The following is a 57,671-nucleotide window of genomic DNA, read 5'->3' as shown; positions in this document are numbered from 1 at the left end:
TTCCGCCCAATGCATCCATAACGCTGTTTTGCGCTTCTTCTATAGTACTGTTTGCGTTTCTCGCAATTTCACCCAGCCAGGCTTCCGAAGCTGTTGTATTGATCCACCCTGGTGAAACAGCCAATACCCGAACACCTTTCGGGGTAACTTCGTTCGATAAACTTTTACTATAGTTTCTCAGTCCTGCTTTTGCAGCCGCATAGGGTAAAGTTGAATCATAAAGGGGTAATTTACCCTGGATGGAAGCGATGTGAATAATTACACCATTTTTTCGTTCTATCATTTGCGGTAAAAACCCTCTGTCTAAACGAACCGGAGCAAGCAAATTAGCTTGTAAGGTTGATTCCCAATCTTCATCGTTTAATGCTGCAAATCCACCAGCGGGTGTTGATGAAGAACCCAGGTTGTTCACAAGAATGTCCAGTCTCCCATAAGCCGACAGCACTTCGCTGATGACTTGTTGGGTTCCTTCTGCTTTACTCAAATCGGCAGGAATGAAATGCAGGTTGCTGTTTTCTTTTTCAGGCGCGTTTCTCGCAGTTATTATAACTGTTGCACCAGCTTGCAGCAGTCTTTCTGCGATTGCTTTGCCGGTTCCTTTTGTTCCGCCTGTTACTAAGGCAATTTTACCTTGAAGTTCGTTGTTGTAATTAAATAGATTTTCCATTGTTAAATTCTTTGATACAAATTTCCGAAGTATCACTTTTTCAGGCAATAACGGAAAACCGAATTGCATAGGGATAATTTTTTCCCCTATTGTGCAATTTGGCACATTGGATTAAATTTGTGTATGCATGAAAGAAAAATACCCTTGAATTTAAACTGTGGTCTTGACCTTATCGGTGAAGTCCTTTACGGTAAATGGAAAATCCGTCTGCTGTGGTTTATCAATGAAGGTCATCTGCGCCCAAGTGAATTACAGCGTAAAATTCCGGATGCTTCGAGACGCGTTTTAAATATCCAGTTAAAAGAACTTGAAGAGCACGAACTTGTTACAAAGAAAATTTATGCCCAGGTTCCGCCAAAAGTTGAATATTCCCTTACCGATTTTGGTAAGACTTTAATTCCTGTAATTTCTGCATTAGGATATTGGGCTGATGAAAATGAAAACCGGCTGAGAACAGTAATTTTAAAAAGAATGGCAGGGAATGCCCAATAGTTCATCAGATTTAGAAATCAATTATCAAAACTTTTATACTTCAGCATAAACAGATATAATTAAAAGATAATTTTTCATTGATTTTTCAGCCGTTACCAGCTGTTTACTCCATCCTGAAGAGCCTTTTCATAATTTTCTTGATTATCTGAAGACACATGCTGAAGTAACCAGAAGCGCTGCTGCGGAAGGAATGGTTTTGCTTAAAAATGCAGATAATACCTTACCATTTGGCGATAAACAGAAAGAAGTTTCTTTATTTTGGGGTAACCTCTTATGCCTGGATTACAGGAGGTACAGGAAGTGGCAGCGTCAACAACAGACATACGGTTTCACTTTTGGAAGGCCTGAATACTGCAGGGTACAAATTGGATAAGGAGCTGGTAGAATTGTATAACCCCCCGCTGAAAAAGAAGCGGAGGCAGAAAAAGAAAGAAGAAAAGCCCGGGGAATTTTAGCATTGCCGGAACGACTTTCTGAAATTAAAATAGATGATGCTTTCATTACTAAAAAAGCCGAAACTTCTGAAATTGCTTTTGTAACACTAGGAAGGAACTCCGGGGAACGAGGAGACAGAGTAGTGGACAATGATTTTAATCTGGCAGCGGAAGTGGATACTGTTTTATTGGCCTGGCAGCCTGGCCAGGAAGGAGGACATTTTGTGGCAGATGTAATTTCCGGAAAAGTAAATCCTTCCGGAAACTGACAATGACTTTCCCTGTAAATTATTCAGACCACGCATCAGCAAAGAACTTTCCGGGAGAACCATCGGATAATCCCACAGATGTAACTTATAAAAAGGGTATTAACGTAGGTTACCGTTATTTTAATACTTTTGGGATAACACCTTCGCTTGAATTCGGGTATGGAAAGTCATACACCGATTTCGAATATTCAAATATTAAAACAAATTCTAAGACTTTTAATGATCATTTAGAAGTAAGTGTCACTATTAAAAACAAAGGAAAAGTACCAGGAAAAGAAGTCTTGAACTGTATCTTTCTGCGCCTGGAAAGACAATTGATAAACCAAGATCTGAATTAAAAGCCTATGCAAAGACAAAAGAATTAAATCCCGGGAATCACAGACTGTTATTTTAACTTTAAACAAGAAAGATTTAGCTTCGTTTGAAACGGATAAATCCGCCTGGGTAGCTGAAGCCGGGAGGTATAAAATTCTGGTAGGTGCTTCATCGTCGGATATCAGACAGAAGGCAGAAATTGATGTACCGGAAGAATTGTTAATTGAAAAGGTAGAACATATTCTCCCTGCCGATAAGCAATTTGAAGATCTAAAGTTTCAACAATAATGGAAATAAAATGAGGTATTCCTTAGTTAAAACTGAAATTTGCCAAGTATAAAACAGACAATCCCGGATTTTCCACAGCCGTGCGAAGAGATACAAAATACACATAAAAATGGCGCCAACTGAAAACAGTTGGCGCCATTTGTCTTTTTTTGTGACCTCGACAGGATTCAAACCTGTAACCTTCTGAGCCGTAATCAGATGCGCTATTCAGTTGCGCCACGAGGCCTTTTGTTATCTTGTTGTTTAACGGTTGCAAATATACCACTTTTTTCCGTTCTTTGAAACATGAAACAGAAAATTTTACTTTTATTTACGGTCTTCTCGCTAATTGCCTGTAAAAGAGAATCAAAAATTTCGTCCTCAGATTGGACAAATATCTCAAACCGCACCCAATTTAAGGAACATAATGGTATCCTGGAGCTAAAATCGGGAAATTTCACTTATAATTTTAAGCAAAATCAAACTCCATTCAAAAAAATAATCCTGCTGAATGCAAGTATGGCCGGATATATTTCGGAGCTTGGAGCGGAAAATTTAATCATAGGAGTTTCCAGTCCGGAGTATATTTATTCAGAAAAAATTCAGAATCTGATTAACGAAGGAAAAATTCAGAATGTAGGAAGCGAACAAAAGTATGATGTGGAAAAGATCATCTCTATGAAGCCGGATGCTATTTTTACCAATCATATTGCAAGTTTTGATAATACCTATGAACTTTTAAAGAATAACGGTATCCAGGTCATATTTCTGGATGAATATATGGAACAGAAACCTTTGGAAAAAACGGCTTACATCAAGATTTTCGGAGAATTTTTAGGAAAAGAGAAAGAAGCGGCAACCAAATATCAGGAAGTGGAGAAAAACTACAGCGATCTGAAGCAGCTTGCGTCAAAAGCAAAAGAAAAACCTGTTGTACTCGCCAATGAGATGTATGGAGATGTCTGGTATCTTCCGGGAGGAAATACTTCCGTGGCTCATTATATTTCAGATGCCCATGCGAATTATATCATGAAAGATAATAAAGACGAAAAAGCATTGACAATGAGCTTTGAAGAAGTATATGCCAAAGCCGGTGGTGTTCAGTACTGGGTAAATGCAGGCAGCCATGCTTCGAAAAAAGAAATGCTTGGCATGAATCCTTTCTATGGGAAACTGGATGTATTCAATAAAGGGAAAATATATACCATTGCCGGAAAAGAAAAACTGAAAGCCAATGATTTTTTTGAAAGCGGTGTGGTAAGGGCAGATCTGATCCTTAAAGATTATATTAAGATCTTCCATCCGGAACTTTTACCGGATTATCAGCTTACTTATATGAAAGAATTGCAGTAACTCGTACTATTTGCTTATTTTTGCCTTTCCTTTTTATCAAGTTATGTGGAAAAAAATTAAACAGCTTATCTTCATCATTCTTGTTCTGAATGTAGTTTTTATCATCTGGGGTAGATTTTTTAATCCTCCCATCACTCTTACCCAGATAGGAGGACTTTTTGAATATGGAAAACTGCACAGGGATTATATTTCCTATGACGAAATGGGAAACAATGTGAAAAAAGCCGTAATTGCCTCAGAAGACCAGAAATTTTTTGTTCATGACGGTTTCGATTATACAGCCATTGAAAAGGCGATGAAATACAATGAGAAAGGCAAAAAGATAAGAGGTGGAAGCACCATTTCCCAGCAGACGGCAAAGAATGTGTTTCTATGGCAGGGCAGAAGCTGGGTTAGAAAAGGGCTGGAAGCCATTTATACTTTCATCATCGAAAAAGTATGGACTAAAGATATTATCCTTGAAAGATACCTGAATTCCATAGAAATGGGGCAGGGAGTATTTGGAGTGGAAGCTGCGGCACAATATTATTTTGGCAAATCATCCAAAGATTTAAGTGTCTCAGATGCAGCGTGGATTGCTGCTGTATTGCCTAATCCAAAGAAGTATGATCCTAAAAATCCATCCCCATATCTGAGAAAGAAACATAATTGGATTATGAGACAGATGAGGAATGTGAGTTTGAAATAGTATCTTTGTACTAATGAAATTCTTTAATTCCAGCACAAATTTTGAGTCAGTTCTTAAAAAATATTTTTCTTTTAAGAACGAAACTCTTTCTTTAGAACCCTTTGCGGAGTTTCTGGAGACCATAAAAGAGGCGGACTTTACAGATGTGCTTAATTTTTTCAGAAGCAATCCTGATTTTGCTCAGAACTTTAAATATTACATTCATAATATTTTTAGAGGAAGACCTTTCAACCTTTCCCTGACAGAAGCGAATATTCTTTCAGAAAATGCCTTTTTACCTGAGCTTAAAAAAAGAATACTGAACAAGGTTCTGCCACCCGTTGAAAACGAAAATACGGTTTGGTACATGATCGATAATGTCAGTATGTGGCCGAAAAAGGATTTGAAATATCTCCATAATCTTCCTGAAAACGAGATCAATGAATTTTTACATTTATTAGGAGCATCGGATTTTATTATCCGTCCTAATGTGAAAAAAGAACTTATATTCTCCATGAACATTCTTTCCTGGAGGGTAACCGGAATGGCAATGGAAGTGGAAGTGGTGAGAATGGCACCTCAATACAGAAATTTAGACAATCCGTTTCTGGCTCTACAGAATGAGCTGGAGGCATTGGCGGATGATCTCGTGAAAGATCCGGAAGTACAGCTGCATTCAAAAGACAGCAGATATAAGCAGATAAAAATCTATGCAGAACAGTGCCAGGAGTTTGTGAATATTGCTTTTAAAAATTCCGCTAAATATGGTATTTCTGGGAAAATTAATCAATCTCTGTTAAAAATCCGCCAGCAGACAGAAAGAATTTATGAGATCGTACAATTACTGATTATTGATTCCGAGGAAGATGTTCAGATCAAATCAAAACAGCTGATCTTTAATATCCTGAGCTATAAATCTCATAAAAATAACATTTCAGATCTTATCAACGACAGTACAAGGCTGATCTCCCATCTTATTACCAACCATACTGCAGAAGCCGGAACTCACTATATAACTTCTAACCGGAAAGAGTATATGACCATGTTCTACAAGGCAAGCGGCGGTGGAATAATTGTAGGAGCGCTCTGTGTTCTGAAAATGCTGTATGGATATATTCCAGGAAGTGATTTTTCACACGCTTTCCTGTACTCCATGAACTATGCAATGGGATTCGTGATGATTTATCTGATGGGCTTTACACTTGCTACAAAACAGCCGGCCATGACTGCCGCAACGATGACAAAAGTATTATCCGAAGAAGGGAATGCCCAAAGAAATAATACAGAATTTGCCCATTTGGTATCTAAATTATTCAGAAGTCAGTTCATTGCCTTTGTAGGGAATGTGTTGCTTGCTTTTCCGGTGGCGCTTGCCATTATTTATGGGCTGGATGTCTTTTTCTCACAAAATCTTGCCGTTGAACGTTCTGATAAATTGTTAAAAGACCTCGATCCTTTTAAATCAAAAGCCATCCTGCACGCAAGTATTGCCGGATTTTATCTCTTTATTTCCGGAATTATTTCGGGAAATATAGGGAACAACTCGGTATTTTATCAGATCCCGGAAAGAATTGCCAAAAACCTTTCGATCAGAAGCTTTTTCGGAAAGAAATTCGCAAAAGGACTTTCAAAATATTATGCTAAAAACTGGCCGGGAATTATTTCCAATTTCTGGTTTGGAGTTTTCCTTGGAGCGACTGCGCCTGTCGGAATGTTTTTCGGGCTGGATCTGGATATCAGACACATTACCTTTGCCGCCGGAAACTTTGCATTAGGACTGTACGGAAAAGATTTTTCAGTAGATTCCTATACATTCTGGATATCCTTTTTTACCGTCTTTTTAATCGGATTCTTCAACTTCCTGGTAAGTTTTAGTTTATCCATGTTTCTGGCCTTCAGATCAAGAAAAATGAACTTTGGACAGGTAAGTGAAATCTATAAAGAGATTTTCAGATATTTTACAAAACATCCGCTGAAATTCTTCCTGCCATTACGATCAGGACTGGATAAAAAGGCAGATGATCTGATGAGCAGTACCATTTCCAATAAATCAGAAGAACATTAATACAAACAAAAAATGCTACCCGAGGGTAGCATTTTTCTATTGTTATAGCTATTAAAGACAAATAGGAAGTAATGGGCATTTTGTAGGCAAGGTTGTCCAATAAACACATTCGTTTTCATTGGCACAGCTTACGGCACAGCAGATCTCACCAACACCACCTCCTTGTATTGTTCTTAAAGTTTTTCTTGTTAGTTTTTTTGATGCAATTGATTTTTTCATGAGATTAATTTTTTTGTATGATAAATATATCAATAATATTGAATGATATTGTAAAACGATATCAAAAAAACTATAAAATCTGTAAATCTTTAAATTTATCTGCCCCAAATTTGTCCTGGAACTTTTTAAGATAAAAGCTTTTACGCATCGTAAAATCATGTTTCAGTAAAGGAGAATCAATTTTAATGATAATACATTCCTTTTCTATATTGACACTTCTGATTTCTTTGAAAAGACTTTCATCAAGATACTCTTCAAGGAAATCCTTGATGTCAAAAGCAACAAGTTTATGTTCAAAACCATAAATCCTGGCAAAAGATTTTACCAGTTCGGAGGATTGATATTCACGTTTTTTCTTCTTCATAGTTGGGTTTCGGGTTTCGGGTTTCGGGATGGGGTGATTCGGGGTTTTGGGTTGCGGGGTTTATTTTTTACTGTAGATTATTTTTATTCCAATTTTCTATGACCCATTTTTTATAAATGTTGATTTTTCCGCCTAATGTGTTGTATTCATTTCTTAATGTCTCAAATTCTAAGGAAAAATTAGGATATAATATCATGATTTTTTCCAGATGGTTAATTGTTTCATCATTACTCGCATGGCTGTAAATCAGGAAGCGAATGTTGTCATTCCTATAAGTTGATCTACCATAGCCTTCAACAATATTAGTAATGACTGAATCTGGAGATCTTCTTAATTTGCTGCCTAATTCAAACAGTTTATATTTGGGCAGAAGCAGGGAGGCTTTATGGGTTTTTAAAAATAAGTCGAAAGCTATTTTATAAATATCCAGATTTCTATAACTCATATCATTTGTGTTTTAGGATATTAAGTTAAGACAAAAAACGGTTTGATGATAAAGAATATTAGTCTTTTACTTCATATCTACGTCCACACATATTTACCTGCATTTAATACCTCGTAACTCGCATCCCGAACCTCTTACTAAACCTCAAAAATGATACTTTCCTCATTAATTTTCTTTACCACACTTTCCGTACGCTCTCTGTGAGTATCTGTAATGAAAATCTGTCCGAAACTTTCCTTGTTGACAAGTTCAATCAATTGCGAAACTCTGGTGTCATCAAGCTTATCGAAAATATCATCAAGCAACAGGATAGGAGTCTTTTTGGTGAGCTCCTTTACAAGACTCATCTGGGCCAGCTTTAAAGAGATCAGGAACGATTTCTGCTGTCCCTGAGATCCGATTTTTTTAATTAAAACATCATCCATTTCAAAAAGAAGATCATCTTTATGAATTCCTTTTGACGTGTAAGTAAGCATTCGGTCTCTCTCAAGGCTTTCTTTTAAAAGATTTTCAAAAGAATCTTCCAGCAAATGAGATTCATAAATTACTGATACCGTTTCCTTTCCACCTGAAATAATCTGGTAGAAATTCTGAACAATTGGATTGAGCTGTTCTACAAATTCTTTTCTTTTCCTAAAAATTTTTGTACCGGACCTAATGATCGGATCATCATAGATTTCCAGAGAATCTTTGTCCCAGGTTCTGTTTTTGGCAAAATATTTCAGTAACGCATTTCGCTGCTGAATGGTCTTCTGATACTGAATAAGATCAAAAAGATATTCAGAATCCGTCTGAGAGATCATTGCATCCAGAAACTTTCGTCTGCTTTCCCCGGAATCGGAAATGAGATTAGAATCATAAGGCGAGATCATAACACTTGGAAGATAACCGATATGATCCGCAAGCCTGTCGTAGTTTTTATCATTTTTTTTGATGACCTTTTTAGCTTCCTTAGGCTGGGTGATTCTGATGATATCTTCGCTGTCGTCATTCTGAATTTCCGCATCAATGGTAAAAAAGTCTTCCTCTTGCTTAATATTGTTAAGATCCGTATTTCCTAAAAAGCTTTTTCCTACGGATAAATAATGCAAAGCATCCAGAATATTAGTTTTCCCCACGCCGTTATTGCCCACAAAACAGTTGATTTGCGGAGAGAATTCAAATTTTTTCTCAGAGTGGTTTTTGAAATTGTAGAGGGAAAGCTTCTTGATAATCATTCGTCAAAAATACTTCATTATTAGTAAAAATAAAAAGGGAAGTGCCGAACAAGTTTCCACCCCGAACGAATAATAAGCGTCATCTCTTTTATTTTCAGAGAAATAGATAAGAATATAAGTTATGATACTGGCCATAAAAAAAGCAAGCGCATATTCCAAATCAAGATAAAAAACAGAAATGATACTGCTGATGAAAACAAGTCCATAAGCAATGTACTTGGTATTTTGTACCCCAATCAGCATAGGAAAGGTTTTTACGGTATCGCTGTTCATATCGCGGATATCAAAAGGAAGAACAAGTGCGGTGATAAAGAAAAAGCTGATCAGGAAAATAGGAATACTAAATTCAGGAAGGGTAAGCCAGCAATTAACCAATGCCCATACTAATCCTACGTAAAAAACTTTCAGTAAAGGGATTTTCCGGATATAAACATCAAGAAAAAAACTATTGTAAAGCAATCCCAGTATGACAATGATAAACCACTTCAGCAGTCTTATTTCATTGTGGTTATGAATGATTAAAAAAGCACAGACAATTCCTGCTGCTGCATTGAGAATAAGTATTTTTAAAAAGTGCCTGGTATATTGGTATTTAGTATACAGATAACCACTGAAATAAGTAATAAAAATAAGTGCAAAGGTAGGGAAACGGAATGTGTTTTGCTCTTTCATGAAAAATACTGCAAAAAGAGTTCCCATAAGAGAGACATAAAGCTGGCTGTCTATAACGGTTTTTTTCAGTATTTTTAAGATGTTCATTTATCAAAATTAATATATATGAAAAGATTTTCCAAGATTTTTCTGCTTTTGCTTGTAATGCTGAGCTTTTCAACGGTATCCGCACAGAAATATTACGATACCCAATGGAAAAAAGTGGCTGAAAACAGTTCAAAAGGAGCTTATAAATCTAATCTTCCTATTATTTTAGACATACAAAAACAAGCCATGAAAGAAAATAATGCCTTTGAGCTGATCCGTTCTCTGAAAGCGGAATTCAGTATTGTAAACCAGACTGTTGACGATGACCAGAATGATGCTGCTTCTCAGTTTTTTAAAAAACTTAAAGAGGCAGAAGGAAAAATAAACGGAGAAGGTAAACTGGTGTACAAAGTTCTGCTGAATGGCTTTTTTATGGATTATTATCAACAGAATTCATGGAAAATAAACGGAAGAACCAACATCAACTCTCAGGATGTTTCGCAGATTGAGACATGGAGTAAGCTTGATTTTAAAAATTACCTGACTAAACATTTTCAGGAGCTTGATCAGGAAAAGCCTCAAATGAGAAAGATCTCGTTGGAAAAGTATAAAAATATCTTTTCAGAGACAGGAGACTTTGCCTATTTTCCGACATTGGCGGATTGGTATGCCGTTAAAAAAATAACGTTTCTATCTGAAAATAACATTTTTACCAAAAATGAGCTGGCCGCCAACCGTACAGCAATCAATGCAATGTATGATGAACTGATCGAACAGAATACGGGAAATCCAAAGTTGTATTTCATGAAAGAAAAGATAACGGAAAACTGTAATTTCAATCATTGCAAGGATAAACTTCAGCAGCTTCAGAATCTTTTGAAATCCAATGTAGAGGGAGATTATAAAGTGGTTATCATGGGAGACATCATGGATGAGCTTGTGGGTAAGAAGCCTAAAGAAGCTCTTGCATTAGCTGCACAGGCTAAAAATGAATATCCGAAATCTGTTTTCCTGGAGAATATTAAAAGTAAAGAAGCCCAGATTGTCAATCCTTATCTGACTTTAAAATATGAATCCCAGACCCAGAATAATCTGCCGGTTCATTTTGTTGCGCAGTATAAGAATGTATCAGAATTTACCCTGAATATTTATGAAGTAAAGGATGATTTTACATCACTCCTTCAATACGTTCAGAATTCTTATTCCAATACTTTCGGAGATCTGAAAAAGAATCTGGTAAGAAAAGAAACATTACAGCTTTCGGATCCTAAAGATTATCAGAATCATACCACTTCACTTGAAGTAAAACCTCTTCCTTCAGGAATATATGTAGCAGAATTTACGGTGGCGGGAGCAGATATGAAAGATACAGACTCCAGACAGAATTTATATTTTCTGGTTTCCGGAAACAGAATTATTTATCAGTCCAAAACAGACAGAAATCCTCTTTCCGACGAGCTGAAATTGGTTAATAGTGAGAATGGTAAGCCTTTAGCCAATGAAGGGCTTCGGTTTTATGAATTTGTTTCCAATAAGACTCTAACTAAAATTGAGGGAACAACCAATGCCAACGGAGTATTCAAGTTTCCTTCCACAGACAGCAAAGAATATTACAGAACATTCCTGATTCAACAACCTAAAACCAATGATTTCCAGATCATGCAGGTGTACGGAAACAGAGGATCGGTTGAAGATTACAATCCTAACAAACAAACCCGTTCAACTGCCCAGATCTTTATTGACAGAGGAATCTACCGTCCCGGACAGACTGTTTATTTTAAGGTGGTGAATATCAGAATGAATAAAGAGGTTGAAGCTGTTCTTTCAGGATTAAAGCAAAAAATCACTTTATTGAATACCAATAGTGAAGAGGTTTCTTCCCAGGAATTTACCACCAATGAATTCGGTTCTTATCACGGAAGCTTCATCCTTCCAAAAGGAAAACTGAATGGTAATTTTTATCTGAGAATAGAAGGGGAAAGCGCAGGATATAAAAATTTCAGGGTAGAAGAATACAAAAGACCAAAATTTGAAGTGACCTTTGATCCTGTAAAAGAAGAGTATAAGTATGGCCAAACTATTGATTTGAAAGGTAAAGCTGTGATGTTCTCGGGTGTTCCGCTGAGCAATACTACAGTGAATTATGAAATCAAAAAACAGAATATCCGATGGAGATATTTCAGCTGGTATCCGCAGAATGATGATAATGAAAACTCGATTCTGGGCGAAGCAAAAACCAATGAAAAAGGAGAGTTTACGATTCGTTTAGAACTTAAAAAAGATGAAAAGTTGGAAGGAATACAGATTGATAACTATGCAGTGAATGCATCTGTTACAGATATCAATGGAGAAACACAGACGGCTGATACCCAATTGAAAGTGGCTTCCGTTTCTCATTACATTCAGGCTGAAAATATCAGCAATACTTTTACAGGCGAAAATGTAAAAGTAAAAGTGGAAACCAAAAATTATAACGATCATAATCTAAAGAAACCTTATCAGGTTAAGTTATCGGAGCTGACTGCTCCGGACAGGATCTTCAGAGATAATTTCAAATCTGATGTTCAGAATCTTCCGAAATATTCAAAAGAAGAATTTATCAGCAAATTTCCACATGATCTTTTTGATAAAAACGATGAGATCAAAAACTGGAAAACTGAAAAAGTACTGATTGAAAGACAGCAGCAGCCATCCGCTGATAATTCTCAGGTAGCAGCAAGTCTTGATTTAGGAAAACTGGAAGCAGGGGATTATGAACTTGAACTTTTCAATATTGAAGGAAAAGATACGATCAAAACTTCACAGTATTTCAGTGTCTGGGATAAAACAGCTTTAAAACCCACTCAAAAAACTTTCCTTACAGTGATTGCTCCGAAAGAAGAATTGCCAAGAGGTGAAAAAGCTAAAGTATATGTGTTCTCGGCAATTCCTGATGCACTGGTGAATGTTTTTGTGCAGGATGGATCCGGGAAAACGGTTTCTGAAGTTCATCAGATGAAAAAGGGAATATTAGAATACACGGCTGAGATTCCTAAAGATAAAAGTGTTTCGGATCTTAACCTTCAGTTTCAGCTGGTAGCATTTAATGATGTGAATACACAATCTGTTTCCCTAAAAATAAAAGACACAGAAAAACCTTTGAAAATTGAAACAGTAACCTTCAGAGATAAGCTTGAACCTAACGTTAAAGAAAAATGGACGGTAAAAGTTACCGGAAATGACAAGGAAAAGATCAATGCTGAGGTATTAGCGAATATGTATGATATGTCTTTGGATCAGTTTGCTGCAAACAGTTACAGCTGGAGAAAATTATATACTCCATTTATAATAGTAACTTCTTATGGAATAAGAAATTATCTGCAACAGCAATACTATCAGAAAAGATTGAGGTATTTCGAAGACAGATATGTAACTGTTCCTCAGTTTAACTGGTTTGATGGCGATTTTGCTCACTATGGATTAAAAGGAAGAGTTTCAGGAATACAGGTTAGCAATACAGTAATGCCGGCTCCTGCTGCCGTTGCAAAAGAAGCTGCAATTGAACAAGTGGTTGTGACTGGATACGCAAAAAAATCTAATAAACAGTATGATACAGCCTCAGCTGCAAGAGTAAGAGCACAGGATGCTAATGGAGGTGTAGATTCGGATGGAGAAGATCTTGAAAAAACTCCTGTCCGTCAGAACCTGAACGAAACCGCATTCTTCTATCCGGATCTGAAAACCGATGCCGAAGGAAATGTCAACTTCGAGTTCACTTCTCCCGAAGCACTGACAAAATGGAAGCTGATGTTCCTTGCCCACACCAAAGATGCAAGAGCAGCTACCCTGGAAAAAGAAGTGGTAACGCAGAAAGAATTCTCAGTAACGCCAAATTATCCAAGATTTTTAAGAGAAGGTGATGAACTGAATCTACAGTCGAAACTTTCAAATCTTACCGATAAAAAACTGAATGGTTCTGCCGAATTACAGATTCTGGATGCCTTTACCAATGAAAATATTTCTTCAAAATTTGGAGTCACTTCCGGAGTACAAAACTTTAGTCTGAATGAAAACGGAAGCAGTGCATTAACATGGAAATTGAAAGTTCCGGACAATGTATCCTCAATTATCTTAAAAGTGGTTGCGAAAGCAGGAGCCTATTCTGACGGAGAACAACAGGCTGTAGCCGTATTACCTAACAGAATGCTTGTGACGGATGCTGTTCCGGTTTTTGTGAAAGAAGGAGAAACCAAAACATTTGTATTAGACAATCTTAAAAATAATACGTCCACAACAGCTTCCAATGTTTCCAATACGTTGGAACTTACAACGAATCCGATCTGGGAGATCATGTTTGCGCTTCCAAGTCTGAAAAATGATCAGAACAATTCTGCGGATGTTATCTTTAATAAATGGTTTGCAGATGTTTTGGCTTCGGAAATTTTCAAAGCCAATCCGAAAATGAAAACAGTTTTTGAAGAATATCAGAACAAAGGGCTATTACAATCAAATCTTGAAAAAAATCAGGAGCTGAAACAGTTGCTGCTTGAAGAAACTCCTTGGGTATTGGAAAGTAAAAATGAGGGTGAGCAGATGCAGAAATTAGCGTTGCTATTTGATGTCAATACGATGAAAAATTCTATCAATCAGGATTGGGATGATTTCAAAAAACTACAGAATCCTGATGGTGGCTTCTCGTGGTATCCCGGCTACCCAAGTTCTTACGGAACATCATTGTATATCCTTAAAAACTTAGGAAAAATCAATTCCTGGTTAAAAGATAACGTGAAAGACTATCAAAGTGCTGATCAGAAAGTTCTTGTAGCAAAATTGATTCAGTATGTAGACAATGAAGTTGCCAAATATTATGATGTGAAAAAAGACAATGTCTGGAACAACTGGGCGATCGATTATCTTGATACCAGAAACTATTGGGAGCAGCAATATCCTTTAAAAGGAAAAGGTGCTACCTTAAAAATATTGGTGAAACAAAAAGCAAAAACAGCGAAAATCACCGACTTTACATTCTTCGGGCTTCACCGTGCGGCATTATTAATGAACGATTATGGTCTGAAAGAGGTGTCAGATAAGTTAATGACTTACCTTAAAGAAACTTCCACAGATACCAAAACACAAGGAGTCTACTGGAAACAAAACCTGAATGATTGGGGATGGTTTGGTTCAAAAGTAGTTAACCATGCCGGAGCAGTGGAAGCTTTCAACAAATTGAAAGCTAATGATCAATCTTTTATTGAAGATATGAAGATATGGCTGGTAACCCAAAAAGAAGTCAACTCATGGGGAAGCTCAAGAGGAACAGCTGAGGTGATCTTTACCATTTTGAATTCAGGAAAATCATGGACTGGGGCTGAAAGTGATAAAGCAACGATTGTTTGGGGAGGAAAAGAACTGGCTCCTCAGACACAGGCAACTGGTTATGTAAAATCAACCGTGAAACCGGAAGCTATAGATAAAAATTTAGCGACCGTAACGGTTACAAAACCTGGTCCCGGAATTGTGCAGGGAGGATTGTTCTGGCAGTATTACGAAGATCTTGATAAAATTAAATCTTCTGAAAATTATATTTCTGTAACGAAAGAACTGTATAAAAAAGTGAAAACGGTAAACGGAGAAGAGCTTCAGAAAATTTCAACAGAAACCCCACTGAAAGTAGGAGATAAAGTAACCGTAAGGATGATTCTGAATACAGACAGAGCCATGGAATTTATTCATATTAAAGATATGCGTGCAGCAGGGTTCGAACCTGTAGATGTATTATCCGGATATCAGTGGAAAAATAATCTGGGCTACTATCAGTCAACCAAAGATGCTTCTACCAATTTCTATATTCAGTATATGCCGAAAGGAAAATATGTATTTGAATATGACGTCGTAGCCAATGCATCCGGTAAATTCTCCAACGGAATTACCACCATGCAGAATTATTACGCACCACAGATGAATGCCCATACAAAAGGAACTAATGTGGTGATTTCAGACTAAATTATAAAAAACTGCAGTAATTGTTACTGCAGTTTTTTGTTTATAATTTCAAGCAAAATAGAATAAAATCGAAAAATCAAACAATTGTTTAATTTGGAATGGTTTTTGGAATTAAGGTAATATCAATTAAAAAAATTATTAAAAGATGAAATTTTCTAAAACTTTAATTACAGGATTGGTATTGATGGCCGGAGTAAATGCTTTTGCACAAAAGAAAGCAGAAAAGTTTGAAAAACTACAGATTGAAATGTTCCCGAAAGCAAAAGAAGGTTATAAACAAGTATATATTCAGCTTCCCGTAGCAAAAAACGAAAACGATTTAAAAGTTGAGCTTTTTGTAGGTGCTGAAAAAATGTTAGACTGTAACAATTATTTCTTAATGGGAGAAATGAAAACCCAGGATCTTCAGGGATGGGGATACAACTATTATGAAGTAGAATCCAAAGGAGAAACAGCAGGAACTTTGATGGCTTGTCTGGATAAAAAACTGACTAAAAAGTTTGTTACCCTAAAGCCTGAAATTGTAAGATACAACAGTAAACTTCCATTGGTATTCTATGTACCGAAAGACATTGAAGTCCGTTACAGAATTTTACGTCCTGATGCTGCCATGAAAAAAGCAGTTCAAAAATAAATCAGCTTATTATAATTATATAAAAACTCCTCACAGCAATGTGGGGATTTTTCGTTTGTAATTAAATATTTTTCTCGCAGATATGCTGATTGAGCAGATTATTCATTCCAAGCCTATCCACTCTGTTTGTCATTCCGCAGGAATCCAGCTTCCAATATATTCACATTCGTCATAAAAAGATAGAGATTTTTTTCTATTGAATATCGTTTGATGCCTTTGTTCTCTGAGAAAAAATACAACAAAAGAAAGCAGGAAAAAGTAGAGTTAAATATTTTTTTCAAAGTTCTTTTAGTTTTAATTAACATTTAAACGCTTTGTTCAAAACTTTATTTTGCAAGGCTTTAAACTTAAACATAATTTAAACATACTTTAAATTCACTACGCTGTAGAATTATCTTTGAAGATTTTAATGATTTTTGCATTATATTTGTTGCAAACATAAATCATGAAAAACAATTTATTGATTTTTACGGTTAGTTTTTTTGTTTTCCCCGCTTTTGGCTGGGCACAGTCTGCGCCGGATTTTAAAGAACTTCTGGACAGTGCTATGGTTCGGGATTCGAACCTTAAAATGCAGATTACCCAAAACAAACTTACCGATCTTGACGAACACAAACTGAAAGATATTTTTCTTCCAACCCTGGAACTGAGTGGTAAAGCCGGCTATCTCAACGGAACAGCAAGACTTACATCACCCGAACTCAATCTCACTCCCTTTATCAATATTCCCGAAGGGACTTTCAACAATAATTTCAATGTATCCGGATTTTCAGGTATTGCCAAGGCAGATGCCAAAATGCTGCTGTATTCAGGAGGAAAGGTGAAGTACATGAAAAAAGCGGTGGAAGAAAAGAAAAAGTCTGAAGATATCCTTCTGGAAAAAACAAAAGATGAGGTGATTGCCACCATTTCCAAAGCCTATGATCAGTTAGCATTGATTCATCAGTCTAAAAAGGTTCTGGATGAAAGTAAAAAAAGATTGGATATCAACCGAAAAACAGCTGATAAAGCGCTTGGCTATGGTTTGATAACGCCTTATGACCATAAAAAAATTGAACTCGCCCAGGCTACTCTGGATGCAAAAATGGTAGAATATGAAGGGAAAAAAGAACTTCTTCTTACCCAGCTTTATATTTTGACAGGGATTCAAAAAGAAAGGCTCAGAATGATTGATCCTGTATTATCTCCTGTAGAATTGCTGGCTGCAGAAAAAGGAATTGAACAGAGAGCAGAAATCCGTGCACTGGAACATGGAATCAGTGCGGCAGACTATAAAATAAAAGCAGAAAGAACGTGGATGATTCCTAAAGTACAACTGATGGCTTCTGCCTATTATATCGGATTGTACGGGAACAGAATAAAATCTTCGGAAAATGTAATCCCTGCTGTGCCAATTCTTGGATATGAAGGGAAAAAGCTGGATTGGAGACCTAATAATATCAATGTATTTCCATTGATAACTGCAGGGGTTGGTTTTAAATGGGAAATCTTTGATGGTAAAGAAGGAAAACATGCTGAAGAAACTGCCAAAGTCGGAAAAGAAGTATTGCAAAATCAGAAAGAAGATGCTTTGAAAAAGCTGACATTAAATCTTGCCAATAATCAAACCAATTATGATATCGCTTCTGCGCAGATTACCCTGAAAGCCAAAGAAAAAGAGCTGGCTAAAAATGCACTCGTACAGGCAGAAAAAGAATTCAGATACGGAATGAGCAAATCTTCACAGCTTATTGATGCCGAAAATGATCTGGAAGTTGCAGAACTGGAATATCAGAATGCCATTTTCAACCAGAGAAGAGCGGGAATAGAACTGATGAGATCTACCCAGGAACTGGATATCACCAAATTTTATTTAATCCCTTAAAAATTTAAATGATGCATAAAAATATATCTATACTCTTCGCTGCTCTGTTTTTATTGGGGAGCTGTGACAAAAAAAACGAGAAAATCAAAGATCCGGAAGGAAAAACCAAAAAGGATGTGATCTCTTTTGCCCCTAAAGTTACCGGAAGGATTCTGAAAATATATGTTTCTGAAGGTCAGACTGTGAAAAAAGGAGATACCCTGGCTCAGCTTGATGTACCGGAAGTTTCTGCAAAAATTGCACAGGCGCAAGGAGCAGTAAGTGCGGCTACGGCTCAGGAGCAGATGGCAAAAAACGGAGCGACAGCCGATCAGATGAGACAGCTTCAGGCCAAATATAAGGGATTGAAGGAACAATATGAATTTGCTCAGAAATCCTACAGAAGAGCCAATAATATGTTCCGCGACAGTTTAATGTCTCCACAGGCCCATGATGAAATCTACGCAAAATTACAGGGCGCAAAGGCACAATATGATGCTGTAGTGGCAGAACTGGATGATGTGAAAAGAGGAACCCGTTTCGAAAAAGTAGAAATGGCGGCCGGACAGGCATCACAGGCTAAAGGCGCTTTACAGGAAGCAAATGTAGCCTATTCCGAAAGATATATCATTGCCACCAATGATATGGAAATTGAGACCATCAGCTTAAATACGGGTGAATTGGCAACTGCTGGTTTTGCTCTGTTCAACGGATATATTCCGGAGAGTACGTATTTCAGATTTACCATTCCTGAAAGTGCTATTTCAAAGTACAAAAAAGGGCAGGAGGTTACCATGCAGGTAGTCTATAACAAAGAAAACCTGACAGGAACTATCGTGTATATCAAACAGCTGACAAAGTATGCAGATATCACCACGGCTTACCCGGATTATCAGTTGCAGGATGCGATTTACGAGATCAAAGTAAAACCCAAAGACATGAATAAGGCTAAAAATATTTTAGTCAATGCCAATGTAATCCTGAAATAAATTGAAAAGAACTGATGAAGTTTCCTGAATTTCATTTCGTTCTCCACTTATAAAAATATACAGATGAAAGAATTTTTCCGTCTTTTGAAACGTGAGTTCAAACTTTTTATCGGCAATTCTACCTTAAGGACGGTGTTCTTTTTGGCACCGGTTTTCTATGCCACCTTGCTGGGGTTTGTCTACAAAAGCGGAAAAGTTGAAAATACTCCTGTTTTGGTTGTTGATAGAGACAATACACCGTTATCCAACCAACTGACGGAAATGTTGGATGATAACAAAAGCATCAAAATTATCAGATATCTGCAGGAACCTCTCAGTATTAAAGATGAGGTGATCCGGCATGAGGCTGCTGCGGTAGTAATTATTCCCTCAAGATTTGAAGGAGATATGCTGCAGAAAAAATATCCGGAACTGAATGTTTATATCAATACAGGGAACGTTTTAACAGCAAATTTCGCATCGAAAGCGCTTCAGCTGACCATAGGAACATTTTCTGCGGGAGCTTCCATCAAAGCTCTTCAGAAAGCAGGAATGCCCGCTGTAAAAGCTGCAACACAATACGAACCTTTCAAAGCCAATTATATAACCCTTTTCAATACAACCGGAAACTATCTGATCTTTATGTGGCCTGCAATGCTGGCAGTAGTGTTACAGCAGGTTATTTTATTAGCAATGGCAGTGAGTTTTGCTGCAGAATTCGAAAGAGGATCTTTTGTGAAAGAATATTTAAAAATGAAAAAATGGGCCTTCCCAACCATGTTGATTAAAGTCATTCCAATTTGGGTGTTTTCTGTTCTCATTGTAGGTATTTACTACTTTATGCATATGATTTTTCATGTTCCGATGCCGGAAGGAATTTTTAATTTTATTCTCCTCACAGCGGTATTTGTAGGATCGGTTTCATTTCTGGGAGTATTCATCAGTATTCTGATTCCGGATGCTTTGAAGGCGACACAAATCCTGATGGTCATTGCTTCGCCGGCTTTCATTATCAGTGGTTTTACATGGCCTTTGAATGCAATGCCTGCTTTTGTACAGTTTATCGCAAATATAATTCCGTTAACTCCCTTTTTACAGGCTTTCAAAATTTTACTGATTCAAAAAGGCTCAGTGGAACTTACATTCCCTTACCTGAAACACTTAAGCATCCTTTTAGTAATATATGCGATCATAGGCTGGATTGCTTTAAAGATCAAACTATGGTTTATTTTCAAAAAATCTGCACCACAGGAAATTACAATTGAGGACACTTCTCGGGAAGAGATAGAGTAGTTTTTGGCTAATTTGTTGCTGGTTTTTAAGTCAGAGGTTGATAGGATGCTGGTTTGCTGGTTACTTTTGATAGTATATGGGCTGAAAGATGATCAGTATCTATACCCGACAAATTAAAGAGCAGGGAAAAATACGTAAAAAATAATCGAAAAATAGCCGAAAAACTTTCGAACTCGAATCCCGTACCCCGTAACTAGTATCTCATAACAAGCACCCCTCAATTTTTTCATTCAACAATAAAATCAAACAAAAAAACTGATATATTTGTCCATAGTAAAATAGAAATTATATGGAAAATGTATTTGATGCAAAAGATGCTCAAAACTATATAGATAGGATCAACAAATTGGTAGAAGATACTCACGGTTTGTGGGGGAAAATGACAGTAGACCAGATGCTGGCACACTGCTGTATTACCTATGAAATGGTATATGAACCGGAAAAACACAAAAAACCGGGAGCGATTGCAAAATTTATATTAAAAACTTTTGTAAAACCTAAAGTAGTGGGAGAAAAAGCATATCCAAGAGATTCACCTACCGCTCCACAGTTTTTGATTACCACCAGAAAGAATTTTCATGAAGAAAAAACAAGACTGATTGGTTTTATCCAGAAGACTCAGCAGCTGGGAGCAGATGCGTTCGATGGTAAAGAATCTTTTTCTTTCGGAAAACTGAATTCCCAGGAATGGAACAACATGTTTGCCAAGCATCTGAACCATCACCTGGCACAATTTGGTGTTTAAAACCACACACTATATGAAAAAAAAATTATTACTTTTCATGTTGGCTGCCAATTTTGTATCGGGCCAGATGCCGGACATTTCCAATACATGGCTGAACAATAGTAAACCCTATATAGGAACTATCGGAAATAAAGGTCAGGAACTGAAACTGAAGATTAATATATCTGAGCAGAATAAAAAAAATGATCAGGAATATTTTGTTTCAGGTTATTCTCTTGTGGATACCAGTTATGCAAAATTTGAAGGGAAAATTACCATTTCAAAATATAAAGATTCCAAAAAACAGGGAACAGTATACGGAGAATATGAGCTGGCCGAAGAGAATAAAGGAAAACATTCCGGACTTTTCAAAGGGAAGTTTGTCTACAATTTCAAATGGAATAGAAAGACAGAGAAAATTGAAGAGCAGCACATTGAACTTACAGGTGACTGGAAAAGTTATGACAGAACCCTTGAGTTTAAGACTCATCTGAAAAATCAGTAACAGGACCTCATCATCTTACAAAATACCTCAGACCTCAGGTCTTACCCTTAAAAACTTATTAATATTATGAAACTAGGCGCATTTTCAATCAGCTTAAGCGTAAAAGATCTTCAGAAATCCAAAGACTTTTATGAGAAGCTTGGGTTTACAACTATGGCAGGAACAGAAGCACAAAACTATCTGATCATGAAAAACGGTTCTACGCTGATAGGACTTTTTCAGGCAATGTTTGATGGAAATATGCTTACTTTCAATCCGGGATGGGACGAAAATGCACAGAATCTTGAATCTTTTGATGATGTGCGTGAAATTCAGAAGAAATTAAAAGAAAGCGGAGTAGAAATCGGCAGAGAAGCCGATGAAACCACTTCGGGTCCGGAGCATATCTACCTGAAAGATCCCGATGGAAATATGATACTTATAGATCAACACAGATAATAATTAAAAACACATTGATGATGAGAATATTTAAACGTATTTTTTTACTATTAGCCACATTACTAATCATTTTGCTGGTTTGGGCTGCTTTTATTCCGGGTGACTGTCAATATGAAAAGTCGATTTCTATTAATGCACCGGTGGAAAAAGTGTGGCAGAACACCAATACCCTCAAAGCAATGGACCAATGGAACCCATGGAATGATCTTGATCCGGGCATGAAAAAAGAGTGGACGGGAACAACCGGCCATCACGGAGAAAAAGTTTGTTGGGACAGTAAAAATAAACAGGCAGGAAAAGGCTGTCAGGAATTAAAAAAAGTGGATGCTGCAGGTAAAAGAATAGATACGGAAATCAAATTTCTTACACCTTATGAAAGTGAAGCAAATTCTTATATAACAGTAATTCCGGAAGGAAGCGGAACTAAGGCAACATGGGGATTTACCTCAGAGATACCTTATCCGTTTACCCTGATGAAGCTGTTTATGAATATGGAGGATGCTGTTGGAAAAGATTATCAAAAAGGACTTTTAAGATTAAAAGCACTCTCTGAGAAACCTCAATAAAAACAAACTAAACTTAAAAAAACAAACTGAACTTAAAAAACAATTATGGCAACACTAAACATTTATTTAACATTTAATGGGAACTGCAGAGAAGCATTCGATTTCTATAAGTCAGTTTTCGGGGGAGAATATCTTTACATCGGAAATTTTGGAGAAATGCCGCCGGTGGAAGGTAAGGAAACCTCTGAAAAAGACAACAATAAAATCATGCACGTTTCCCTACCCATCTCAAAAGAAACCACATTAATGGGAAGTGATACCAGAGAAGCAGTGGTTCCTTATTTCAACGCCGGAAATAATTTCTCCATTTCCATCAATGCTGAATCTAAAGAAGAGGCTGAAAAGCTTTTCAACGGTCTTTCTGCTGGCGGCCAGGTAACGATGCCAATGGGAGATACTTTCTGGGGTGCTTATTTTGGAATGTTTACCGATAAGTTCGGGATTAACTGGATGGTTAATTATGATGACCCGGCCAAAATGCAGCAGCACTCATAAAATTTATCTTTGCAATCAAAATAATAAAAAAACCGACAGGCGCCTGTCGGTTTTTTTTACTGATAAGTTGCTGTGTTTTTATTTCTTTTTAATGATTTTGTAGCTACCTGATGCTGTTGTGATGAGATAAATTCCGTCAGGGAGTTCGCTAATATCGATCCTGTTTTCACCTTTTTCAGCTTCTGCTGATTTTAAAAGTTTCCCAGACTGGTCATATAAAGAAACTTTGTCGCTTTTCTTCAGACCATCAATATAGAATATTCCGGAAGTTGGATTAGGATAAATATTCTTTTTGTCTTTGATAGAGTTTTCTGAAGTTCCCAGTGTGGAAATTTTTGTCCATGTAAATGCGTCAAGACACATATAAACATATCCTCCGGTGGATTGCAGCTGGATTTCATCAATGGTAGTATTGCTGTTATTCTGACTATTCAGGGTGGAAAGATCAATCAGGGTAAATCCGTTGTTGATACCTGTCGTTCCCGTAGTTGCATTAAATGTAGTATTAAATCCGGATGTTTTTGTGGTGGTGAACTTTGTAGCTCCTCCTAATTTTCCCGTAATAATAAGTGTTCCTGATGAAGCAGACTGGTTTAAAGCAATATTGCTTAAGAATACCCAAAACTTGGATACAGTGAATGCAGAATTGCTTTTAACACTGAAAGAGGGAGAACTGATATTGGTTGTTCCTGTGTTGTCAATATAGACGTTGTCATTGGCTGTTCCGTCCCAGCCGGTGTTTGGATAATTGCCCTGAATTCTGAAAGTTCCGGCCTGTGATACGATATTGAAGGTATATCCGTTGCTGGTAAAGCTTGTGCTTCCGCCTGATGAAGTTTCAAAAGTTACAGTAGTTGTCTGTGCATTGATTGCTGCAATATTACTTAAGAAAGTAAAGATTACAAAAAAGATAATTGTTTTCATGATACAGATTTTTAATGTTAGCATAAGACCATAGGCTTCCGGGACCGTTTATATGTTCTCGGATTTTTCCCGTAAAAGGATACCACAAAGCAAGTGAGAAATGCAAAGTGACAACAGCGTATTAAATGCCGAATTGAAAAACAGGTAGAAATACGCAATTTCGTTGGTTTTTATTATTATAATTTTGAAAAAAGAATATTATGTTAATTAAAATGAATGTATTTCACAGTATGGTTAGTTTTTTTTCATAACTTGTAATGTGTAGCTGCAGTAACTTTATTCTAAACCTATTATATAATTTAAAACGAGAAAAACTATGGAATTACCTAAACATGCAGTCTTATTAGATGATGCTAAAAAATGGATCAGCAATTGGCAGAATACAGAAATTATCGATGGAACATCTATCCGGGCCCACCTTATCCCGGCAAAGGACGTTCATGATATTTTTATTAATGACAAAGGATTTGAGAGATACCGGGGATATAATGCCATTACCGATGAAGGTGAATTTAAATTTCTTCTGGTGGGCGTAGATGCAGATAACAATGATATTGTAGATTATGATAAAGGGTATTATGTATATGACATGACAACACCTTGCCCAAGCGTATGCTCCACCGCAAAATGGTGGAATCTGTAATCTTAAAACCCTGGATTATTGGATCACTGGATTGAAATATTGTCGTTAATTGGAAAAGGCATTCTGCTGATTAATCTGGCAGTATACTGTATAGGCTTTTCCGGAAGAGGAAAAGCCTATACATTCTTCATCGGCTATTTGGTCTGGATATTAGTATGTGAAATTGTTTTTTATGTATTGAACTCACAGAAGATCAATAATCTGTTTTTCTCACATTATTATCTGATAGGTCAGTTTTTGTTACTGGGGTTATTCTTCCATGAAATTGTAACGGAAAAATACCAGAAAAAAACAGCACGTACACTTTTAATTATCATTCCTGTAGTTCTTGTTATACAGTATATCATATACCCCGAAAAGTATTATGTTTTTAATCTTTTTGAAATTTTTGTCACATCTTATTCTATCATAATTCTGGCATTATTTCATTTATATAATATACTGGATACCCAAAAGAAATACAATTATATAAGCCTGGGACTTTTACTTTATCTGATAAGCAGTACCGTAATATTTTTGTCGGGAAACCTGTATACGGTGATGAACAGAAAACTGCATAAAGAGATATGGGTTTTCAATGTTGTTATGTTTATTGTGTATCAGATTTTTATTCTGACAGACTATCTGTCTTCCCGCAAAAAAAATGTGTAATCACTGTTATGATTTTACAAAATGAATGAGAATACAATTATTTCCACTATCGTTTATACCTTTCTGGCATTTACCTTACTGGCCGTTACCCTGATTATATTTTATTATTTTTCTAATAAGAAGATAACAAGAAACCTTATTCAGAAAAAGGAGCTGGAGGTCAGGTACGAGAAAGAGCTTACCCACGCCATTATCAGTGCCCAGGAAAAAGAAAGGCTGAGAATTGCACAGGATCTGCATGATGACATCAGTTCAAAACTCAGTGTGGTTTCTTTAAATATCCATCTCCTGGATTTTGATAATCTGGCCAGAGAAGAATACAACGATCTGAAAAATAAAATCATACATCTGGTTAATAAAACAGCAGAAAGTGCCAGACAAATCTCGCACGATCTCCTTCCTCCGATTTTAGAAAAATTTGGACTCCATGCTGCAATAGATGCATTGTGCTCAGAAATTAACCTGTCCAAAACCCTGCAGGTTACTTATTCCAACAGCTTATACTTTGCAAAAGCAGAAGAAGAAAAAAATTTGCATATCTTTAGAATACTTCAGGAGCTCATTAACAATTCCATAAAACACGGAGAAAGTACACATATTGATATAGAATTTTTGGGAAAAGACGGAAAAAATACCTGTATCTATAAAGATGACGGTAAAGGATTTGATCTGAATGAAAATACTTTGAAAGAAGGATTAGGCTTAAGAAATATCAGAAGCCGGGTAGAACTGATCAATGGAACACTGAAAATTGAAAGTGAAAACAATAAAGGAATCACTGTAGAATTTACATTTTAAATCATTATAAAATGGAAAAGGATATCATTCGTGTCATAATTGTAGACGATGAAGCGCTCTTTCGTCAGGGAATTTCATTGTTGATACAGAGAGAAAAAGATATTGAACTGGTAAGTGATTTCAGCAACGGCAAAGAGCTGCTGGATGAGCTTGTAACCCTGGAAAAACTGCCTGATATTATCCTGATGGACCTCAATATGCCGGAAATTAACGGAGTAGAAGCTACCAAACAGATCCACATCAAATATCCCCAGATTAAAATTATTGCCTTAACGAGCTATAACACGAAAGCATTTATTGTCAATATGATACAGTCAGGGGCCTGTTCCTTTCTTAAAAAAAACTCAAGTCCAGCTGAATTACTTACTGCAATCCGTGAAGTACACAGCAAAGGTTTCTTTTATAATAACGAGGTAATGGAAGCTTTACATCAAAACCTTACAGAACCTAAAAAGAAAGTTTCCAGTATTTTTGATGCCAATCATATTTCCAAAAGAGAAAAAGAAGTATTGGAACTCATCTGCAAACAATACAACACTTCTGAGATTGCTGATCAGCTTTTTATAAGTTCCAGAACCGTTGAAGGTCACCGCAACAGCCTTCTATTGAAAACCGGAGCCAAAAATACTGCCGGTTTAGTGGTATATGCCATAGAAAGTAAAATTGCAGATATGAATTATTTAAAAGACAGATTCGAATAACTATTCCTACAACTGTTTTTATTAAAAATTAAATGAAATTTATATTTTCTGATTAAATTAGCCTTTGTTTTGAAAAGCAGAGCCCAATGGTTTGCTTGTGAGAAACAATAATTTATAGTTAAAAACAGAAAATATAAAAGATGAAATTTACAATTGAAAACATTAAAGCAGAGCACCAGAAAGTAAAAAGCGGTGCTGATTTTCCGCAATATATTCAGGCTATAAAAGCATTAGGTGTCTCCCACTACAAAGCATACGTTTCAGACGGAAATACTGAGTACTTTAATACTGACAACCAATCTGTGCAGACCGGAAGCAAATATGATTCTCTTCCTGTTTCCGATGTTTTGAATCTTGAAAATTTTAAAATAAGACTGAAACTTCACCAGCAGGGAGGAACAGATTATATAACTTTCTGTAAAGACTGCGCAGAAAACGGAATCAATGGCTGGACAATGGATCTTCATGCAATGACCTGTACTTATTTTGACCAGATTGAAACGGATGTTCTTACCGAACAGGTGCCAGGATAATCTTTTACAAAAAAATACGGGTGCAGACCATTGCATCCGTACTTCTTTAAACTAACTTATAAAATATTGTTTGCTATTATTGATTTAAAATATTAATTTTGTTAAAAACGATAGATAATAGTAATTGGTAAATATGAGAAAAGTTTTTACGAAGTTGGCGTTCACAGTATTAGGTTTGGGATCCATTTTGACATTTGCTCAAAAAAATGATCTGGGAGCATGGTATATGTATTTTGGAAATAATAAGATCAGCAAGAAGCTGAACTGGCACAATGAAATTCAGTACCGTAATTTCGATGCGGTTGGAGACCTGGAACAGTTACTGATCCGTACAGGGATCGGATATGATCTTACAGAGAACAATAACAATGTTTTATTGGGATATGGTTTCATTCTCAGCCAGCCTTACATCAACGGTGAAAAAAAAGAAAATATTGAACACAGGATTTTCCAGCAGTATATTACCAAGCAGAAATTCGGACGTTTTTATCTTCAGCACCGCTATCGTTTGGAAGAACGTTTTCTTCAGGATGATTTCAGAATGAGATTCCGTTATATGCTGGGAGTCAATATTCCGATTACTCAAAAAGAATTACTTCCGAAAACCCTTTACGCATCAGTATACAACGAAATTTTTCTGCATTTTGACAATCCGGTTTTCGACAGAAACAGAGTGTATGGAGCCTTAGGATATGTCATCAACAAAAACATGAGGATTGAAGCTGGTTATATGAATCAGATTCAGGAGAACAGAAACCGTGGACAGATTCAGGTTGGTTTTTATAATAATATCCCGTTCACTAAGAACTAATAAAATTATTACTGAATGCTGTGAGGAAAACCATTATTTGAAAATAGATCATCATAAACACTATAAAATAAACACTTATGCATTCAGGAAAAAGATTCGGAGCCCGGGAGTTCATTATCTGGACCAGGCGGAGCATTTACGCTTTGGTTATATTATCAGCTATTCCTACAGTCCTGTATTTTTTGGGCTGGAAGTTTCTTTCCGTTCCATGGCAGCCGATTGCGATCATGGGAACAGCGGTTGCCTTTATTGTTGGATTTAAAAACAATGCCAGCTACAGCAGACTCTGGGAAGCAAGACAGATTTACGGAGCCATTATTAATGACAGCCGTAGTTTTGGATATATCCTGAGAGATGCACTTCTTTCCAAAGACTCCGGTAAAGTAAAAGAAATGTTCCTTCGTCATTATGCATGGCTTACTGCATTGAGATTTCAGCTTCGTGAACCGCGAGCATGGGAAAACATGGGAACAGATCAGTTTGATGAATATGCTAAAAAATATGACATTCCGGAGAGACAGTCCAAACTGGATGAAGAATTGAAAAAATATCTTTCAGAATCTGAACTCCAGTATATTCTAAGCAAAAAAAACAGAGCGACTCAACTGATAGCCAGCCAGAGTAAAGCTTTATCCGAAGTTTACGAAAAAGGAGGAATCAATGATTTTCAATGGACACAGATCAACCAGCAATTGGTGAAGTTTACCGATAATCAGGGAAAAGCTGAAAGAATTAAAAACTTTCCCTATCCGAGAAATTTCTCTTCAATTACAACATATCTTTTGCTTTTATTCATTGTTTTTGTGCCTTTTGGATTATTGAAGGAGTTTGATAAATTAGGTGAAGGAACATCGGTAGAAGGCTGGACACTATGGTTTAATATTCCGTTTTCTTTATTGGTAACCTGGTGTTTCCATACATTGGACAGCGTAGGAGAGGCTTCGGTAAACCCTTTTGAAGGAAGTCCCAATGACGTTCCCATCACCCAGATCAGCCGTACGATTGAAATCGATATGAGAGATATGCTGGATGAGTCCGATCTTCCGCCAGCCATTACTCCGAAGAATAATATCGTGCTTTAGATTGATCTTTTTATGATCTCAGATATTGATTAATGACAGACTTCGAATATATCTGAACCTATCAGGTATGGGAAACAATAAATATTTGATACCTAAAAATAAACATAATACTTAAAAAAACGAACTCAAAATGATTCACAGCTATGTTATAATATCCATTGCAGTCCTGCTGTCTGTGATGATATTGGTAATGATCGGCCAGAAATTAAAAGTAGCTTACCCGATTTTTCTTGTCATTGCAGGATTACTGATAAGCTTTGTGCCGGGAATGCCGCGCATTGAAATAGAGCCCGATCTTGTTTTTCTTATTTTCCTGCCGCCTATTTTGTTTGAGGCAGCCTGGTTTACCTCATGGCAGGATTTTCATAAATGGAGAAAACAGATTTTTTCAATGGCCTTTGGATTGGTATTCTTAACCTCCATAGTCGTTGCTTATCTTTCATCTTCTATTATTCCCGGACTTACTGTGGCAATGGGTTTCCTGTTGGGAGGTGTCAATTCTCCGCCGGATGCGGTAGCCGCTACTTCGGTTCTGAAGCATATGAAAATTCCTAAAAAGATCACTAATATTCTGGAAGGAGAAAGTTTGATCAATGATGCTTCCAGTTTAATTGTATTTAAATTTGCACTGGCCGCCGTTATTTCAGGACAGTTTATCTGGAGAGATGCCGTTCAGGATTTCTTTACCATGGCCATCGGTGGAATTGCCGTAGGAGTGGCGGTTGGGTTTCTGTTTGGTGCTTTATTAAAAGTTATTCCGACCAATTCCAATATCGATACCATTATTACCCTTATTGTTCCTTACATTATGTATGTGGGAGCAGAACATTTCCATTTTTCGGGAGTGTTGGCTGTAGTTGCCGGAGGTTTATTGATGTCTTATAATTCACATTGCTATTTAAGCCATACCTCAAGGATTCAGTCGGGGAATGTATGGAGTGTTCTGATATTTCTGATGAATACCATCATCTTTATCCTGATTGGTCTTGAGCTTCCTATTGTAGTGGAAGGGATGAAAGAATATACCATTTCAGAAGGTATTTTCTACAGTGTAGTGATTGGCGGAGCGATTATCGGAACAAGAATTCTCTATAGTTACGCATTGATGTATTTCCCAAGAATCTGCTCTAAAGAATTAAGATTAAAAGTTCCCAAACCCGATTGGAGAGAGCCTTTTATCATCAGTTTTGCAGCAATGAGAGGAGTGGTTTCACTGGCTGCAGCCTTGTCAATTCCTGCTTTTTTACCCAACGGAGAAGCATTTCCGCATAGGAATATTATTTTATTTGTAACCTTCGTGATCATATTGATCACTCTGGTAGGGCAGGGTTTATTGTTGGCGCCCATCTTGAAATTATTAAATATTCAGGATGCCGGAAGCGAATTGCCGGAAGAAAAACAGGAGGTAATCCTTATGCGTAAACTGAAGGAAACAGCATTGCACAAACTGGATAACGATTTTTCTGAATTAGCTGTAACGAACAGCCTTGTGCGTCATCAAAAGCATAAACTGGAAAATGAAATGATGCTGATGGCAGACAAAGCCCAATGCATGGCTTCCACAGGAGATTATGTGTCTGCAATCAACGAAAACAAAGATGTCTTACGCCAGATCATTCAGGCTCAGAGAAACGAGTTACACAGAATGAAAAGAGAAAAGATCTTTGATGATCATGTGATGAGAACCATTGAAATGCAGCTGGATTTTGACGAAGCCAAGATCACAGGTTTTTCACATGGGTAATTACAAAATACACCACAAAAGTCACAAAAGATAAAAGTTAAAATGAACTTGCAGGAATAAAAAGTTCACAAAAGGAAAATTCTAAAATTTTAAAGGCTTACGTGTACTTCTCATGAGTAGAAATTTAAACTTAAATAATTTAGATAAAACTTTGTGACTTTTGTGGTTAAAGATTATAGGTAAAATGTGTACATTTAAACATATTAAATCCATCATATGAGTACACCCATCACTGTTCAGTACACCATCAATGCTCCGTCTGAAAAAGTCTGGAAAGCATTAACCGATAAAAATGAAATGAAATCCTGGTATTTTGATATCCAGGATTTTGTTTTGGAAACAGGTAAGGAATTCAACTTCTATGAACCGGGAGGTGAGAATAAATACCATCACCACGCACAGATTTTAGAAATAATACCCAATGAAAAATTAAAGCATACATGGTCTTATCCTGATTCTTCAGCCCTGAAGACCATTGTAACCTGGGAACTGCTGCCCGAAGACGGTCAAACTTTAGTAAAGCTGACCCATGAAGATATTGAAAACTTTAAAGACTTAGGAGAAGGCTTTTCAAGAGAAAATTTTGTAAAGGGCTGGAATACGATTTTGGGACAAAGCTTAAAAGAATATTTAGAAAAATAAATCATGATCACATTACACCCTTTTACGATAGAAGATGCTCCACAACTGATTTCAAAGATAAAAGACGAAAGAATGCTTCTTCAGTTTGCCGGTCCGGCATATCGTTTTCCTCTCACAGAAGAACAGCTGGAAACTGATCTGTTCAATGAAAACAGAACTCTGTTCAAAATTGCGGACCAAAGCGGACAAACAATCGGGCATGCCCAGATATTTCTGAAAGAAAAAACATTCCTGTTGGGAAGAATTCTGATCTGGGATGAGAACAACAGGGGAAAAGGTTATGGAAAGAAGGTGATGCAGGAACTTTTGAAATATGGCTTCAGTCATTTTGATAAAGAAACGGCAGAGCTGAATGTCTACGACTGGAATACCGGAGCTATTGAATGTTACAGAAAAGTAGGTTTTGCTTTTGACCCATACGTTAAAAGCGAAGCAAAGATTGATCAGGAAACATGGGTTTCCCTGAATATGAAAATTCACAGGAATAGTTTTGAATTACAGGAATCATGACACAATTTACCGCACTTCGTCCTGTTTTATGGACTGAAAATCTTGATGAAACCATAGGATTCTATATGCGTGTTCTTGGGTTTAGCCTTATGGACAGGAATAACGAATGGCAATGGGCTTCCCTTCGTAAAGATGAAATATACATCATGCTGTCTCAGCCTAACGAACATGAAAAAAATACTTCCATTGGTTTTTCCGGTTCGTTTTATTTCAATGTAAATAAAGTGGATGATCTTTGGGAAGACCTTAAAACCAAAGCCAAAGTCTGCTATGAGATCGAAACTTTTGAGTGGGGAATGAGAGAATTTGCGATATATGACAACAATGGATACATATTACAATTTGGTGAACCCGCAGATAATATTGGCAATACGGAATAAAATTTGCTATTTTTGGAGAAATATTTAGAAATTCAATGAAAAAAAGTATAATAGCGGGTTTCGCAGCGATTTTATTATTGGCGTCTTGTAATAAGGATAAAGAAATTCTTAATACATTAAACACTTATAATACTTCAATGGAGGCGAAGGGATACCATTTCGGAGATAAGCTTGAGCTTCCGAAAGAGGTAACGGAAAATGCAGAAAGCGTAACAATCAGCTTTGGAGATAAAGAAACAACAGATCTAACAATTGATCCTAAATTTTTCACATTAGGTGATAATGCCGTTACGTTCAATATTAAAACTAAGGGAGGTGAAGTTCTGAACCAGGATGCAACCATCAATGTATTTGCAAAAAATCCTGAAAAAAATATTCCTTATCAGATTGTAGCCGAATATCCTCACGATCCTAAAAACTTTGTACAGGGCTTCCAGATTGAAGGAAACACGATTTATGAAAGTGACGGGCAGAACGGATCTTCACAGATTTTAAAATATACGCTGGGAACAACCACTCCGCTGGCTTCTACGAAACAGGCTCAGGAAGATTTTTCTGAAGGAAGCACCATCGTGGGTGATAAAGTGTACCAGTTGACATGGCAGAGTAAAAAAGGATATGTTTATGATAAAAGTTCTTTAAAGCTGCTTTCAGAATTTGCTTATCCAAATGTATTAGGTGAAGGTTGGGGATTAACGTATGACGGAAAAAGCCTTATTGCTTCTGACGGAAGTAAACTTTTATATTTCCTTGATGTCAACGATCCTTCAAAACTGATTAAATACATTGCCGTTGCAGGAAGTTCTCAGGCATACGACCAGTTGAACGAGCTGGAATACCACAACGGATTTATCTATGCCAACGTATGGCAGAAACCGGTTATTTTAAAGATCAATCCGGCCAATGGAGAAGTCGTGGGAACTTTTGACTTTACTGAAATCGCAAAACAGAATACCAAAGGAAGTGATGATGTACTGAACGGAATTGCCTTCAAAGGGGATAATATGCTGGTGACAGGAAAAAACTGGTCGAAGATTTATGAAGTTCAGATCAAGTAATCTGATTCTATTGATAAAAATAAAAATAGCGTTCCCCTGGGAGCGTTATTTTCGTTTTGAGGATTAAATTTTAGTACTTTTGGCAAATGATTAAAAACTTCATGAAGCAAAATATTATGGCTGGTTTGGCAGCCGTATTCTTGTTGACTTCCTGCAATAATAACGAGAAAATGCTTGATTCTCTGGCTGATTATAACAATGCCAGAGAATCAAAAGGGTATCATTTCGGAGATAAACTTGATCTTCCCAAAGAAGTGACAGAAAATGCAGAAAGTATAACCATCAGTTTCGGAGATAAAGAAACAGCGGATTTAATTGTTAGTCCAAAGTTTTTTACATTAGGAGATAATGATGTAGTCTTCAGGATTAAAACAAAAAATGGAGAAGTCTTAAATCAGGATGCTACCATCAATGTATTCACAAAAACTCCTGAACAGAATATTCCATATAAAATAGTTGCAGATTACCCTCACGATCCCAAAAATTTTATTGAAGGCTTTCTGATGGAAGGAAATACAGTATATGAAAGTGATGGGATGGAGAATGCTTCCCAGTTGATAAAATATACTTTAGGGTCATCCACTCCGATAATTGTAAAACAACAGCCTGCTGAAATTTTCTCCGAGGGCTGTGCAATAGTTGGAAATAAGATTTATCAGTTAACTTATAAAAACAAAATAGGTTTTATTTACGATAAAAATACGTTTGAAGAACTCTCAAAATTTCCTTTGCCCAATACAATAGGAGAGGGATGGGGACTGACGTACGACGGAAAAAATCTGATCGCTACAGACGGTTCAAAAAATCTTTATTTTCTGGATATCAATGATCCCTCTAAAGTAGTGAAAACTATAGCAGTTGGCGGGAATTCTGAAATTTATAATCAGCTCAATGAGCTTGAATATCACGATGGCTTTATATATGCTAATGTGTGGCGACAACCGGTTATTTTAAAGATCAATCCTGCTAATGGAGAAGTAGTGGGAACTTTTGATTTTACAAAAATTGCCAAACAAAATACCAAAGGTACTGAAGATGTCCTGAACGGGATTGCTTTTAAAGGTGATCATATGCTGGTGACAGGAAAGAACTGGGAAAAAATTTATGAAGTTGTTTTTCAGTAATAAACTGTTCTTAATTTTGATTAATAGTAAAGAAAATTTTATTAGGCTAAATCATCTTTTGAGTGAACGTAATTTTTCAGTAAATTGACCCCATTAAAAAAACAGAGTGAAGTTTTTAAACATAGTATTTTTTTTCCTTTTCTGTACGGCTTCAGCGCAGGACGTACTTCCTTTAGATACTTTAAAACTGAAGGAGGCAAAAGATATGCTTGCCGATGACTACGGAAATCTGTATATCTATAAAAACAAAGATTTTAGTTTTACCAAATATGATTCCCTTGGAAAACAGATCGGAAAAATGATGCTCACTGTTCCGTACAAAGTACAGACCGTACAAAATCCTCTGAATGTGCCATTGTTTTCTGAAAATGCCCAGGAAATGAAATTTGTAGACCAGAATATGAATGAGATTCAACGATTGGATTTTAAACAGAAATTTGGTTTTATCAGAATGGCTTATGCCGAAGATCTGCAGCAGCTCTGGCTTTTGGACGACAGTACAAAACGCTTGATACAGTATAATTTCAGGAATGATACCACCATCAATTCATATCCTTTTGACATCAGTTTTGAAGACCTGATGGATATGCTGGTCTATGAAAATAAGGTTTATATCTTAACGAGAAAACATATCAGAATCTATAGTCTGAAATTTGAAAAATTTTTTGAAGCCCCGCTGGAAAACGGAAAACGGTTTCGAAGAGAAAATGATGTGATCATGGTTATCGCGGGTAATTTCATTTCACAATACATCCCTGAAAAAGGTATGGCAACTGTTTTCGAAGATCAGGAAGCGCAAATTGTGGATAAAAACATCCTCTCTTATTTTGCAATCAAAGGGAACAAACTCTATCTTTACAGCCTTGAAAAAGTAAAGAAAGCCCAACAGCAAAAACAGCTCGAAACTCAGCCGGAATCTCCTCCGCCATCTACAGAAAAACCGGTAGAAAAGACGGAAGAAAAGCCAGATGAGAATACAGTAGAGAAACCTTCAGACAATACTTTACAGAAATTGATTGAAGATATTTCTCAGGTTCAGACTGAGGCTGTCGAAAAACTTATCAACTAATTCGTAAATACAAGGAAAAAGAATATTATGCATATTGCAGTTACAGGAAACATCGGAGCCGGAAAAACAACTTTGACAACGATGCTTTCCAAGCATTACGGATGGGATGCACAATTTGAAGATGTAGATCATAATCCTTATCTGGAAGATTTTTATTCAGACATGAGCAAGTGGAGTTTCGCGCTGCAGGTGTATTTCCTGGGAAGCAGATTCCGTCAGGTAAAGGAGATCAGGGAAAGCGGGAAAAACATTATTCAGGATCGTACGATCTATGAAGATGCCCATATTTTTGCGGAAAACCTGAATGATATGAACCTTCTTTCAGACAGGGATTTCAATAACTACTCATCAGTATTTGATCTGATGAAGTCTTTCGTATCTGCTCCGGATCTTTTAATCTATTTGAAATCTGATGTTCCTAACCTGGTTAAAAAAATCTATAAAAGAGGTCGTGAATATGAAGCATCTATCAGTATTGAATATCTTTCCAAACTGAATCAGAAATATGAAAAATGGATCTCCAACTATACAGAAGGAAAACTTTTGATTGTGGAAGTGGATGATCTTGATTTCGTTGAAAAACCTGAAGATTTCGGGTTTATTCTGGAGAAGATTGAGGCAGAGCTACACGGATTGTTTTAACATATTTTTATCACAACATTAAGACAGACTCAGGGTAAATCTTTTTAAATTTGTTAAGATCAAGTTTAATTTTTGAATAATGTATCATGGTAGTTAAAGTTTTACATAACGGAAACTGTTCAAAGTCAAATGCTGTACTGGAGTATCTTGACGAAAACGGAGTGCCTTTTGAGATCATTAATATTGTTGAAGATCCTTTAAGTCCTCTTGAAATAAGAACGGTGTTGAAGAAACTGAATCAGAGTGTTTTTCATATTATCCGTAAAACCGATAAGCTTTACGTTGAGAACTATGCAGATAAAAACTATTCGGAAGAGGAATGGATAAAGATTCTTTCCGAAAACCCATCTTTAATACAAAGGCCCATTCTGGTAAAAGGTTCAGTAGCAATGCTGGGAAGACCTATTGAAAATGTAAAGTTCTTTATTGAAAAATAGATGAAACTTAATAAATAAAAAAGATCCGTTCTGTTAAAGGGCGGATCTTTTATGTTATGGTTTTTTTGTAGTAACCGGGCCGTTTATCGCTTTATATAAAGCTTCCAGTTCTTTTGGAGGACGTCCGGAATCAAATTCTGAGGAGGTATACTCTTTTCCGCCAGCGGTAATGATCATAGATGATATCATTGCCTGGTCAGAATATCTGCCTGTAGTTGGAGATTTGAGTTCAGATATCTTCGGTAGGTCAATGTTCTGAGCCAGCCTGGAAACTGCCAGCCATTCGGCGGTGGAGATTTTGGTATTCGTAATCTCTTCGTTGATATTGGATTCTTTTGAGGAAGGAGTGAAAACAATATCTCTGCTGAACCCTCTTGTTCTTTCTGTTAACCGGATCTGTTCAATTTTTTGTTGTTGAACTGCAGAAGAGATATTTGGGGTATTATTTTCGCTGTTATTTTTGTGCATACAGTTTGTAGCAGAGGTTGCTAAAATGACATTAAATAGGATCAGTTGGATGTTCATCATATTCTGTTTTTATGTATTAATAATAAAAAAACCGCTTCATCATGATGAAACGGCCTTTGTTTTTACAATAGAATAACGCCTTCTATTTTTGCTACTTCTTTATAAATATTCACTACCTGATTGGCATCCAGAACAAATGCATTGATATTGCAGGCCGTGTATTTCCCATTTTTGCTTTCGCGGTTTCCCAGTGTAAATTTAATACCATCAAAAACTCTGTAAATTTCAGTAAGTTTTGCCTGGTCTGTAGGAATAATAAATTTAAATAAATAATCCTCCGGAAAATCATGATGATCCTCCAGCTTCTCCCTCAAAGACTGATAAAAGTCTTCAGGGCTTGCGTGTTGATTTCCTTGTAATATATCCATCTGCAATTGTTAATATAATATAAAAATAGCGAAAATTTTCCTATTTTCCAAACGGTCCCAGCAGGGACTTGGAGTTCTGGTGCTCATAATCTTCAATGATGTTGAACAATCCATTCACCAGCTGTTCTGAAGCAAGTTTACTCAGTCCTCCTGAATTGACGGTGTTGTTATTTCCCCCTAAAAGACTGCCCAGAAAATTACTGCCTGATAGCGCTGTATTAATGGTTTTTACAATTCCATATTCATTCAGTTTTTCATCTACTTTAGGAGCAATGGCCGCAATAAGCTGTTGGGATGTTTTTTCCTTCAGAATCTGTGTAGCAGTGGTTCCCTGCATAATTCTCGTTACATCCTGAGCATTCAGGCTGTTTACGGCATCCTGCAAAATAGGTTTTGATGTGTTCACTGTGTAAGCCGCTGCCTGTGCTATATAATCTCTTTCTTTGGCTACCAGTGAAGGAGCAATTTTCTCCAGTGTGGAATTGATGTCTCTCAGTTCTTTTGGAAGGGCTTTATCAACCATATTATTCTGCAGGAACGCTTCTTTGTTGCCATAGATACTCATTCCCTTATCAATACCATTGAGCAGAATTCTTTTGATAATAGAAAGCCCCATGTCTGATGTTGCCAATGAAGTGCAGGATTGTACAGTGGTGGTAATAACAGCACCGGTTCCAATCAGAAGAGCGGCTGCAATGATATATTTTTTCATTGATCTTTTTATTATGTATTTCTAAGATGCACTTGTCAAAAACTGCACCAAAGGTAATTACTATTCTCAATTTAACAAAATATTAAATCGAGTACATGTTTTGGTGAATATTGTGCTAAAAAAGTTAAAATTTAATTTAAAGATATGATGAATAAAAGTTGTTGATTTTAAATAAAAAATTATAAAATTCATTTTTTTGGCATTTTCAATGTAATAAAATACAGCAATTTTTAAATATTTAAGATAGTTTAACAGTGTTGGATATTTTTTATATTTTTGGCTAATGTCTTTTTTTGAGATTTTAAATAACTCCACTATTTAGAGACAGGTGCAAATTTGAATTTATTTGAATAAAATTGAAACTATATGAAACAAAGTAATTTAAAGTATTCAGGTCTCATTGCCGTGTTATATTTCGGGATGAACGTGAATGCACAGGTTACGCAGGATTCTGCTAAAGTCCAGAAGATTGACGAAGTCGTTATGATTGGATATGGTAGCCGTAAAAAAGTAGACAACACTACTTCTATTAGTTCTATCAGTGCGGAGGAAGTAACCAGAACCAAAGTATTGAATGCGTCACAGGCTATTCAGGGAAAAGCTGCCGGAGTACAGGTTATTGCTTCTGATGCTCCGGGATCAACTCCGACAGTAATGATCAGAGGACTTGGTACTGTATTGGGTGGAAGAACACCTTTATATGTAGTTGATGGAATGTACGCCGATAACATCAACAATATCAACTCTAATGATATTCTTACCTATGATGTATTGAAAGATGCTGCAGCATTGGCAATCTATGGTAACAGAGCGGCTAACGGGGTAATCATTATTACTACGAAATCAGGTAGGGGGAAGTTAAGTGTTACCTATGATGGATTGGTTGGATTCAGAACCCCTTTAAAAACCATTAAAATGGCTAACGGGACTGAATTTGCAACTTATAATAATGCAGGTAAAGCAAGTATTTATCTGAACCCTAATCAGCCGTACAACACAGATTGGTTCAAAGAAATTACAAGAACAGGGATTTATAACCAACATAATGTTTCTATTTCAGGATCTTCTGAAGCTGCTAAATACTTCTTAAGTTTAAGTAATTATGATGAGCAGTCTATCCTTAAAGGAACAAATTATAACAGGACTACAGTAAGAACCAATAACGAATTCAGGATTACCAAAGGTATCAGATTAGCGCAGACTTTAAGTGCTACCTTTACCAATGATACTCCTAAATCGTATGGTGCTTTTACAAATGCATATAAACAATCGCCATTAGTCCCTGTATATTATCCGAATGGAAAATATGGTCAGCCTATATATAATAAGACCAACGGGAATATCGATTATGAAGGAGGGCGATTTAATAATGTCGGGAACCCTGTAATGCAGCTTGCCTATGACAATCAAAGAGGAAAAAATTTCTTATTGCAGGGTGGGTTAAAACTGGATATTGATATTTATAAAGATTTGAAGTTTACTTCTCAGTTTAGTGGTGAGTACAATAATTATAAATATTACAATTTTGTAAATTCCAAAGCATTCTGGTTAGATAGCGATCCAATGAGGGTTGATAGTGGATATGATACTTCTTTGCCTCTGACAAGATTAACCAATAAAAACCAAAACTATTTCAACTGGGTACTTAATAACTATTTAACCTATAGCAAGAAAGTAGGAAATCATGATATTGAAATTGTAGCTGGTACAGAAGCTTCAGTTGCCAATGGTCTTGAAACCTTAACGATCAACAGAAAGAATGTACCCGTTTCACAAGACTACTGGAATCTGGATGGCGTAGATTACTATGGTAATTTATTTAGTGATAATACGACCAAAGCCATTGAATCTATAAAAGGGAACAGAAACACCACAATTTCTTATTTCGGAAGGCTTCAGTATAAATTTATGAACCGTTATTTATTAAGCGGGACAATCAGAAGAGATGGGTCATCTCAGTTCGCTGAGGGACACACATGGGGGACATTTCCATCATTTGGAGCCGGATGGATCATTTCTGAAGAAAGCTTTATGCAGGACGGATTCTTTGATCTTTTAAAATTAAGAGGAGGCTGGGGTAAATTAGGTAACCAGAAGGTTCCGCTAAATTATTTGCCACTTTCATCCGGAGCAACATATAATTATGGATTCGGTACATCGCCTGTAAGTAATGGAATAACTGTTAATCAGGGATATGACCCTAGTTTAGGATGGGAAGTAACCGAAGAAACTTCGTTAGGATTAGATTTTGCAATCCTGAATAAAAGGTTATCGGGTAGCTTTGATGTTTATAACAGAAAAACCAATAATCTTATCTTGGGGGTGGTACCTTATCTTGCAACAGGTATTTCTGAAGTGAATTTTTCACACATGGGAAGTGTTGTCAATAAAGGTGCTGAGATAAGTTTAAACTGGGCTGATAAAGTAGGTGAGGATTTTACTTATTCAATTGGTGCCAATTATTCTTACAATAAGAACAAACTTGCCAGTATTGATCTTTCCAAGCCGGTTTCTCAACTTGTGGGAGGAAATCTTGGAAACGGACAGGATACAAAAATTTTTAATGCTAAGGCAGTTGGTTACGCATTAGGAAGTTTCTATCTATGGGAAGCAGACGGTTATGATGCAAACGGTAACCTGAAGTTTAAAGACTTGAATGGTAATGGAGTTACCGGAAGTGCAGATCCGGGAGACAGACGTTTCTTTGGCTCTTACATACCAAAATCAACCTTAGGTGTTAATTTTTCAATGTCTTACAAGAATTGGGATTTTGCTTTGAGCGGTTATGGAGCTTTTGGATTCAAAGTGTATAATGGTAAAAAAGCACAAAGGAATGGTGGAGAAAATGTCGAAGCTTCTGTAGCGAATGATTTCTGGACTCCTACAAACACTAATGCAGCAAATCCTGTAAATCCTGCAAATATCCCAATTGCATCAACATTCTATTTGGAAAGTGGAGATTATTTCAGAATCAATAATATTTCAGTAGGGTATACATTTAAAAATGTAACGGATTATATGAAATCAATTAAGCTCTATGTAAGTGCGATTAATCCAATTGTATTCCAGAAATACTCAGGATATTCCTCAGAATTATCAGGATATAATCCTGCAGATCCTACAGCAGAAGGAGATCCAATTAAACGTGCAGGCGTAGAATTAGATGCTTATCCTACATTGAGATCTTTTGTATTTGGTGTTAACCTAAATTTTTAAAAAAATGAATAAGAAATATATCATAGCAGCTGCATTTTTAATTTTAGGAGCTGTTAACCAGAGTTGCAGCAATGACTTCGTTGATGTATCACCTACAGAAAAAATTCCTGAGGATGCTTTGGGTGAAATATACAATAATAATGAAGGAGCCAATAGTTTGGTAACTAGTATTTATGCAAAGTTTTTAGACTGGAATATGAGTACGTTTGCATGGATTGGAGTGACATCAATTGTTTCTGATGATGCAGATAAAGGTTCAAGTCCAAGTGATTCAGGTTCAGATAAAGACATTTTGGATGCTTTGACATTTACAGCATCAACACCATCATTCAAAGAATTGTTTGCTTCTAATTATCAGGGGATTAACAGGTGTAATCAGGCGCTAAAATATCTTCCTAAATTAGATAAAGCAGACCCGCAGTTACGTCAGAGATTAATAGGAGAGGCAAAGTTTTTAAGAGCATTTATGTACTTTACTCTGGTAAGATCTTTTGGAGGAGTTCCGCTAGTAGACCATGTTCCCGTAACAGGGGTTGAAGCTGATAAGCAAATGACACTTACCAGAAAAAGTAAGGAAGAAATTTATGCATTCATTGAACAGGATCTTAAGGATGCCATAGCCGTTCTTCCTAATAAATCAGCCTATGGGGCAGGTAATATAGGGAGAGCATCTGTTGGTGCTGCCCATGCGCTTTTAGCAAAGGTGTATTTATATCAGAAGAAATGGCAGCTTGCTGTGGATGAGACTAATTTGGTTACAGGGTATTCATTGACACCTAATTTCCAGGATATTTATAAAGTTTCAGGAGAAAATAATGCTGAATCTGTTTTCGAAATTAACGGAACAGGAGGGACAGCAGGAAGAGCAATCCAGCAGTACAGCCAGGTTCAGGGAGCCAGAGGTACTACAGGCTGGGGCTGGGGATTCTCTACTCCTACCCAAGGATTATATGACGCCTACTCTGCAACGGATTCCAGAAGAGATGCTACGATTATCCATAGAGATATGACTTTATATGATGGATATTATGTAGGTCCAAATACAGAAAATAAATTCTATAATTATAAAGCTTATTCTTCCAATTATAGAGATCAGGCTTCAACAGATGTAAACATTCGTTATCTGAGATATGCTGAAGTACTATTAATCAGAGCTGAAGCAATGAATGAGCTTGGACAAACATCTGCAGCTATTCCTTTCCTGAATCAGGTAAGAAACAGGGCTAACATCGGAAACACGACTGCTTCTTCTCAGGCAGACGTAAGATTGGATATCTGGAAACAAAGAAGATTAGAGCTTGCTTTCGAACATGACAGATGGTTTGATCTTGTAAGAACCGGACAAGCCCAGGCAGCCATGGCGGCTGATGGTGGTAAAAAATTCATCGTTGGAAAACATGAACTATTCCCACTTCCACAAGATTTTATAATGGAAGCAGGTGGATTGTCAGCACAAAACCCCGGCTATTAAAATTTAATCAATAAAAACTTTAGAGGAGAATGAAAGTTCTCCTCTTCTTTTAGTAAGAAACCCTAAAAAAGAGATCTCATGAAAAGGAACGTATTATCAATGGCTATTACTTCATTATTCTTTGTGTATTCCTGTAAAAATGCGCCCGTTGCCAAACAGGAAACCGGAAAAACTGAAGCGGTAAAAAGCAATATCACGGATGAACAACTGATGGACAGAGTGCAGAAGGATGCTTTAAAATACTTCTGGGACTATGCAGAACCTAACTCAATGCTGGGAAGAGAACGTTACCATGAAGATAATATCTATCCGGATAACGATAAGCACGTAATCACTACAGGAGGCTCAGGCTTCGGGTTGGCAACTATTCTGGTAGGGGTAGAAAGAGGATTTGTTCCAAGAAAAGAAGCGGTGAAAAGACTTACTCACATCATGGACTTTCTGGCTAAGGCAGACCGCCACAAAGGAGCATGGTCACATTGGATCAATGGGGAAACCGGAAAAACCGTACCATTCGGGAAAAAAGATAATGGTGGTGACCTTGTGGAAACCGCTTTCCTTACCTCAGGAATACTGATGGTTCGTGAATACTTTAAAAACGGAAATGCAGAAGAAAAAAAACTGGCAGCAAAATGTGATGAACTGTGGAAAGGAATCCAATGGAACTGGTATACCAAAGGAGGACAGAAAGTCCTATACTGGCACTGGTCACCGGATTACCAATGGGAGATGAATTTTCCTCTTGAAGGATATAATGAATGTCTGATCACTTATATTTTAGCAGCGTCTTCACCTACTTATTCCATTGATGCAGAAACCTATTATAAAGGCTGGACCAGAAACGGAACTTACCTTACAGATAAAACAAAATACGGGTTACCCCTGTATGTAAAACACAACTATGCCGAAGAATACGGCGGCCCGCTTTTCTGGGCGCAATATTCATATATCGGGCTTGATCCTACGGGATTATCCGATAAACTTGTCAAAAATTACTTTGACATCAATAAAAATCAAACCCTTATCGATTACAAATACTGTGTTGAAAATCCAAAACAATGGAAAGGGTATGGACCCAATTATTGGGGGCTTACAGCCGGATATACCAGAAATGAAGATGGAAGCACAGGATATACCGCCCATATGCCTGGCAATGATAATGGAGTGATTACTCCTACAGCTGCCTTGAGCAGTTTTCCCTATACACCAAAAGAATCAATGGCTTTCCTGAGATTCATGTATACCCAAAAACCTGAATTCATAGGATCTGCGGGACCTTATGATGCTACCTCCATTAATTATAACAATTGGTTTACCCCAAGATATCTGGCGATAGATCAGGGAACGATAGCACCCATGATTGAAAATTACAGATCAGGATTCCTGTGGAAGTTATTTATGAATGCCCCGGAAATTCAGCAGGGATTAAAAAAACTAAGCTTCCGGTCAGCCAAATATGGAATAAAATAACTCAACAGGAACGGGTCATTATCCTGAGCTTATCCGAAGGCAGCCCGTTTACATAAAAATGATCAAATCCGTTGGCTCTAGCTAAAACCTAAATAACAATATGAAACTAAAACTGAAACATATTCCTCTATTATTGCTGCCGTTTTCAATACCAATGAATGCGCAGGAGATAAAAGGGGAACTCAATAAAGAAATTAAAAGACAGGAGAAAATGTCATACATTCTGGATTACCCACAGGATGTTAAAGGAAATGTACCATTAATTGTTTTCCTTCATGGTTCAGGAGAGCGTGGAACTAATCTTGATCTGGTAAAGGCACACAGCCCGTTTACCTATAAAAACCTGATCAAAGGACCTGTAGCTATTCTCGCACCCCAATGCCCGGAAGGAACATGGTGGGATACGGTTACCGTATATAATCTGATCAAGGAAATTCAGAAGAAATATAAAATTGATACTTCCCGTATTTATCTTACAGGGCTTTCTATGGGAGGATGGGGAACCTTAAAGCTGGCCATGGAGCATCCGGAAATGTTTGCTGCAGTGGCTTCAGTTTGTGCCCCTACAGATCAGGTAATGACCGCTAATATTCATCGGTTTAAAGATCTGAACATGAAAATTTTCCATGGCGGAATGGACGATATTGTACTACCTGCCAATGCTTTTAATTTTTATCAGAAGCTGCATCCTGTAAACCCTTCGGCAGAATTGGTTATCTTCCCGAATGATAATCATAATTCATGGGATTCGGCTTACTCAAATCCAGCTCTGTATGAATGGATGCTGTCCAAAAAGAAAGAAAAGTAATCCAAAACACCAATGATTGAAAAATAAACCCATCAAATTAAAGCAAAAAATATAAAACAATAATTTAAGAAGATAGATTTATGAAAAAGTTAATTGTAATCGCCACTTTAGCATTGGCACCTGTATTTTCCGCACAGGAAATGGTAACGAAGCCCGTTCAGTCTTACCAGACAGCTCAATATCAGGCTAAGAAGAAAGCTTTTGTAGACAATCTTTTATCTAAAATGACATTGGATGAAAAAATTGGCCAGATGAACCTTCCGACTTCCGGAGATTTCACTACAGGACAGGCACAGAGCTCTGATATCGGAAAGAAAGTAGAGCAGGGATTAGTCGGCGGATTATTCAATATAAAAGGAGCAGATAAGATCAAGGCAGTTCAGAAAGTGGCCGTAGAAAAAAGCCGTCTGAAGATTCCTATGATTTTCGGGATGGATGTTATTCACGGCTATGAAACTACTTTCCCGATTCCTTTAGGGCTGGCTGCCTCATGGGATATGAACCTCATCCAGCAGTCTGCAAAAGTAGCTGCGAGAGAAGCTGCTTCCGACGGGATCAACTGGACATTCTCTCCCATGGTAGATATTTCCCGTGAACCAAGATGGGGAAGGGTATCAGAAGGTTCAGGAGAAGATCCTTATTTGGGAAGTGAAATTTCCAAAAACATGGTATATGGCTATCAGGGGAAAGACCTTGCGAACGGAACCAATATTTTAGCATGTGTAAAACATTTTGCCCTATATGGAGCAGGTGAGTCCGGAAGAGATTACAATACGGTTGATATGAGCCATGTAAGGATGTTCAACGAATATTTTCCTCCTTACAAAGCTGCAGTGGATGCAGGTGTTGCTTCGGTAATGGCCTCTTTCAATGAAGTGGACGGAGTACCGGCGACAGGTAACAGATGGCTTCAGACTGAAGTATTAAGAAATCTATGGAAGTTCAAAGGCTTCGTAGTAACAGACTATACCGGTATCAATGAAATGGTAGACCACGGTATGGGAGATCTTCAGCAGGTATCTGCTTTGGCTTTAAAAGCTGGGGTTGATATGGATATGGTGGGAGAAGGTTTTTTAACAACTTTAAAAAAATCCCTTCAGGAAGGAAAAGTTACACAAGCTGAAATTGATATGGCAGCAAGAAGAATTCTTGAAGCAAAATATGATCTTGGTTTATTTGATAATCCATACAAACATGGAGATGCGAAGTTAGCGGCAAAAGAAGTCTATAATATGGAAAACCGTAATATAGCAAGAAATACAGCTGCTCAATCCATGGTGTTATTGAAAAATGACAATCAGGTATTGCCTTTAAAGAAGTCAGGAACAGTGGCTGTAATCGGACCATTGGTGAATAACTCAATGAATATGGCCGGAACATGGAGTGTTGCTACAAAACATGCTGCCTCAGTTTCTTTGATGCAGGGACTACAGTCAAACTATGGAAAAGAAGTTAAGTTTTTATCTGCAAAAGGAGCCAATATAGATTATGATGCCAAATTAGAAGAAATTTATGCTGCTCACGGTAAAAAAACAGACAGAGACAACCGTTCCAAAGAAGAATTGTTAAAAGAAGCGGTAGATGTTGCCAACAAAGCAGATGTGATTGTTCTGGCTATCGGAGAATCTGCTGAAATGAGTGGAGAATCTTCTTCAAGAACAGAAATTACGATTCCTCAGTCTCAGGTTGATCTGCTAAACGAATTAAAGAAGACCGGAAAACCAATTGCAATGGTTCTTTTTACAGGACGTCCTTTAGCTTTAACCAATGTAAAAGATACTCCGGATTCTATCTTGAATGCCTGGTTTGCAGGATCTGAAGCAGGTAATGCGATTGCGGATGTTCTGTTCGGAAAAGTAAACCCGTCCGGAAAACTTCCGATGACTTTCCCAAGAAGCCTTGGACAGGTGCCGATTTATTATAACGCTAAAAATACAGGTCGTCCGCTAAGCCAGGATAAAGTAGATAAATGTACTTATGAAAGATTCCGTTCAAACTATATGGACGAGTGTAATACGCCTTTATACGCTTTCGGATATGGATTGAGCTACACGAAATTCAATTATTCTGATATGGCAGTTTCCACTACTACTGCGAAAGGAAATCAGACCGTTCAGGCATCCGTTACAGTAACGAATACAGGAGACTATGATGGAGCTGAAGTGGTTCAGTTGTATATCAGAGATATGGTGGGAAGTATTACAAGACCGGTAAAAGAGTTGAAAGGCTTCCAGAAAGTATTTCTGAAAAAAGGAGAATCTAAAAAAGTAACTTTCGATATCACTCCTGAAAGCCTGAAATTCTATAACGGAGATCTGAAATATGACTGGGAATCAGGTGAATTTGATATCATGATCGGAACCAGTTCTGACAATGTTCAGCATTCAAAAATCAATTGGACTAAGTAATATCCGGAAAGTAATTCACCGGATTGTGTTATGATGTTTTTTTTGGCACGATTTTTAATAATACCTCGGGTAATTATTAGTATACAAATCGACATGAAAAAAACAATTTTATTAAGCACAATGTTCCTGGGTTCTTTACTATTTGCACAAAAAGGAACAATAAAAGGTGGAGACAAAGATGCACACGGGTGTATTGGTTCAGCAGGATATACTTATTCTCAAATTAAGAAAGACTGTATAAGAACGTTTGAACAGAAAATCAAGTTAACAGAAGTAGCTCCGAAAGACAGCTATACTTCAATAGCTGCAGTTATTTTCAGTAAAGACATGAAACAAGCTGAGGTTTTTGTAAAAGATGCCGGTGAAAGAAGCATCATCCTTACCAGAGCAGGAGGTAAAGCCAAAGCATGGAAAAAGGATGGTTATGTATTGGTTCCTTACAAAAAGCACGGATACCAGCTTAAAAAGGATAATATCGTGATCTATCAGTAAGATCCGGCTTAAAAAAGAAAAACCGCTCGCAAGAGTGGTTTTTTTTGTACCTTAGAGAAATTAATTAATATCACATTTTTGGGATATTTTTAATCCATCAGAAAACAAAAATTTTACCTATGAAAAAAATAATTTTACTCAGTACCATGTTCCTTGGTTCATTCGTTTTTGCGCAAAAAAGTACTCCTGTTCTTGGAGGTGACAGAGATGTTCACGGTTGTATTGGTTCAGCAGGATATACGTATTCACAATTACGAAATAATTGTATACAGACTTTCAATCAGAAAATAAAACTCAAAGAAGTAAACTCAGACAAAAGCTATACTACTATGACGGCAGTTATTTTCAATAAAAGTATGACTAAAGCTGAAGTTTTTATTCCGGATGGAGCTGCAAAAAGCATTATTTTGGATAAGCAGGGAAAAGCAAAAATATGGAAAAGTGGAGCTCACGTGAAAGACAGCTATGTTTTAACTCCCTATAAAAAAAGCTACCAGATCAAGAAGAATGATGAAGTCATTTATAAGTAAAATAAAACCAGAAATAACAGACCACTCGCAAGGGTGGTTTTTTTATGTCAATAATTAAAATCAATTCGGTTTAATACGACATGTTTTGACGTTGCGGATAGATATTTTTACATCATAATAAAATAAAAACTGGTATAAATAGAGAGAATCTAATTAAAAATAGTATGATTTACAGGATACCACACAAAAATGATTTCCATGTCTTAAAAAGTGTTAAATTCGCGAAGTTTTAAGAAACTAATTACTAACTCAAAAAAAACATAGAATGAAAAAATTCTATTTCGGTGCATTCACTTTATGCACAGTCCTGGGCGTATCTGCCCAGGAAGTGGTGTGGCAGAAAGACATTCAATCCTCTACCCAGGATTTTCTAAGCCAGGTCACCACAACCATTGATCAGCAATACCTGATCTCGGGAAGCTCTATACAGTCTAAAAGCCAGTCGCCAGCAGCCAGCGGCCAAAAGCAGAATAACGGCTACGATTTTCACTTGATTAAACTTGACCAGCAAGGGAAAGAATCCTGGGAGAAATATTTCTCAGGACAAAACCATGATTATCTGTCTGCAACGGTTACCACTCAGGATGGTGGATTTCTCTTAGCCGGAACATCCTATTCAGGAAAGGGATTGGATAAAAAAGACGATTCCAAAGGAGGTTCAGATATCTGGCTGATCAGAATCAATGAATTTGGAGACGAACTTTGGCAGAAAACCTTAGGAAGTTCTTCTGATGAAGAAGCCAGAGCTGTGATTCAAACGACAGATTTAGGATTCTTTGTAGCCGGTAACGTACAAAACTCTTCAAAAGGTTATGGTTCCAAAGATGTTTTGATCACAAAATTAGACAAAGACGGAAAAGAACTCTCCCAATTGATTTTAGGTGGAAAGGGGTTAGACGAAGTGGAAAAAATGATTCCAACCAGAGATGGAGGAGCGCTGCTAGGGATTTATTCAAGGAGTTCCGAGGTTCGTGTTTCGGGTTCTGAAAAAGATTCCGGGATGCGAGATGCGGGTTCTGTATCAGACGTTCAAAGCCCGAACCCCGTATCCCGTACCTCGAAACAAACTGAAAATTTCGGTGAAGGCGATTACTGGATTGTCAAGCTGGACAAAAACGGAAAAGTAGAATGGGAAAAGAATTTCGGTGGAAAAGGCGATGATCATCTCAGAACATTGGCATTAACTTCAAATGGTTTTATCATTGGTGGAGAATCCAGATCAGAGAGATCAGGTAATAAAACGGTTGGATTGGAAGAAGGAACTGACCTTTGGCTGATTGCCCTAAACGAAAGAGGTGATGAACAGTGGCAGAAGTCTTATAATTTCAAAAACCGTGATATTCTGATGGGAATGAGTGTAATAAACGGGAAGCAGGAAGCTGGAAGCGGGAAGTCTAAAGGCATTCTGCTGGGAGGTTATACTCAGGCTGAAGCAAGAATAGAAACCGATGATGAAACCTTTTGGATGCTGTATTTAGATCAAAATGGTAATGAGCAGTGGAGAAAACATGTGAAAGGAGAATCCAGACAAAAAGAAGAAAGACTTTCTGATTTAAAGTTGAACAGAGACGGTTCTATTATCCTGGCCGGAACCAGTGCAGAGGAGCTAGGTAAAGAAAATTGGAAGATTGTGAAACTGGGAGACAAACAGGTTGATCAGCTTATTGAAAAATATGACATCAAAATTTATCCGAATCCTGTTTCAGACTATGCTTACGTAGAAATCGGTTTTGATTTTAAGGATGCAGATATTCTGTTATATGATATGAGTGGAAGACAGCTTCAAAGTATAAAAACCAAAAACAAAGTGACTAAGATCAATACCCAGGCTTTGGTGCAGGGAGCTTATTTGATCACTATAAAAACTGATACCAGCAAAACAGCGAATGTCAAAATCATAAAAAAATAATCATGAAAAAAATATTATTTCTTTTTACTCTAATATCGATATCTGTTCAAGGGCAGAGTGACGTCGATAAATCCTTACCCAATATTAAGCCTCCTTCGGCAGAAACATATAAATTCAGTTTATATGGTTTAGATTTCAACAATTCTCCTTCAGGAGAATTTAATTATAGTTTTCCTTTTTACAGTGTAGGAAATACTATTAGTATGCCTGTAAGTTTGGCATATAATAGCAGTGTTAAAGTTGACGATATAGGAGGGAATACAGGAATGTCTTGGCAATTGGTTGCTGGAGGAGCAATTTCAAGAATAGTAAGAGACGAACAGGATGAAACATCATCTTCAGTTTGGTTTCCTCAGACCATAGATGAAACAGCCAATGCAGATCAGATAAAAGGTGCAGCCCATCCCGATAATTCAATTGATACAGAATATGACTGGTTTAGTTTTTCCCTTTCAAATGGGCTTTCAGGGCAATTCTATATTGATAAAAACCTAAATGTTCATTATAATAGCGGTGATGGCTCAAAATTATCAATAACTGATAAAACTATTATGGTCACCCAATATGGTAAAAATTTAGAATTTGTACTTGTAGATAATCAAGGAAATAAATATTATTTCGGAGGTGAAGAAAAATTTATGGAGAGAAACCAAATTAATTATAAAGGACCTAATAAGTTTTATACTTCAGGATGGTATTTAGCTAAAATAATAACTAATAAAAATGAGATCATAAATTATGATTATTCTATTGAAACACTAAGTTATTACTCTTCAATGAGTGCTTCTTTTACCGTTTCGGAAAGCTGCTGTGTGCCTAATACATATGAAAACAGCGGTCTTACAAAAAGCAAAACTATAATGGTTTCTTTGAAACCCAGACTTTTAGCTATTGATGATGATAAAATTAAAATTAATTTCAATTATGATAAACAAAGAAAAGATCTAATTAACGATGGTGGAAAACTCCTTACTTCTGTTATCATTCTTGCTAAGCAAAATAATCAACAAATTAAAAACTATCAGCTAAGCTATGACGATGTTAATGCTGGATCCTCTGTAACTTTTTATGGTTTGTCTTCAACAGAACAAAGTACGGTTAACCGTCATTTCTTAAATAGTATTAATGATATTGTTTCCAATCAAAAATTCAGATTCGAGTACTATTCAAAAGAAAGTATTCCGGCAAGATTCAGTCTCGGAACAGATTTCTATGGATACTCGAATGGTAAGATTAATCAGACTCCTTTTGCAAATATATCAGGACAGGTTCCTAATTACATTTTCACTAAAACATCTGGCTATGCTTCTGCAGATAAAGAAGTCGATCCAGCAAAAACTTATCTGGGAAATCTTAAGAGGATCTATTATCCTACGGGTGGATATTCTGAGATAACTTACGAATCTAATAGTTCAATAGCAACAGTTCCTGTTGAGAAATCTAGTGGTACAGGACTTGAGGTATCGAGAAATTGTTCAGGAGCTAAAACAGTAAGTGATTCATTTACTTTTATTTCCAATGGTTCTCCAATCAGTTATGCTGCATATGCTTCAACAGATTATTCTAATTGTGGAGAGCCTGATAATCTTCATGAGATCCATGGTATACAAATTAGAGATATAACAACTGGAACAGTAGTAAGAGGTGAAAATAGAAAATATTATGAGAGTATTAGAGCAAGCAAAGATTTATGCCCAACGGCACTTCCTACCGATCTAACTTGTCCCGTTCAAACAACATCAGGTCATCAGTATGAGGTAAAATACTCAGTAACATCTTATTTTGGAAGAATAGACGGATATGCATCTGTAAGCTATAATTCCCGAATTGAAATGGAAGATGTATTAAAGCATTATGGAGGAAGTAGAGTAAAAAAAATTGAAGAAAATAATACTGAAAATGGATCATACAGCCGTCTCTTTTATTACAGTAAACTAGAAAATCGATTATCAGGGCGAACAACTATAGTAAATGCACCCACCTTCAAATCATTTGATTATATAATGACAAAAAGAAATTGTCAATTAGAATGTAACTCTACCAGTCAGGGAGGTGAATTAATATCAGTAACTCCAATTCCTGTATATCGTTTTTATAAAGATAATATTTTGAGTGATTTCAATGATAGATCGAATAAAATATTCTATCAATCAATAACAGAATTAGTTGATGGGAATAAAGCTATTGAAAGAAATTATTTATACGAATCTGATTTAGATTCATATGCATATGATCCACCAATTTTTGATGCACCCCACAGTAATATCGGCCAATTAGAAAGAGGTTTGTTACAGAATGAAAAGCAATATAGCTTTAGAAATAATGATTTTAGTATTTTTAAGGAAACTTATAACAAATATAGTTTTGCACAAAATGCCATAACCTCATTTATTTTCAGACAGAATTTTTCATTAAATACTGGTTATCTTTATAATCCTAATGATGGACCAATTCCTAATATATCATATACGTTTTATCAAAATTATTATGGATATTCTAAATTAATTGAAACTATTTTAAAAGAATATATTAATGGAAATATATTGGAAACAAAGTCCAATACAACCTATGGAAACCTTCAGCACTTACAACCCACACTACAAAAAATTACGCATCCAGATTTAACGGTAAATGAAACGATCTATAGCTATGCCCATGAAAAGGCTAACCAGAAGTTAATTAACGCCAATATGATTGGTATTCCTTTGGAGAGTGAGGTTAAGAAAAATAGTAAAACAATTTCAAGATCCGAAACTAAATATGATAATCCCTTGAACTTACTTCCCAGCTCTGTTGTGTCTACTGATTTACAAAATGCTGTTTCTACTAAAGTGACTTATGATAAATATGACAACAAAGGAAACTTACAGCAGTACACTACAAAATCAGGTGTTTCCACAGTAATCATCTGGGGTTACAACCAGACCCAGCCCATTGCCAAAATAGAAGGAGCTAAATTATCAGATATCCAGCAGTCACTGATTGATTCCATTATTAATGCTTCTAATACGGATGCATCTGCTGCAGCTAATAATGATGAGACTTCACTTTTATCAGTACTCAATACATTCAGAAATAGTTTGCCAAACTATCATATCACAACATACACATATGATCCATTAATTGGAGTAAGAAGTATCACCCCGCCATCCGGAATCAGAGAAAGCTATGTTTATGACTCCGCCAACAGGCTTCAGAAAGTGATCGATGTGAATGGTAAAGTATTGAAGGAAATGAAATACAACTATAAAAACTAAAACTGATGAAAAAGATAATAATACCAATAGGAGCGTTGCTCTTATCCAATATAACCTATGCCCAGCTTTCTACGATTTCAAGCAGTGAAAACTATATTCAGTCCAAAACGTATCTGGATTATAATGGTACTACAGCTACAAAATCCTCAGAATCTGTACAGTATTTTGACGGGTTGGGAAGACCAAAACAGGTAGTGAATGTCAAAGCATCACCACTGGGACGTGATGTAGTTACTCATATAGAATATGATCCTTTCGGAAGACAGGTAAAAGATTATTTGCCTGTTCCCCAGCTTTCTACCAGCAATGGAAACTATTATTCAGGGCCATTGGGTGTTTATCCCAACACCTACGGGAATGAAAAGATCTATTCTGAAAAAGTGCTGGAAAGCTCACCATTGGATAGGATTCTGGAGCAGAAACAGGTAGGTAATGACTGGAATGGAAAATCTGTAAAGTTCGGCTATGACACCAACGGATTGAATGAAGTCTATCAGTACATTAGTACCACGAGCTGGATAAATGGAGCTACTAAAAGTGCACTGAGCTTATCCTCTGCCACGGTTTATGCCCCAAACCAGCTTTATAAAAACTCTGTCAAAGATGAGGATGGTAATGAAACCATAGAATTTAAAAACGGTAAAGGTCAGGTTGTTTTGGTAAGGAAAGTCATGAGCCCCGCAGAAAATGTGGATACTTATTATGTTTACAATGAATATGACCAGCTGGCTTTTGTCATTCCTCCTCTGGCTGTTCATAAGCCTATTACGGATGATCTTCTTAATACCTTATGCTATCAGTACCATTATGATGGTAGGGGAAGACTGGTGGAAAAAAAGCTTCCCGGAAAAGGCTGGGAATTTATGGTATATGATAAAGCCGACAGGCTGATGCTTACCCAGGATGCCAATATGAAAGGATCTGGAAAATGGATGATGACCAAGTATGACCAGTTTGGAAGAGTTGCCTATACAGGAATATTCAGTTCAAATGACAGTAGGGCGACAATACAGGATCAGATCAAGGATTTGGTTATTTATGATGCGCGCCATTCTACAGGTTTTGTAAGGAATGGAATCAATATTTATTATACAGCCGTCTATTTTACCCCTGAAAGTATTTTGTCGGTTAATTATTACGACTCTTATCCTGCCTACAGTTTTAATCCGGCATTCCCCTCAACAATTCAGGGAGAACCAGTATTGACAGACACTCCTGCAGCTGACGGAAGAAGTACCAAAGGACTACCTGTAATGAGTTTTGTAAAGAATATTGAGGATGACAACTGGACCAGGAACTATACCTATTACGATCAGAAAGGAAGAGCTATTGGCAGTCATTCTGTGAATCATTTGGGAGGATATACAAGAACAGAATCCAAACTGGATTTTGCAGGAATCACGAAACAGACTGTAACAAGGCATAAGAGACTGAGTACGGATACCGAAAGGGTCATTACGGAAACCTTTGATTATGACAGTCAGAACCGCTTGGTTACCCATAAACATAAGATTGATAATAATGCTGAAGAAATCCTGGCTCAGAATACCTATAATGAAATTTCCCAGGTTACGAATAAAAAAGTGGGAGGAGTTACAGCTTCTTCTCCGCTTCAGCAGATAGATTACCAATATAATATCCGTGGGTGGCTGACCCAGATTAACGATCCTGCCAACCTTGGAAATGACCTGTTTGGATATAAAATAAAATATAATGAAGTACAAGGTCTGGAAGTCCCCAATACCAATTACCCAAACCACAAAGTAAAACCGAAATACAACGGCAATATCGCTGAAGTTGATTGGAAAACCTCTACAGGAGCGAATGATAATGTGAGAAGATACGGATATGTTTATGACCCGTTGAACAGGCTTACAGCAGGTTTCTATCAAAAAGACACCAATCCTTCCGGGAAAGAATACAATGAACTCTTTGCTTATGACCTGAACGGGAATATTCTGAATCTGGTAAGAACCCAGGGACTTCTCCCGGGAAGTACTGAGGCCATGGTGATCGATAATCTGATCTACAGCTACACGGGAAACAGGCTTACCAAAGTATCCGATGCCTATCTTAACAGTTTAGGATATCCTGTAGGAGGAAATGAAATAGGCTATGACGATAACGGAAATATGACGACCCAATTGGATAAAGGAATTTCCTCCATTCAATATAATTATCTAAATTTACCACGAAAGATTACCCAGAACTCAAAAGTAATGGATTATATTTACAGAGCAGACGGAGTGAAACAAAAAAAGGTTTTCGGAACAGAAACCACCGATTATCTGGATGGTTTTCAGTATACCAATTCGATATTAAAATTTTTCCCAACAGCAGAAGGATATTTTAATGTTGAAACTGGAAAGTACGTGTACAATTATACTGACCACCTTGGAAATGTTAGAGTAAGCTATGCTAAAAATGGAGCAGGAACGGAGATCATTGAAGAGAGTAATTATTATCCTTTTGGATTGAAGCATGAGGGGTATAATGCATTAGTAGGAAATCCTTCATATAAGTACAAGTATAACGGAAAGGAACTACAGGAAAGTGGTATGTATGATTATGGAGCTAGGATGTATATGCCGGATATTGGAAGATGGGGTGTTGTAGATCCTCTGGCGGAGGCATCAAGGCAATATTCTCCATACAATTATGTATTAAATAATCCCATAAGACTTATTGATCCAGATGGGAGAAGCCCTTTCGATAATGTTGATCCAATTAAAAATGGGTTTGTAATAAAAACAATTAATGATTCTGAGAGTGAAGATTTAGGGCGTTTTACTGATCGTGCCAATACCGCTAGAAAATTTTTTCAAGCTATTAGTGGAGGTGATGTTACAGATGACTTAGTGACATCTGAAGATTTAGAGAAAAAATCGGCTGTTATGATGGCAAAAAAAACAACTTCTTATCAATATTATAATAAGAATGGAAAAAAAATCAATAAGTCTGAATATAAAAAACTCATGGCATTAAAGGCAAAACCTTATATAGTAAAAGTAGATAAAAATGAATATTATATTGTAGACTTAAATCAAACTCCTAAAAACGAATCATTAGAGGGTGAAAAATACAAATTAGATCATAGAATCTTATTAGAAACGTCTCTTATTCGTCAAAATTATTCAGATTATACATCATTAGATAGTCGAAAGAATGTAGTAACGTCACAAAGTGTAAAAGTTCTTAAGTTGGAATCAATAGATTTATTGGATTCTAATATCAATCAGTCTTTATTGATAGAAGTGCAAAAAGCCCATACCTTTAACTATAATCAAATTAATAATCAAATTAATAAAACTCATGATATCATTAAGCAATCAATGGAGTCTACGTCTAAAATTAGTGATTAAATTTATATTGCATTTTTTTGCAATTCTTATAATAAATTGTACATACTTTGTGATTATCTATTATAATATTTTTGGATTGGATAAATTTCTTAATGTTTATAAAATAGGAAATAGTAATGATGCAGCAATAAATATGATAATCATTGTATATCTAATGCCAATATTGCTTTCGTATTTATATTATTTTATATTTATTTTTAGAAAAGAGAACTTTTTTTTTAAGATTACTTTTTTCATTTTAGCTTTAGTATTATCTCAACAGCCATATTCTTATTATATAAAAGATTTCTTAGGTTGAAAAGTAAAAGCTAAAAATATGATTAATTCCCCGCTGGCGCGAGCGCAATGTCATTAAGTTAACGGTTTAACATTTTGAATTACAGTTATTTATGCTTGTTTTTAAGATTTATTTTTCGTATATTTAACAGTGAATCAATCAGTTAAACCGAGAAGAAAAAATACTAATGCCA

54 protein-coding genes and 1 tRNA gene (1 of these 55 running past the window's edge) are annotated in these 57,671 nt (G+C 36.6%); 44 read left to right on the top strand and 11 right to left on the bottom strand.

Translation table 11 applies throughout. From position 1 onward, the window contains the following. Positions 1-736: the 5' portion of an SDR family oxidoreductase gene (locus tag LIV57_RS17960; protein ID WP_227943707.1), read on the bottom strand. 128 nt of this gene lie to the left of the window's left edge; 736 of the gene's 864 nt are visible here — the first part of the coding sequence; the start codon lies at positions 734-736; its stop codon lies off the left edge, out of view. Between the two features lie 54 nt (positions 737-790). Here LIV57_RS17960 and LIV57_RS17955 point away from each other — a divergent pair, with 54 nt between their 5' ends. The 5 genes from LIV57_RS17955 to LIV57_RS22995 all read left to right on the top strand — a co-directional run bounded on the left by LIV57_RS17955 (position 791) and on the right by LIV57_RS22995 (position 2,465). Beyond that, on the top strand, positions 791-1,159 hold the full coding sequence (locus tag LIV57_RS17955) for a winged helix-turn-helix transcriptional regulator (RefSeq protein ID WP_227943706.1): 369 nt from the start codon (positions 791-793) through the stop codon (positions 1,157-1,159). A 206-nt stretch (positions 1,160-1,365) separates the two neighbouring features. Next, a complete protein-coding gene (locus LIV57_RS17950; protein WP_227943705.1) occupies positions 1,366-1,614 on the top strand; it encodes a hypothetical protein in 249 nt (82 codons plus the stop codon). Between the two features lie 2 nt (positions 1,615-1,616). After that, positions 1,617-1,862, top strand: coding sequence for a glycoside hydrolase family 3 C-terminal domain-containing protein (locus tag LIV57_RS17945; RefSeq protein ID WP_227943704.1), 246 nt, complete (start codon positions 1,617-1,619; stop codon positions 1,860-1,862). 2 nt (positions 1,863-1,864) lie between these two features. Then, the gene (locus LIV57_RS17940; protein ID WP_227943703.1) at positions 1,865-2,200 is read left to right on the top strand and encodes a hypothetical protein; all 336 of its coding nucleotides are present in this window, start codon (positions 1,865-1,867) and stop codon (positions 2,198-2,200) included. After that, complete coding sequence (locus tag LIV57_RS22995; protein WP_410674057.1) at positions 2,196-2,465, top strand: fibronectin type III-like domain-contianing protein; 270 nt, start codon at positions 2,196-2,198, stop codon at positions 2,463-2,465. The genes LIV57_RS17940 and LIV57_RS22995 overlap by 5 nt, the downstream gene beginning before the upstream one ends. A 152-nt stretch (positions 2,466-2,617) precedes the next feature. Here LIV57_RS22995 and LIV57_RS17930 read toward each other — a convergent pair. Next, a tRNA-Arg gene (locus LIV57_RS17930) sits at positions 2,618-2,691 on the bottom strand. Positions 2,692-2,750: 59 nt separating this feature from the next. Here LIV57_RS17930 and LIV57_RS17925 point away from each other — a divergent pair. Genes LIV57_RS17925 through LIV57_RS17915 form a run of 3 tightly spaced genes read left to right on the top strand, consistent with a single transcriptional unit; the run spans position 2,751 to position 6,529 of the window. Then, positions 2,751-3,797 carry an ABC transporter substrate-binding protein gene (locus tag LIV57_RS17925; protein WP_227943702.1) on the top strand — a complete coding sequence of 349 codons (1,047 nt, stop codon included), beginning with the start codon at positions 2,751-2,753 and terminating at the stop codon, positions 3,795-3,797. A 43-nt stretch (positions 3,798-3,840) separates the two neighbouring features. Next, the gene (gene mtgA / locus LIV57_RS17920) at positions 3,841-4,485 is read left to right on the top strand and encodes a monofunctional biosynthetic peptidoglycan transglycosylase (protein ID WP_227943701.1); all 645 of its coding nucleotides are present in this window, start codon (positions 3,841-3,843) and stop codon (positions 4,483-4,485) included. 13 nt (positions 4,486-4,498) lie between these two features. Then, complete coding sequence (locus LIV57_RS17915; RefSeq protein ID WP_227943700.1) at positions 4,499-6,529, top strand: site-specific recombinase; 2,031 nt, start codon at positions 4,499-4,501, stop codon at positions 6,527-6,529. A 51-nt stretch (positions 6,530-6,580) separates the two neighbouring features. On the opposite strand, the gene LIV57_RS17910 is transcribed toward LIV57_RS17915, so the two are convergent. The 5 genes from LIV57_RS17910 to LIV57_RS17890 form a co-directional block, all read right to left on the bottom strand. Continuing rightward, positions 6,581-6,748 carry a hypothetical protein gene (locus LIV57_RS17910; RefSeq protein WP_227943699.1) on the bottom strand — a complete coding sequence of 56 codons (168 nt, stop codon included), beginning with the start codon at positions 6,746-6,748 and terminating at the stop codon, positions 6,581-6,583. A 70-nt stretch (positions 6,749-6,818) separates the two neighbouring features. Continuing rightward, positions 6,819-7,112 (bottom strand): hypothetical protein, encoded by a 294-nt coding sequence (locus tag LIV57_RS17905; RefSeq protein WP_227943698.1) that lies wholly within the window; start codon positions 7,110-7,112, stop codon positions 6,819-6,821. Positions 7,113-7,179: 67 nt separating this feature from the next. Next, positions 7,180-7,557: a four helix bundle protein gene (locus LIV57_RS17900; protein ID WP_227943697.1), complete on the bottom strand. Its 378-nt coding sequence runs from the start codon at positions 7,555-7,557 to the stop codon at positions 7,180-7,182. A 137-nt stretch (positions 7,558-7,694) separates the two neighbouring features. After that, a complete protein-coding gene (gene recF, locus LIV57_RS17895; protein WP_227943696.1) occupies positions 7,695-8,774 on the bottom strand; it encodes a DNA replication/repair protein RecF in 1,080 nt (359 codons plus the stop codon). A gap of 3 nt (positions 8,775-8,777) precedes the next feature. Then, complete coding sequence (locus tag LIV57_RS17890) at positions 8,778-9,533, bottom strand: hypothetical protein (RefSeq protein ID WP_227943695.1); 756 nt, start codon at positions 9,531-9,533, stop codon at positions 8,778-8,780. 18 nt (positions 9,534-9,551) lie between these two features. Here LIV57_RS17890 and LIV57_RS17885 point away from each other — a divergent pair, with 18 nt between their 5' ends. The 10 genes from LIV57_RS17885 (at position 9,552) to LIV57_RS17840 (ending at position 22,921) form a co-directional block, all read left to right on the top strand. Then, positions 9,552-15,455 carry an alpha-2-macroglobulin family protein gene (locus LIV57_RS17885; RefSeq protein WP_227943694.1) on the top strand — a complete coding sequence of 1,968 codons (5,904 nt, stop codon included), beginning with the start codon at positions 9,552-9,554 and terminating at the stop codon, positions 15,453-15,455. A 145-nt stretch (positions 15,456-15,600) separates the two neighbouring features. Beyond that, complete coding sequence (gene eco / locus LIV57_RS17880; RefSeq protein WP_110010523.1) at positions 15,601-16,089, top strand: serine protease inhibitor ecotin; 489 nt, start codon at positions 15,601-15,603, stop codon at positions 16,087-16,089. Between the two features lie 445 nt (positions 16,090-16,534). Beyond that, on the top strand, positions 16,535-17,953 hold the full coding sequence (locus tag LIV57_RS17875) for a TolC family protein (protein ID WP_227943693.1): 1,419 nt from the start codon (positions 16,535-16,537) through the stop codon (positions 17,951-17,953). A gap of 11 nt (positions 17,954-17,964) precedes the next feature. Beyond that, positions 17,965-18,921: an HlyD family secretion protein gene (locus LIV57_RS17870; RefSeq protein WP_062671750.1), complete on the top strand. Its 957-nt coding sequence runs from the start codon at positions 17,965-17,967 to the stop codon at positions 18,919-18,921. Positions 18,922-18,984: 63 nt separating this feature from the next. Further along, a complete protein-coding gene (locus LIV57_RS17865) occupies positions 18,985-20,193 on the top strand; it encodes an ABC transporter permease (RefSeq protein WP_227943692.1) in 1,209 nt (402 codons plus the stop codon). Positions 20,194-20,482: 289 nt separating this feature from the next. Continuing rightward, the gene (locus tag LIV57_RS17860) at positions 20,483-20,938 is read left to right on the top strand and encodes a DUF1569 domain-containing protein (protein WP_110011016.1); all 456 of its coding nucleotides are present in this window, start codon (positions 20,483-20,485) and stop codon (positions 20,936-20,938) included. Positions 20,939-20,951: 13 nt separating this feature from the next. Further along, the gene (locus tag LIV57_RS17855) at positions 20,952-21,422 is read left to right on the top strand and encodes a hypothetical protein (RefSeq protein ID WP_227943691.1); all 471 of its coding nucleotides are present in this window, start codon (positions 20,952-20,954) and stop codon (positions 21,420-21,422) included. A 66-nt stretch (positions 21,423-21,488) separates the two neighbouring features. Further along, positions 21,489-21,860, top strand: a complete 372-nt coding sequence (locus LIV57_RS17850; protein WP_227943690.1) for a VOC family protein — start codon at positions 21,489-21,491, stop codon at positions 21,858-21,860. Between the two features lie 17 nt (positions 21,861-21,877). Continuing rightward, entirely contained in the window at positions 21,878-22,426 is a 549-nt protein-coding gene (locus LIV57_RS17845) for an SRPBCC family protein (RefSeq protein ID WP_227943689.1), read from the top strand. Positions 22,427-22,471: 45 nt separating this feature from the next. Beyond that, positions 22,472-22,921, top strand: a complete 450-nt coding sequence (locus LIV57_RS17840) for a VOC family protein (RefSeq protein WP_227943688.1) — start codon at positions 22,472-22,474, stop codon at positions 22,919-22,921. A 78-nt stretch (positions 22,922-22,999) separates the two neighbouring features. Here LIV57_RS17840 and LIV57_RS17835 read toward each other — a convergent pair whose 3' ends face one another. Next, positions 23,000-23,845 carry a T9SS type A sorting domain-containing protein gene (locus LIV57_RS17835; RefSeq protein ID WP_227943687.1) on the bottom strand — a complete coding sequence of 282 codons (846 nt, stop codon included), beginning with the start codon at positions 23,843-23,845 and terminating at the stop codon, positions 23,000-23,002. A 316-nt stretch (positions 23,846-24,161) separates the two neighbouring features. Between LIV57_RS17835 and LIV57_RS17830 the strand changes: the two genes are divergently transcribed. The 16 genes from LIV57_RS17830 to LIV57_RS17755 all read left to right on the top strand — a co-directional run bounded on the left by LIV57_RS17830 (position 24,162) and on the right by LIV57_RS17755 (position 36,670). After that, on the top strand, positions 24,162-24,488 hold the full coding sequence (locus tag LIV57_RS17830) for a hypothetical protein (RefSeq protein WP_227943686.1): 327 nt from the start codon (positions 24,162-24,164) through the stop codon (positions 24,486-24,488). 18 nt (positions 24,489-24,506) lie between these two features. Then, the gene (locus LIV57_RS17825; RefSeq protein ID WP_227943685.1) at positions 24,507-25,139 is read left to right on the top strand and encodes a hypothetical protein; all 633 of its coding nucleotides are present in this window, start codon (positions 24,507-24,509) and stop codon (positions 25,137-25,139) included. A 21-nt stretch (positions 25,140-25,160) separates the two neighbouring features. Continuing rightward, positions 25,161-25,937 carry a sensor histidine kinase gene (locus LIV57_RS17820; RefSeq protein ID WP_227943684.1) on the top strand — a complete coding sequence of 259 codons (777 nt, stop codon included), beginning with the start codon at positions 25,161-25,163 and terminating at the stop codon, positions 25,935-25,937. Positions 25,938-25,948: 11 nt separating this feature from the next. Beyond that, positions 25,949-26,638: a response regulator transcription factor gene (locus LIV57_RS17815; protein WP_062671771.1), complete on the top strand. Its 690-nt coding sequence runs from the start codon at positions 25,949-25,951 to the stop codon at positions 26,636-26,638. A gap of 140 nt (positions 26,639-26,778) precedes the next feature. Next, positions 26,779-27,171, top strand: coding sequence for a DUF1398 domain-containing protein (locus LIV57_RS17810; RefSeq protein ID WP_227943683.1), 393 nt, complete (start codon positions 26,779-26,781; stop codon positions 27,169-27,171). Positions 27,172-27,304: 133 nt separating this feature from the next. Beyond that, positions 27,305-27,982 carry a DUF2490 domain-containing protein gene (locus LIV57_RS17805; RefSeq protein WP_227943682.1) on the top strand — a complete coding sequence of 226 codons (678 nt, stop codon included), beginning with the start codon at positions 27,305-27,307 and terminating at the stop codon, positions 27,980-27,982. Positions 27,983-28,059: 77 nt separating this feature from the next. Continuing rightward, a complete protein-coding gene (locus LIV57_RS17800; protein WP_202839389.1) occupies positions 28,060-29,064 on the top strand; it encodes a bestrophin family protein in 1,005 nt (334 codons plus the stop codon). Between the two features lie 130 nt (positions 29,065-29,194). After that, positions 29,195-30,808, top strand: coding sequence for a Na+/H+ antiporter (locus LIV57_RS17795; RefSeq protein ID WP_202839391.1), 1,614 nt, complete (start codon positions 29,195-29,197; stop codon positions 30,806-30,808). 216 nt (positions 30,809-31,024) lie between these two features. Continuing rightward, entirely contained in the window at positions 31,025-31,450 is a 426-nt protein-coding gene (locus LIV57_RS17790) for an SRPBCC family protein (RefSeq protein ID WP_227943681.1), read from the top strand. A 3-nt stretch (positions 31,451-31,453) separates the two neighbouring features. After that, complete coding sequence (locus LIV57_RS17785) at positions 31,454-31,960, top strand: GNAT family N-acetyltransferase (RefSeq protein WP_227943680.1); 507 nt, start codon at positions 31,454-31,456, stop codon at positions 31,958-31,960. Continuing rightward, the gene (locus tag LIV57_RS17780) at positions 31,957-32,340 is read left to right on the top strand and encodes a VOC family protein (protein ID WP_227943679.1); all 384 of its coding nucleotides are present in this window, start codon (positions 31,957-31,959) and stop codon (positions 32,338-32,340) included. The genes LIV57_RS17785 and LIV57_RS17780 overlap by 4 nt, the downstream gene beginning before the upstream one ends. A gap of 35 nt (positions 32,341-32,375) precedes the next feature. Further along, positions 32,376-33,398: a glutaminyl-peptide cyclotransferase gene (locus LIV57_RS17775; RefSeq protein WP_227943678.1), complete on the top strand. Its 1,023-nt coding sequence runs from the start codon at positions 32,376-32,378 to the stop codon at positions 33,396-33,398. A gap of 101 nt (positions 33,399-33,499) precedes the next feature. After that, the gene (locus LIV57_RS17770; protein ID WP_227943677.1) at positions 33,500-34,522 is read left to right on the top strand and encodes a glutaminyl-peptide cyclotransferase; all 1,023 of its coding nucleotides are present in this window, start codon (positions 33,500-33,502) and stop codon (positions 34,520-34,522) included. Between the two features lie 106 nt (positions 34,523-34,628). Continuing rightward, the gene (locus tag LIV57_RS17765) at positions 34,629-35,591 is read left to right on the top strand and encodes a hypothetical protein (protein WP_227943676.1); all 963 of its coding nucleotides are present in this window, start codon (positions 34,629-34,631) and stop codon (positions 35,589-35,591) included. 27 nt (positions 35,592-35,618) lie between these two features. Next, positions 35,619-36,233: a deoxynucleoside kinase gene (locus tag LIV57_RS17760; RefSeq protein ID WP_002977952.1), complete on the top strand. Its 615-nt coding sequence runs from the start codon at positions 35,619-35,621 to the stop codon at positions 36,231-36,233. An 86-nt stretch (positions 36,234-36,319) separates the two neighbouring features. After that, positions 36,320-36,670: an arsenate reductase family protein gene (locus LIV57_RS17755; RefSeq protein WP_110011032.1), complete on the top strand. Its 351-nt coding sequence runs from the start codon at positions 36,320-36,322 to the stop codon at positions 36,668-36,670. A 54-nt stretch (positions 36,671-36,724) separates the two neighbouring features. Here LIV57_RS17755 and LIV57_RS17750 read toward each other — a convergent pair whose 3' ends face one another. The 3 genes from LIV57_RS17750 to LIV57_RS17740 form a co-directional block, all read right to left on the bottom strand. After that, positions 36,725-37,198, bottom strand: a complete 474-nt coding sequence (locus LIV57_RS17750) for a hypothetical protein (protein ID WP_227943675.1) — start codon at positions 37,196-37,198, stop codon at positions 36,725-36,727. A gap of 62 nt (positions 37,199-37,260) precedes the next feature. Then, entirely contained in the window at positions 37,261-37,566 is a 306-nt protein-coding gene (locus tag LIV57_RS17745) for a DUF493 family protein (protein ID WP_047433612.1), read from the bottom strand. A 40-nt stretch (positions 37,567-37,606) separates the two neighbouring features. Next, a complete protein-coding gene (locus tag LIV57_RS17740; RefSeq protein ID WP_110011034.1) occupies positions 37,607-38,278 on the bottom strand; it encodes a DUF4197 family protein in 672 nt (223 codons plus the stop codon). A gap of 366 nt (positions 38,279-38,644) precedes the next feature. On the opposite strand from LIV57_RS17740, the gene LIV57_RS17735 reads away from it, so the two are divergent. The 10 genes from LIV57_RS17735 (at position 38,645) to LIV57_RS17690 (ending at position 57,201) form a co-directional block, all read left to right on the top strand. Beyond that, entirely contained in the window at positions 38,645-41,494 is a 2,850-nt protein-coding gene (locus tag LIV57_RS17735; RefSeq protein ID WP_227943674.1) for a SusC/RagA family TonB-linked outer membrane protein, read from the top strand. A gap of 4 nt (positions 41,495-41,498) precedes the next feature. Beyond that, on the top strand, positions 41,499-42,965 hold the full coding sequence (locus LIV57_RS17730) for a RagB/SusD family nutrient uptake outer membrane protein (protein ID WP_120231639.1): 1,467 nt from the start codon (positions 41,499-41,501) through the stop codon (positions 42,963-42,965). A gap of 78 nt (positions 42,966-43,043) precedes the next feature. Beyond that, positions 43,044-44,435 (top strand): glucoamylase family protein, encoded by a 1,392-nt coding sequence (locus LIV57_RS17725; protein WP_227943673.1) that lies wholly within the window; start codon positions 43,044-43,046, stop codon positions 44,433-44,435. Positions 44,436-44,535: 100 nt separating this feature from the next. Beyond that, positions 44,536-45,243, top strand: a complete 708-nt coding sequence (locus LIV57_RS17720; RefSeq protein ID WP_227943672.1) for a prolyl oligopeptidase family serine peptidase — start codon at positions 44,536-44,538, stop codon at positions 45,241-45,243. A gap of 80 nt (positions 45,244-45,323) precedes the next feature. Next, on the top strand, positions 45,324-47,651 hold the full coding sequence (gene bglX / locus LIV57_RS17715; RefSeq protein ID WP_227943671.1) for a beta-glucosidase BglX: 2,328 nt from the start codon (positions 45,324-45,326) through the stop codon (positions 47,649-47,651). Between the two features lie 93 nt (positions 47,652-47,744). Then, entirely contained in the window at positions 47,745-48,143 is a 399-nt protein-coding gene (locus LIV57_RS17710) for a hypothetical protein (protein ID WP_110011040.1), read from the top strand. A 119-nt stretch (positions 48,144-48,262) separates the two neighbouring features. Further along, the gene (locus LIV57_RS17705; protein WP_227943670.1) at positions 48,263-48,673 is read left to right on the top strand and encodes a hypothetical protein; all 411 of its coding nucleotides are present in this window, start codon (positions 48,263-48,265) and stop codon (positions 48,671-48,673) included. 265 nt (positions 48,674-48,938) lie between these two features. Further along, positions 48,939-50,582, top strand: coding sequence for a T9SS type A sorting domain-containing protein (locus LIV57_RS17700; RefSeq protein WP_227943669.1), 1,644 nt, complete (start codon positions 48,939-48,941; stop codon positions 50,580-50,582). Between the two features lie 2 nt (positions 50,583-50,584). Then, the gene (locus LIV57_RS17695; protein ID WP_227943668.1) at positions 50,585-53,839 is read left to right on the top strand and encodes a hypothetical protein; all 3,255 of its coding nucleotides are present in this window, start codon (positions 50,585-50,587) and stop codon (positions 53,837-53,839) included. A 5-nt stretch (positions 53,840-53,844) separates the two neighbouring features. Further along, positions 53,845-57,201, top strand: a complete 3,357-nt coding sequence (locus LIV57_RS17690) for a DUF6443 domain-containing protein (RefSeq protein WP_227943667.1) — start codon at positions 53,845-53,847, stop codon at positions 57,199-57,201. The last annotated feature ends 470 nt before the right edge of the window (positions 57,202-57,671 follow it).

Source organism: Chryseobacterium sp. X308 (assembly GCF_020733145.1).
GTDB lineage: Bacteria > Bacteroidota > Bacteroidia > Flavobacteriales > Weeksellaceae > Chryseobacterium > Chryseobacterium cupriresistens.
The sequence above is the reverse complement of the archived record's forward strand: the minus strand, read 5'-3'. Positions and strand labels throughout refer to the sequence as shown.

Bases quoted from the DNA above. Each gene is read 5' to 3' on its own strand.
- recF (WP_227943696.1), bottom strand. From the start codon at position 8,774: ATGATTATCAAGAAGCTTTCCCTCTACAATTTCAAAAACCACTCTGAG.
- LIV57_RS17835 (WP_227943687.1), bottom strand. From the start codon at position 23,845: ATGAAAACAATTATCTTTTTTGTAATCTTTACTTTCTTAAGTAATATT.
- LIV57_RS17815 (WP_062671771.1), top strand. From the start codon at position 25,949: ATGGAAAAGGATATCATTCGTGTCATAATTGTAGACGATGAAGCGCTC.
- LIV57_RS17885 (WP_227943694.1), top strand. From the start codon at position 9,552: ATGAAAAGATTTTCCAAGATTTTTCTGCTTTTGCTTGTAATGCTGAGC.
- LIV57_RS17740 (WP_110011034.1), bottom strand. From the start codon at position 38,278: ATGAAAAAATATATCATTGCAGCCGCTCTTCTGATTGGAACCGGTGCT.
- LIV57_RS17955 (WP_227943706.1), top strand. From the start codon at position 791: ATGCATGAAAGAAAAATACCCTTGAATTTAAACTGTGGTCTTGACCTT.
- LIV57_RS17770 (WP_227943677.1), top strand. From the start codon at position 33,500: ATGAAGCAAAATATTATGGCTGGTTTGGCAGCCGTATTCTTGTTGACT.
- LIV57_RS17725 (WP_227943673.1), top strand. From the start codon at position 43,044: ATGAAAAGGAACGTATTATCAATGGCTATTACTTCATTATTCTTTGTG.
- mtgA (WP_227943701.1), top strand. From the start codon at position 3,841: ATGTGGAAAAAAATTAAACAGCTTATCTTCATCATTCTTGTTCTGAAT.
- LIV57_RS17745 (WP_047433612.1), bottom strand. From the start codon at position 37,566: ATGGATATATTACAAGGAAATCAACACGCAAGCCCTGAAGACTTTTAT.
- LIV57_RS17790 (WP_227943681.1), top strand. From the start codon at position 31,025: ATGAGTACACCCATCACTGTTCAGTACACCATCAATGCTCCGTCTGAA.
- LIV57_RS17845 (WP_227943689.1), top strand. From the start codon at position 21,878: ATGATGAGAATATTTAAACGTATTTTTTTACTATTAGCCACATTACTA.
- LIV57_RS17940 (WP_227943703.1), top strand. From the start codon at position 1,865: ATGACTTTCCCTGTAAATTATTCAGACCACGCATCAGCAAAGAACTTT.
- LIV57_RS17800 (WP_202839389.1), top strand. From the start codon at position 28,060: ATGCATTCAGGAAAAAGATTCGGAGCCCGGGAGTTCATTATCTGGACC.
- LIV57_RS17870 (WP_062671750.1), top strand. From the start codon at position 17,965: ATGCATAAAAATATATCTATACTCTTCGCTGCTCTGTTTTTATTGGGG.
- LIV57_RS17865 (WP_227943692.1), top strand. From the start codon at position 18,985: ATGAAAGAATTTTTCCGTCTTTTGAAACGTGAGTTCAAACTTTTTATC.
- LIV57_RS17840 (WP_227943688.1), top strand. From the start codon at position 22,472: ATGGCAACACTAAACATTTATTTAACATTTAATGGGAACTGCAGAGAA.
- LIV57_RS17810 (WP_227943683.1), top strand. From the start codon at position 26,779: ATGAAATTTACAATTGAAAACATTAAAGCAGAGCACCAGAAAGTAAAA.
- LIV57_RS17910 (WP_227943699.1), bottom strand. From the start codon at position 6,748: ATGAAAAAATCAATTGCATCAAAAAAACTAACAAGAAAAACTTTAAGA.
- LIV57_RS17780 (WP_227943679.1), top strand. From the start codon at position 31,957: ATGACACAATTTACCGCACTTCGTCCTGTTTTATGGACTGAAAATCTT.
- LIV57_RS17695 (WP_227943668.1), top strand. From the start codon at position 50,585: ATGAAAAAAATATTATTTCTTTTTACTCTAATATCGATATCTGTTCAA.
- LIV57_RS17755 (WP_110011032.1), top strand. From the start codon at position 36,320: ATGGTAGTTAAAGTTTTACATAACGGAAACTGTTCAAAGTCAAATGCT.
- LIV57_RS17785 (WP_227943680.1), top strand. From the start codon at position 31,454: ATGATCACATTACACCCTTTTACGATAGAAGATGCTCCACAACTGATT.
- LIV57_RS17730 (WP_120231639.1), top strand. From the start codon at position 41,499: ATGAATAAGAAATATATCATAGCAGCTGCATTTTTAATTTTAGGAGCT.
- LIV57_RS17700 (WP_227943669.1), top strand. From the start codon at position 48,939: ATGAAAAAATTCTATTTCGGTGCATTCACTTTATGCACAGTCCTGGGC.
- LIV57_RS17950 (WP_227943705.1), top strand. From the start codon at position 1,366: ATGCAGATAATACCTTACCATTTGGCGATAAACAGAAAGAAGTTTCTT.
- LIV57_RS17795 (WP_202839391.1), top strand. From the start codon at position 29,195: ATGATTCACAGCTATGTTATAATATCCATTGCAGTCCTGCTGTCTGTG.
- LIV57_RS17690 (WP_227943667.1), top strand. From the start codon at position 53,845: ATGAAAAAGATAATAATACCAATAGGAGCGTTGCTCTTATCCAATATA.
- LIV57_RS17860 (WP_110011016.1), top strand. From the start codon at position 20,483: ATGGAAAATGTATTTGATGCAAAAGATGCTCAAAACTATATAGATAGG.
- LIV57_RS17900 (WP_227943697.1), bottom strand. From the start codon at position 7,557: ATGAGTTATAGAAATCTGGATATTTATAAAATAGCTTTCGACTTATTT.
- LIV57_RS17830 (WP_227943686.1), top strand. From the start codon at position 24,162: ATGGAATTACCTAAACATGCAGTCTTATTAGATGATGCTAAAAAATGG.
- LIV57_RS17720 (WP_227943672.1), top strand. From the start codon at position 44,536: ATGAAACTAAAACTGAAACATATTCCTCTATTATTGCTGCCGTTTTCA.
- LIV57_RS17805 (WP_227943682.1), top strand. From the start codon at position 27,305: ATGAGAAAAGTTTTTACGAAGTTGGCGTTCACAGTATTAGGTTTGGGA.
- LIV57_RS17925 (WP_227943702.1), top strand. From the start codon at position 2,751: ATGAAACAGAAAATTTTACTTTTATTTACGGTCTTCTCGCTAATTGCC.
- LIV57_RS17750 (WP_227943675.1), bottom strand. From the start codon at position 37,198: ATGATGAACATCCAACTGATCCTATTTAATGTCATTTTAGCAACCTCT.
- LIV57_RS17775 (WP_227943678.1), top strand. From the start codon at position 32,376: ATGAAAAAAAGTATAATAGCGGGTTTCGCAGCGATTTTATTATTGGCG.
- LIV57_RS17705 (WP_227943670.1), top strand. From the start codon at position 48,263: ATGAAAAAAATAATTTTACTCAGTACCATGTTCCTTGGTTCATTCGTT.
- LIV57_RS17820 (WP_227943684.1), top strand. From the start codon at position 25,161: ATGAATGAGAATACAATTATTTCCACTATCGTTTATACCTTTCTGGCA.
- LIV57_RS17875 (WP_227943693.1), top strand. From the start codon at position 16,535: ATGAAAAACAATTTATTGATTTTTACGGTTAGTTTTTTTGTTTTCCCC.
- bglX (WP_227943671.1), top strand. From the start codon at position 45,324: ATGAAAAAGTTAATTGTAATCGCCACTTTAGCATTGGCACCTGTATTT.
- LIV57_RS17890 (WP_227943695.1), bottom strand. From the start codon at position 9,533: ATGAACATCTTAAAAATACTGAAAAAAACCGTTATAGACAGCCAGCTT.
- LIV57_RS17905 (WP_227943698.1), bottom strand. From the start codon at position 7,112: ATGAAGAAGAAAAAACGTGAATATCAATCCTCCGAACTGGTAAAATCT.
- LIV57_RS17735 (WP_227943674.1), top strand. From the start codon at position 38,645: ATGAAACAAAGTAATTTAAAGTATTCAGGTCTCATTGCCGTGTTATAT.
- eco (WP_110010523.1), top strand. From the start codon at position 15,601: ATGAAATTTTCTAAAACTTTAATTACAGGATTGGTATTGATGGCCGGA.
- LIV57_RS17760 (WP_002977952.1), top strand. From the start codon at position 35,619: ATGCATATTGCAGTTACAGGAAACATCGGAGCCGGAAAAACAACTTTG.
- LIV57_RS17850 (WP_227943690.1), top strand. From the start codon at position 21,489: ATGAAACTAGGCGCATTTTCAATCAGCTTAAGCGTAAAAGATCTTCAG.
- LIV57_RS17855 (WP_227943691.1), top strand. From the start codon at position 20,952: ATGAAAAAAAAATTATTACTTTTCATGTTGGCTGCCAATTTTGTATCG.
- LIV57_RS17915 (WP_227943700.1), top strand. From the start codon at position 4,499: ATGAAATTCTTTAATTCCAGCACAAATTTTGAGTCAGTTCTTAAAAAA.
- LIV57_RS17710 (WP_110011040.1), top strand. From the start codon at position 47,745: ATGAAAAAAACAATTTTATTAAGCACAATGTTCCTGGGTTCTTTACTA.